A 57,671-nucleotide genomic window follows, 5' to 3' on the forward strand; every position below is an offset into this window, starting at 1 on the left:
TCACCATCCTCAGCGCCATGCTTCGAAACAATCAACCTTGGAACCAAGCCACAACTTAAAACACAGTTGCTCATCCGGCCGCTTCGCGGCCACCTTCCCCCACAGGGGGAGAAGGTAAGGCGGTCCTACACGTCAGCCTTGAACGTCTGCTTCTGCTGGCCAAGGCCCTCGATGCCGAGCTCGACAACATCGCCGGCCTTCAGGAACACCGGCGGCTTCATGCCCAGCCCGACGCCGGGCGGTGTGCCGGTCGAGATGATGTCGCCGGGATGCAGCGACATGAACTGGCTGAGGTAGGAAACAAGGTATGCCACGCCATAGACCATGGTCTTGGTCGAGCCGTTCTGCATCGTCTTGCCGTTGACGGTCAGCCACATTTTGATGTTCTGCGGGTCGGCGACCTCGTCCTTGGTCACCAGCCAGGGGCCGATCGGGCCGAAGGTGTCGCAGGACTTGCCCTTGGTCCACTGGCCCTGCCGCTCGGCCTGGAAGGCGCGTTCGGAGACATCGTGGGCGACGCAATAGCCGGCGACATAGTCGAGCGCGTCGGCTTCGCTGACGTATTTGGCGGTCTTGCCGATGACCACGGCCAGTTCGACTTCCCAGTCGGTCTTTACCGAGCCGCGCGGGATCAGCACGTCGTCGTCCGGCCCGACGATGGCCGAGCTTGCCTTCATGAAGATGATTGGCTCCGGCGGCACGGTGGCGCCGGTCTCGGCGGCGTGGTCGGAATAGTTGAGGCCGATGCAGATGAACTTGCCGGTGCCAGCAACGCAGGCGCCGATGCGGGGCTTGCCGGAAACCGCTGGCAGCGACTTGGGATCGAGCTTGGCCAGCGTCGCCAGCGATGCCGGATCGAGTGCCTTGCCGCCGATGTCGGCGACATGGCCGGTGAGATCACGGATCGTTCCATCCGCATCGAGCAGGCCGGGGCGTTCGCTCCCTGCCTCGCCATAGCGCAGCAGCTTCATGGTAGGTCTCCTCAGTCGGTTTGGTTCAGATCGACCAGCCGCCGTCGATATTATAGGCCTGTCCGGACGTATAGGTGGCGCCGGCCAGATAGACGGCGAGATCGGCGATTTCCTCCGGCGTGCCGAGCCGGCCCATCGGCTGGCGGGCGATGAAGGCGGCGCGGGCTGCTTCGTAGTCGCCCTGCGCATGCATACGGTCCTGCAGCGACGGGCTCTCGACCGTGCCGGGGCAAATGGCATTGCAGCGAATGCCCTTGGCGACATAGTCGGCGGCGACTGCCTTGGTCAGGCCGATGACCGCGGCCTTGGTGACGCCATAGGCGAAGCGGTTCGGCACGCCCTTACCGGCGCCGGCAACCGACGACATGTTGATGATCGATCCGTCGCCGCGCTCCAGCATGCCGGGCAGCACCGCTTTGATGGTGCGTATCATGGCGCGGACGTTGAGGTTGAAGGCGAAATCGAGATCGGCGTCCTTCATCTCGAGGATCGAGCCGGAATGGACGAAGCCGGCACAATTGAACAGCACGTCGACCTTGCCGATCTCGGCGAAGGCGGCGTTGACGGCATCGTCGTTGAGCACATCGAGCTTGCGGGTCTTGATGTCGGAGGTCTTGGCGAGCTCTGCCAGCAGCGCCTCGTTGATGTCGGTGGCGTAGACGACGGCACCCGCCTTGGCGAAGGCCAGCGCGCTCGCCTTGCCGATGCCTTGCGCCGCCGCCGTGACGACAACGACCTTGCCTGCCAGATCCGCCATGCTCTTCTCCTCGTCCGCTTGGGATCGTCCGGGTCTACCGGTGGTCGGCCACGGCGTCATGGGCCAGTCGGACGCCATCATGCGGCCTGCGCGCCTGTCAGCCCACAGATAAAGATGTTTTTTCTCGTTAAAGAACATGCATCCGGGCGTCAAGTCCGAACACGATCACCATAGCGGCAGCGGCGTCGAAACTGCCCAAAGCACACGACGCGCTTTGGTTCCCTGTCTTCATCCATGTCGTGTCCCAAAACCTGCTGACGCTTTTTGGGCGACATGCATCAGTCGCCGTAAAGCACCCAGACGTTCTTGACCTCCACGGCGCGGCGCAGGAAGGCATCGCCGGCCGCCTCGTCGGCCGTCCAGTCGAGGCCGCGGCCATTGCCGCTCCAGACGCGCTTGAGGTTGCCGATCGACTCGGCCTCCGCGTTGGCGCAGGTGTCGGCATCGGCAAACACCCAGAGCCCGTCGACATCGTCATGCTTGGCCAGCACAGCGGCAAGTTCGGCCGTGCGGCCGGTGACGATGTTGATGGCGCCGGCTGGAACGTCGGAATATTCGATGACCTGATAGAGGTCGGTGGCGAGCAATGGGTACCGCTCGGACGGCACCGCGACCACGGTGTTGCCCATGGCGAGCGCCGGTGCGACGAGCGAGATCAGGCCAAGCAGCGGTGACGCGTCGGGGGCGACGATGCCGACGACGCCGACCGGTTCGTGCAGCGCCAGTGTCACGGCACGTGCCGGCGGCTGGTGAACGCGGCCCTCGAACTTGTCGGCAAGGCCTGCATAGAGGAACAGCCGTTCGATCGACTGGTCGACCTCGTCGCGCGCTGCCTTGGGCGTAGCGCCGGTCAACTCGGTGAGGCGGGCGGCAAACTCGCCAGCCCGGCCGGAAAGATTTTCGGCCAGATAGTAAAGCACCTGCGAGCGGTTGTACGCCGTCGCCTCCGGCCAGGCTTTGCAGGCCCGGGCGGCCGAAACGGCATCGCGGATATCTTTCCGGCTGCCGAGACCGACCTCGCCGGCGAGCTTGCCCTTGGCGGTGGCGACAGCCAGCGAATAGTTGCCGTCCGGCCGCACCTGCTTGCCGCCGATGAACAGCTTTGCCGTGCGGTCGATCGTATCGCCGTCGGATTGCTCGGCAGGTTGCGCAGAGACTGCCGCCGGCTTGATCACCGGACCAAGCGGCAATTTGGCTGCCAGGTATTCGAACATGCCTTCGCGCCCGCCCTCGCGGCCGAAACCGCTCTCGCGGTAGCCGCCAAAGCCGCAGGCGGCGTCGAACATGTTGGTGCCGTTGACCCAGACGACGCCGGCTTTCAACTGCGGCGCGACATGCAAGGCGAGGTTGTCGTTCTCGCTCCACACCGAGGCGGCCAACCCATAGCGCGTGTTGTTGGCAAGCTCTATCGCTTCCTCCGTGTTGCGGAAGGTCATCGTCGCCAGCACCGGTCCGAACACTTCCTCTTGCGCCAGGATATTAGCCGGCGAAACACCAGTGGCGAGCGTCGGCAGATGGTAATAGCCGGAGGCAGGCAGTGCTGCGTCCGGCTGCCAGCACACGGCGCCCTGTTTGGCGCCTTCGGCAACCAGACCCTTGACGCGGTCGAGCTGTGTCAAGTCGACCAGCGGGCCGATATCGGTGTTCTTGTCGAGCGGGCTGCCGACGCGCAGCCGGCTCATGCGTGTCTTGACCTTGGCTATCAAGGCATCGGCAATGCCTTCCTGCACCAGCAGCCGGGAACCGGCGCAGCAGACCTGGCCCTGGTTGAACCAGATGCCATCGACCAGCCCTTCGACGGCGCTGTCGAGATCGGCATCCTCGAAGACGATGAAGGCCGACTTGCCGCCGAGTTCCAGCGACAGTTTCTTCCCTGACCCCGCCGTGGCTTTCCGGATGATCTTGCCGACTTCCGACGAACCAGTGAAGGCGATCTTCTGGATGCCGGGATGGTTGACGATGGCCGCACCTGCCTCCGGGCCACCCTGGACGATGTTGACGACGCCTTTCGGCACACCAGCACGTTCGCAGATCTCGGCGAACAGGATGGCGGTCAGAGGCGTGAATTCGGCCGGTTTCAGAACCACGGTGCAGCCGGCGGCGAGCGCCGGCGCGATCTTCCAGGCCAGCATCAGCAGCGGAAAATTCCACGGGATGATCTGGCCGACGACGCCGACACTCTTGTGGCCGGGGAAATCCCTGTCCAGGGCCTGCGCCCAGCCGGCATGGTGGATGAAATGGCGGATGGCCAGCGGCACGTCGATATCGCGGCTTTCGCGGATCGGCTTGCCGTTGTCGATCGATTCCAGCACCGCGAACAGGCGCTGGTGGCGCTGCATGGCGCGGCCGATGGCATAGAGCACTTTCGCCCTGATATAGCCTGAAGACGCCGACCATTTCGGCAGCGCCTTGGCCGCGGCCGAAACCGCCGCGTCGATATCGGCGGCATTGGCGTCCGACACTTTGGCCAGCAGCTTGCCGGAGGAGGGCTCGCTGGTCTCGAAGGTCTTGCCGCCGGAAGCGGCCTTCCAGTCGCCGCCGATGAACAGCGCCTTGCCGAAGTCGCGCGCCGCAAGCCAGGCGTCGGCCTCGTTGCGGGCTTCCGGCGCTGGGCCGTACTCCATGGCGTGATAGCGGTCGAGAATATTCATGGGGTTCCTCCTTCACCTCTCCTCGTGGGGAGGGTCGATCGGCTAGGCTGATCGCGGTGGGGCGCTCAAGCCATCGCGTGGCGATGATTGGCCGAATAGTGCCCGGTCAGATGGTGTTCGAGTTGGCGCTCGATGTCGGTCAAAAGGCTCGAGGCGCCGAAGCGGAACAGCTCGGGCTCCAGCCATGGCCGGCCGAGTTCTTCCTTCATCAGCACCAGCCAGTCGAGCGAGGCTTTTGCCGTGGAGATGCCGCCGGCCGGCTTGAAGCCGATGAGATACCCGGTCTCCTCGAAATAGGCGCGGATGGCGCGCACCATGGCGAGGCCGACCGGCAGCGTTGCGTTGACGCTTTCCTTGCCGGTCGAGGTCTTGATGAAGTCGGCGCCGGCCATCATCGCCACCATCGAGGCCAGCATGACGTTGCGCAGCGTGGCGAGGTCGCCGGTACCGAGGATGACCTTCAGATGCGCATCCCCACAGGCGGCGCGCATCGAGACGATCTCGTTGTAGAGCTCCCGCCACTTGGCGCCGAACACCAACCCGCGTGGAATGACAACGTCGATCTCGTCGGCGCCGTCCTTCACCGAGGCCTCGATTTCCTGCAGGCGGGTGGAAAGTGGGGCAAGGCCGTGCGGGAAGGCGGTGGAAACGGCGGCGACGCGAATGCCGGTGCCGCGCACGGCATCGACCGCGGTCGCGACGAAGGGATGGTAGACGCAAACGGCGGCCGGGCGAATGACCTCGCCCGCAATACCGAGACCCTCGACGATATCGCGGCGGAACGGATTGATCGCCTTGGCGCACAGCCGGCGCACGCGCTCTTCGGTGTCGTTGGAATTCAGCGTCGTCAGGTCCATGCAGGCGACGGCGCGCAGCAGCCAGGCCGCCTGATTGTCGGCCTTGATAGAGCGCCGCTTGGTCAGGCTCGCGACGCGGCGTTCGAGCGCCGAGCGGTTGACGCTGCGCACCGACTCCATGAAGCCGAGGTCGAGCTTCATGCCGGGGTTGCGCGCGATGCGATGGTCCAGCGGAACGGGGGTATTGGCGGCGGCGCGCGCCGGCAGTGGCGTCACCTTCGACGCGCCGGCACCAAGCTCGGCTTCGCGGATTGTGCTGCTCATCTCCTGCCCTTTCATTCAGCGACTTGCGCCGAAGATAGCCCGTGAATTGACGCTTCACGAGTCCCTTAATGCATGCCGCCCAAAAGTGCGCAGCGGTTTTGGGACAACGGCATGCATCGACAAAAAACAAAAAGCGCGTCGCGTAAGGCGACGCGCTTTTGCGCTCATAGCTTAAAAAGGCCGCGAAAGCAGCTAGTTTTTTGACCGAAAGGTCAAAACTTGATTTCTGAGTGTGTTGGTCGGCTCAGCCGACGAATGCGCGTTCGACGACAAAACTCGCCGGATGATGCAGCGAGCCCTCCTCGAAGCCGAGGCTTTCGGCCAGCTCCTTGACGTCCTTCAGCATGTGCATCGAACCGCAGATCATGATGCGGTCGGTTTCCGGATTGAGCTTGTCGATGCCGAGATCGGCATAGAACTTGCCGGATCCGATCAGCGCGGTGACGCGGCCCATGCGCGCCGAGTCTTCGCGGGTCGTCGAATTGTAGAGGGTGACACGGCCACCGGTCAGCTCGCCGATCAGCGGATCGCTTTCGAGCCCGGCGACCAGCTCCTGGCCATAGATGAGCTCGGCAGTGTCGCGGCAGGTGTGAGTCAGGACGACCTGCTCGAACTTCTCATAGGTGTCGGGGTCGCGCAGCAGGCTGGCGAAGGGTGCGATGCCGGTGCCGGTCGAGATCATGAACAGGCGTTTTGCGGGCGTCAGCGCGTCGACGACCAGCGTGCCGGTCGACTTCTGGCGCATGATGACGGTGTCGCCGACCTGGATCTTCTGTAGTTCCGAGGTCAGCGGGCCGTCCGGCACCTTGATCGAGAAGAATTCCAGCTCGTCGTCCCAGGCGGGGCTCGCCACCGAATAGGCGCGGAACACCGGCTTCTCGGCATTGGGCAGGCCGATCATGACGAACTCGCCGGAACGGAAGCGCAGCGACTGCGGCCGGGTGATGCGGAACGAGAACAGCCGGTCCGTATAGTGCTTCACCGAGACGACGGTCTCGGCATAGACATTGGCCGGAATCGGAAACTGCAGCGGGCGGGCGCCGGCGGTATTGAATGCGGATGTGGTGTTCATCAAATCCAACCTTCTGCCCAACTGCAAACGCGGGCACCAAACCTTCACCTGCGCGCCCGAACCGTTCAGGTTCCGGCGTGCTGCCTGCACACTCCGAAGCAGTAAGCTCTTGTGTCCGGAATTTATTAGTATACAAACGATATTTGCGTCAAGATACCGCCGCGAAACACCTTTCCAAACTGTGACATATCCGTAGTCCGCGCATTTCGGGTTTCGACAATGAAAGAGAATTTTTCGGTGCAGCCGCCGGATTCCCTGGGCAGCGTCGTCGCCGGTATCGATGTCGGCGGGACCTTTACCGACCTGCTTCTGATCGACGGACGCGACGGTGGCCGGGTGCATATCGCCAAGACCCCGACCACGGTCGACAACCAGGCGTTCGGCGTCGTTTCGGCGCTCGGCGCCACCGGATTTCCGATCGATGGCATCGACCTCATCGTGCATGGCACGACCACCACCACCAATGCGGTGCTCGAACGCCGGCTGGCGAAAACCGGCATGATCACCACGCGCGGCTTTCGCGACGTGATCGAGCTTGGCCGGCGCACGCGGCCGCAGGCCTATGGCATGACCGGCAGTTTCGTGCCGATCATCCCGCGCAATCTGAGGCTCGAAGTCTCGGAGCGCGTCGAGGCGTCGGGCACGGTGCGCACGCCGCTCGATGAAGCCGAAATGCGCAACGCCGTGAGGGCGCTGATCGACGCCGGTTGCGAATCCCTCGTCATCCACTTCCTGCATTCCTACGCCAACCCGGCTCATGAGCGCCGCGCCGCCGAGATTGCCGCCGAACTCTGGCCGAACGGCTACATCACGTCGGGCCACGCGCTGCTGTCGGAAGCGCGCGAATTCGAGCGCGGCGTCACCGCTTCGGTCAACGCCTCGGTGCAGCCGATCCTCGAGCGCTATGTCGAGCGGCTGCGCAAGGAGTTGGGCTCGAAAGGCTATGCCCGCGACTTCCTGATCATGAACGGCAATGGCGGCATGATCTCGGCCCGTTTCGTCACACGTGAGTCGGCCAAGACGGTGATGTCCGGTCCGGCCTCGGGCGTCATCGCCGCCGCCTACACGGGAAAGCGCGCCGGCTACGAAAACCTCGTCACCTACGACATGGGCGGCACCTCGACCGACGTGGCGCTGATCCGCAATGCCGAGCCGGCTGTCTCGAACGAGATCGACATCGAATATGCCATGCCAATCCACGTGCCGATGGTGGCGGTGCACACGGTCGGCGCCGGCGGCGGCTCGATCGCCCGCGTCGACGCCGCCGGCCTGATCCAGATCGGTCCGGAAAGCGCCGGCGCCAATCCCGGCCCGATCTGCTACGGACGCGGCGGCCTCGAGCCGACCATCACCGACGCCAACCTGGTGCTCGGCCGGCTGGCGCCGAAAAAGCTGCTGGCGGTCGAAAACCCGGTCACCGTCGAGCGCGTCACCGGTATCTTCGAGGAGAAGATCGGCAAGGCGACCGGCCTGTCCGGCGTCGAGGCGGCGGGCGCGGTGCTGCGGCTCGGCAACATGAAGATGGCCGGCGCCATCCGCATGGTTTCGGTGTCGCGCGGCCATGATCCGCGCGATTTCGCACTGTTCGCCTTCGGCGGCGCCGGGCCGCTGCACGCAACCGCCCTGGCGCGCGAACTCGGCCTGCCCAAGGTGCTAGTGCCGGCGCGGCCAGGTATCACCAACGCGCTCGGCTGCGTCGTCGCCGATCTGCGCCACGACTTCGTCAACACCGTCAACCAGCCGGTGGCGGTGCTCGACGAGACCCAGCTTCACGCTGTATTGGAACGGCACCGAAACGAAGGCGAGGAGCTCATCGGCAAGGAAGCGGTGAAGCCCGAGACGATCCGCGTCACTCACTCCGCCGACATGCAGTTCGTCGGCCAGACCCACATCATCAACGTGCCATTGCCATCCTCCTCGGTGACCCGGCACGAGCTGCAAACACTGTTCGAAAAGGCCTATTTCGCCCGCTTCAAGGTCGAGCTGCCGGAAATCCGCGCCAACCTCGTCAACCTCAACACCTCGGTGACGGGTGTGCGGCCGGCGATCGACCTGTCGCGCTTGATCGACCCGGCTGGGCGCGGAAAAACGCTCGACGAGGCACGGCGCGAGATCCGGCCGGTCTGGTATGGCGGGCGCTGGCACGACACGCCGGTATACGCACGCGAAAAGCTGCCGCTCGACGCGGTCATCGAAGGTCCGGCGATCCTCGAACAGATGGATGCGACTACCGTGCTCGAACCCGGCGACCGCGCGCGTTCGGACGCCGACGGCAACATCATCATCGACATTGGCGAGGCCTGAGATGCCTGACATTGGTATGGCAAAGCTCGACGCCATCACCCTTTCGGTTCTCCAGGCGGCCTTGCAGCAGGTCTGCGACGAGATGGACCTGACCTTCTCCCGCGCCGCCTTCTCGCCGGTCATCGCCGAGGCCAACGACCGCTCCGACGGCATCTATTCGGCCGTCGACGGCTCGCTGATCGCGCAGGGGTCGCAGGGCCTGCCGGTGTTCGTCGGCGTCATGCAATATTCGACCAAAACGGTGATCGAGATGATCGCCGACGGCCGCTGCCTGCCGCCGGAGCCCGGCGACATCTACATCGTCAACGATCCCTATCTCGGCGGCACCCATCTGATGGATGTGCGCTTCGCCATGCCGGTCTACCGGGACGGCAAGATCTTCTGCTGGCTGTCCAACACCGGCCACTGGCCTGACATTGGCGGCTCGGTGCCGGGCGGCTTCTCGGCTTCTGCGACCGCGGTCGAACAGGAAGGCCTGCGGCTGCCACCGGTCAAGCTGTTCAAGAAGGGCGTACTCGACCCCGAAATCTACGCCATCATCTGCTCCAACATCCGCGTCGCCGACCAGCGCATCGGCGACATCCGCGCCCAGGCTGCGGCACTGCTCATCGGCCAGGATCGGCTTAACGGAATCCTCGATCGTTACGGAGACGAAACCGTTGTCGAGGCGATCGCCGAACTGCGTCGGCGGGCCGCCGAACAGATGCGTGCCAACATATCCGCCATCCCCAATGGCACCTACCATTCGAAGGCCTTTGTCGATTCCGACGGGGTGGTCAACGAGCCGCTGACCATCGCGCTGGCCGTCCAGAAACAGGGCGACACGCTGACCTTCGATTTTGCCGGCTCGTCAAAGCCCTGCGCCGGACCGATGAACAGCGTGCTGGCGACGACCTTGTCCTCGGTCTATCTCGCCATGCGCCACATTTTCCCGGATGTGCCGATTAACGCTGGCGCTTTCGAGCCGCTTGAGGTCAAGCGGCCGGAAGGCACCTTCCTCGACGCCAAATATCCGCGCCCGGTTTCAGGCTGCGCCGCCGAGGTCTCGCAGCGCATCGCCGAGGCGGTGTTCGCGGCGATGGTCCAGGCGCTGCCGGACAAGGTGACGGCGGCACCGGCCGGCTCCAGCGGCAATTTCGCGCTCGGCGGCAACGATCCGGCGCGCGGCCGCGACTACGTCATGTACCAGATCTCCGGCGGCGGCTATGGCGGCAATTCCAGCCATGACGGCCTAACCAATGGCTGCTCGACCATCGGCATCTCCAAGTCGCCGCCGGTCGAGATCATGGAGCAGGCCTTTCCGGTGCTCTACCGCCACTACGCCTTGCGTGAGGGTTCGGGCGGCGCCGGCAAGCAGCGCGGCGGCTTCGGCCTCGCCTATGAGGTCGAAATCCTGCGCGGCGATGCCCGCGCCTCCTTCGTCATGGACCATGGCCGTTTCGGCCCGCAAGGCGCGCTCGGCGGCAAGGATGGCGCGGTCAACACGGTGACTGTCTTCCGCAATGGTGAGGAGCACGTGCCGCCGCATCTGTCCAAGGAGCAGGACATCGCGCTGAAGGCTGGCGACCGCGTACGCGTCGGAACGCCGGGCGGCGGCGGCTACGGCGATCCGCTTCAGCGCGATGCCGACCTGGTGCTGCGCGATGTGGCGCTGGGATACTACACGTCAGCGCAAGCCAGTGAAAAATTCGGCGTTGTCCTGTCGGCGGGCGACTTCGCCGTCGACCGGACGGCGACGGACAGGCAGCGCGCCGGCTAACACTGCCTGCAGCGTGGATCGCCCGCCGCGCCGTGATCGCCGCAGCACATGTCGTTTCCGTCTCCGCCGGGGTCACGAAAGACCGTAGACTTCTCCAGTCAACGGAGATCCCGGACATGCGTCTTTTCGGTCGTTTCGTGCTTGCCGCCTCGGTCGCCCTGGTTCTCACCACGGGGGCTGCTTCCGCCCAGGACAAGAAACTCAGGATCGGCACCGAGGGCGCCTATCCGCCCTTCAACTACGCCAGTGCCGACGGTACGCTGGGCGGCTTCGACATCGATCTCGGCAAGGCGCTGTGTGCTGAGATGAAGGCCGAGTGCGAGTTCACCGTGCAGGACTTCGATGGCTCCATACCGGCTCTCCAGGCCGGCAAGTTCGATGCGATCATCAACATCACCATCACGCCGGAGCGGGCCGAGAAGGTCGAGTTCACCCACAAATACTACCAGACGCCGCCGGCCATCGCGGTGCCGAAGGATTCGCCCATCGCTGGCACCTCGCCCGAGGACCTGAAAGGCAAGGCGCTCGGCGTGCAGACCGCGACCATCCACCAGAAATTCGCCGAGCAGAAATACTCAGGCTCGACCGTCAAGGCCTATCCGACCGGTGATGACGCCCGCACCGACATGGCCAATGGCCGCCTCGACGCGATGATGGACGGCTCGATCATCCTGACCGAATGGCTGAAGAAACCAGACGGTGCCTGCTGCAAGCTGCTTGGCACCTTGACAGCCGATCCGGCCATTCACGGACCCGGCGTCGGCATCGCGCTGCAGAAGGGCAACAAGGAGCTGGCCGACAAGTTCAATGCCGCCATCGACGCGCTGCGCGCCAACGGAAAATACAAGGAAATCAACGACAAATATTTCTCGTTCGACGTCTACGGGAATTAATCCTGGCACCGAAGAACGTCGGCAGCGCTGTCCGGCGCTGCCGTTTTTCATGAAGAATGGAGACTTTCTTGGCTGAGCGGCGCTCCCCCTTCTACAGCAACATCGTCGGACTGGGCGCGGCCATGGGTCGGGTCGGTGGCGATTTCATCTCCGCCAAGACCTATTCCGGCATCGCCGACGAGCACCTGAACACGCGCAAGAATGTCGGCGTGCAGGATCTCAGCACCATGGGCAAGATGGACATCAAGGGGCCGGACGCCGAGGCGCTGGTCAACCATGTCATCGTCAATGACGCCGCGGCGATGAAGCCCGGCCAGGTCCGCTATTCCACGGTCTGCCGCGAGGATGGTGGCATCATGGATGATCTCACCGTGTTCCGTCTGGCGCCCGATCATTTCATGCTGGTGACCGGCTCGGTCAATCGCCTCAGGATGCTGCCGTGGCTTTTGCATCATGCGCAAGGGCGCCAAGCCTATGTCACCGACATCACCGCGGCCATCGCCTTCCCGACCATCCAGGGGCCGCGCTCGCGTGAACTGCTGAAGGCGTTGATCGCGGATGCCGATCTGGACGGGCTCAAGCGCTGGTCGTTCGCCTCAGGGCGCATTGGTGAGACGAAAGTGCTGATCTCGCGCACCGGGGTGACCGGCGAGCTCGGCTTCGAACTGTTCGTACCGGCCGATGAGGCGGCTTCGGTCTGGGATGCGCTGATGATGGCCGGCCGTGACTTTGGCCTGAAACCCTATGGCGTGTTGGCGATGTTCACGCTCGGATTGGAAAAGGCCTATCCGGCGCATGGCATCGACATGGATGAAACCCGCACGCCATTCCATGTCGGCCTCGACCGCTGGATCAAGTTCGACAAGGGCGATTTCGTCGGCCGCGGGGCGCTGCTCAAGGTCCGCGACAAGGGCCTCGACGAGCAATGGGTCGGGTTGATCCTAGACGGCGACAGGCCGGCCGCGACCGACGCCAGGGTGCTGGCCGATGGCGAGGACGCCGGCATCGTCACCTACAGCGACCACGGCTATTCCCTCGGCAAGGTGCTGGCAACCGCGCATCTGCGGTTGCCGTTCACGGCTGTCGGCACCGAACTCAGCATTGACATCGACGGCAAGCCGACCCGCGCGGTCGTGGCGCCGATACCGTTCTTCGACCCCGAGGGGGTCAGGCTGAGGGGCTAGCGCAGCTAGTTCCGGAAATCGCTTTTGGGCTTTCCTTTTGGGTTAAGGGAATGAACGGGTATTCGTTGCGGAAGGCCGACACTCATCCATCGGGTATGCCGACAGCAAGCAGGTCTCTCCGAAGGTTCTCCAGGATTTTTGGGTTACGATACGGATCGATCAAGATGGTGCTTACAGTCGCACCGGGCCTTGCCGCCAGACACTGTCTAGCTGCGTGAGCGGCGAGTTGCTCGTCACCCATTCTCAAATGACAGACCGCCAGAAACGCATAGGCCCAAAATGCATAGGAATTGAGATTCCGGTAGGAGGCTATCGCCTCAGGATACCGTCCGAGAACCAGAAGAACTTGTCCGCGTAGATCCCAGAACCAATCGTAGTTTAGGGGATCACGGGCGATACAGACGTCCAGATCGGACAAAGCTTCTTCATGCCGACCGAGATAGCTCCAGCACAAGCCCCGTATTGCTCTCGCCCGAGTTTCGTTCGGATTAAGGTTCACACCCTGCTCGAGATGCAGCAGCGCCTCCTCTAACTGTCCCATGAAGATCAGCGTGTGACCCGCCGCAATATGGCTCCATGCCTCTTTCGGCCCAAGCTTTAGAGCGCGGCGAGCATGGGCAAAAGCGATCTTGAGCGTGTTCCCGTCCCCCTCAAGCAGCCATTTGCTTGTGAGTACAGTCGCCATCATGGCATGGATGGTAGCGACATTCGGATCGAGCTCAATCGCCCTGGCGAGATAGGGCTCTGCTTCCAGAGTGGTGTCATAGCGAACCATCCGAACGCGAGCCTGAAGATACAGATCGTAGGCATCGAGCTGGGTGATCGGAAGGCGCCGTATCTTCTCCACACCCGAAGTTCGGATTGTGCCGACGACGGTGATAGCGACACTTCTGGCGATCTCCTCCTGGAGCTCAAAAATATTTGTCAGCTCCCGATCGAATCGATCGGCCCAGATTTGATTGCCGGATCTGGCCTCTATGAGTTGCGATGAGATCCTGACCCTGTCGCCGGCACGGCGAATGCTACCCCGAAGCAGGTAGTCGACGGACAACCGGTTCGCGATGGTGACGGCGTCGACAATCTTTCCCTTGAACACAAAGGAGGAATTGCGGGCTATGAGATGAAGTTCACCGAATCGCCCCAGTTCGGTGATGATGTCCTCGGTGACCCCATCGCTGAAATATTCCTGGCTGGGGTCGCTGCTCCTATTCTCGAATGCAAGAACTGCAACGACTGGCCCGCGGCTTGATGCGCCACCGGTCTGCGGTCTGGGCGTCTCGTCCATGCTCCTGCGCAATAGCCGAAGCGCGTCACCTGGCTCCAGGTTCAGCTCGCGCTTCAGCAACAGCTTGCACGCCTCATAATGCTTGATGGCGAGCGCGGCCTGACCCGAGGCGATATGCGCCCGCATCAGCGCGGCATGCGACGGCTCCCGTAGCGGATCAAGAGCGACCAGCCGTTCGCAAATTGCAACGCGCTCGATGCCGCTCTCCGATTCTGCCAGAAGCTGGAACACATCGATTGCCCGCAAGGACAGGTCGGCACGGACTTCGCGAAGCCAATCCTCTAAAGCGTTGTCAAACGTGCTCAACCCATCAAGAAAAGGGCCGGCATAGAGGGTGGCTGCCCGCCGAAGCTCGGCCGCATCACGGCTCGCGGATGCAGCGACGAATTCAGTCACATCGATGGTGAAGAATTTCGGATTGAGCGCGACGCGATCCCCGACCAGGGCCAAGGCATCCGCTCCCAACCCGGCAAAATCCTTGCGGATAGCAGCCAGGGCCTGTCGCAGACTGTCCCTTGCCTGCTCCTCACCTCGATCGCTCCATAGAAGAGCAGCCAGCTTGTGACGCGTCGCCTCCTGGTTCGGTGTTACGGCGAGAATGCCCAGAAGTGCTCTATTCTTCTTGGCGGCCACCTCCAAGGGTTTCCCCTGCGGCGACGTCAGGTGAAAACCACCCAGGAGATCGAGCCGCGCCGGGCTCATCGCGATATACTCTGAATTTCTGCTTTTCCGCGATATTCACGAGCTTTTCACAGGCATCTCACGCCCGCATTCGATGTTGCCTCTCGCAACTAACAACATCCGAGAGGAAACTCCAATGTCCATCGTCACCGAGGTTTTGGGACGTTCTGATAGGACGCCACCAGCGTCTTCACCCAGGCCTCGTTCTCATTGCCGACCTTCACCGCGATGAAGTTGCGATAGGGATTGTCGGCGATGGGCTCCTGCGCAATGCGGTTTTCCGGCGTCAGGCCGCTTTTCAGCGCCCAATCGGTGTTGACGACGGCGGCGTCGAGATCCTCGACCGAGCGGCCGACGATGCCGGCGTCGAGCTCCTTGATCACCACCTTCATGGCGTTCTCGGCGATGTCGGCGGTGGTGGCTAGAATGCCGGTGCCGTCCTTTAGCTTGATCACGCCCTCGTTCTGCAGCACGCGCAGCGCCCGGCCTTCGTTGGACGGATCGTTCGGCACGCCGATGACCGCGCCTTCGGGCAGGTCGGCGACTTTGGTGTACTTCTTCGAGTAGAGACCGATCGGCCAGACGCCGGTATAGCCGACGCGGACGATATGGTAGCCCTGTGTCTTGATCTGGTTGTCGAGATAGGGCTGGTGCTGGAAGGCGTTGGCGTCGATCTCGCCGCGCTCGAGCGCTTCGTTGGGCTGGGTGTAGTCGTTGAACACCACCGTCTCGATCGCGAGGCCCTTTTCGGCCGCCTGCGCGACAACGACGCGCCAGACATCCTCATCCTCACCGCTGATGATGCCGACCTTGATCGCCTTCTTGTCCTCGGCGAACGACGCATGAGGCGCCATCAGGCTGCCGATGGCGACAGCCCATGCGAACAGCAGAGCAAGGCCACTGCGCCGGTTGAGGGCTGACCAAAGGGAAGATGGCAAAGTGTTTTTGAAGTCGGTCATGATTGATCTCTGCGGTTGTGAAGTCATGGCAGCCGGGCGGATTGCCGAGCCTTGGTCACATCATCAGAAATTCTATCGATTTTATCACAGAACGCGTTTCGCCGTTCTCGTCAAAGCCGGGAATATTCTCTCAAAAATTTCAGGAGAGTGAGCACAAGACGCCGCTTGACCGACCAGCGGACTGCAGTCGATCCGACGGGAGCCAGGTTCCAAGACAACCCGGCGCTGCTGTTGGTCTCAGAGAGCGATCCAGGCGGTCTTCAGATCAAGATATTTGTCCAGTGCGTGCAGCGACTTGTCGCGGCCGAAGCCGGACTGCTTGACGCCGCCGAGCGGCACGGTGATGTCGGCGCCGCCATAGGTGTTGACGTGGACGACGCCGGCATTGATGGCGCGCACCATGCGATGCGCGGTGGAAAGGTTGGCTGTCCACACCGCCGACGCCAGCCCATAGACGGTCGAGTTGGCCAGGCGCACAGCCTCCTCCTCGGTCTCGAAGCGCATGACGCCGAGCACCGGACCGAACACCTCCTCGCGGGCAAGCTGCATGTCCTGCGTCACGTTTTCGAAGATCGTCGGCGCCATGTAGCTGCCGCCGGTCTCGGCAAGTATCCGTTCGCCGCCGATGATCAGCCGGGCGCCTTCGGCCGCCGCCCGGTCGACAAAACCGAGATCCTTGGCCAGCTGTTCGGAGCTCGACACCGCGCCGACGTCGCTTGAGAGATCGAGCGGATCGCCGACCTTCAGCCGCGTGGTCGCCGAGAGCAGCTCGTCCATGAAACGGTCATAGACGGATGCCTGGACGAGCAGGCGCGAGCCGGCGACACAGACCTGGCCGGAATTGCGGAAGATGCCATTAGCCGAGACGACCGCCGCCTGCTTCAGGTCCGGGGCGTCGGCAAAGACGATGTTGGGCGACTTGCCGCCGAGTTCGAGGAAGACCCGCTTCAAATTGGAACGCGCGGAATATTCGAGCAGCCGCCGGCCGACAGGCCCCGACCCAGTGAAGGCGATGGCGTCGACATCCATATGCAGGCCGAGCGCTTCACCGGTGACCGCGCCGCGCCCGGTGACGACGTTAAGCACACCGGCGGGAAGTCCGGCCTCGATTGCCAATTCGGCCAGCCGCAGCAGCGTCAGCGAAGCGATCTCCGGCGGCTTGACCACCACGCAATTGCCAGCGGCGAGCGCCGGCGCGATCTTCCAGGCGCCGATCATCAGCGGAAAGTTCCACGGCACGATGACGCCGACGACGCCGAGCGGCTCCTTGTGGATCAGCCCGAGCACGTTCTTGGCCGTCGGCGCGATCTCGCCATAGATCTTGTCGATCGCCTCGGCATAGTAACGGATGGTGCCTGCCGCCGAGAGCGGTTCGGCCTTGTAGGCCATGCCGATTTCGGTGCCGTTGTCGCGTACGCCGAGCACAGCCAGTTCGTCGGCATGCTTTTCGACCAGCTCGGCGAGTCTTGTCAGCACCTTCTTGCGGAAGGCGGGTGCCGAGCGCGACCACGAACCTTTCTCGAAGGCCTTGCGCGCCGACTTGACGGCACGGTCGATGTCGGCGGCATTGCCGTCGGCTATGCTGGCGAAGGGACGGCCGTCGATCGGCGACGTCACCGGCAGGCTCGCGCCGCTCATGCCATCGATCTGTGCGCCATCGATGAACAGGCGCCGCGCCCCGATCTCCGTCTTGCGCAGCGCGTCGATGGCATCCTGGCTGATCATTGTGTTCTCACTTCTGAAGTTGGCAGTACGAGGGGCGGCTTGGCGCGCCGCCCCTTGCTTCCCTCGATCCTGCGCCCCGCTCAATCCTTCAAAGGCTGGCCGAGATTTTCGAAGGCGGCCGGATCGCGGCTCTTCAGCGCGCTTGCCAGCAGTAAGCCGACAATTGCGGCAATCAGCACCAATCCCGGCAGGAACACGCCAAGGAAGCCGCCGGCGCCTGACAGGCTGCCGAAATTGATGACGATCAGGTAGATGATGACGACGAAGGCGATGAAGGTCAGCCCGGGTAGGATGGTGGTCTTCAGCGCATTCTCCCGGGCGGCCGGATTGGCGCGGAAGAACATCACCACGGCGAGCGACGCCACCGCCATCATGACGATGACGCCGAGCGTTGCGACATTGGTCAGCCACGAAAACAGCGCCAGCACCGGATCGAGGCCGAGCACGGCGAACAGCCCGACGACGATTGCCGCCAGCACGCTCTGGATGACCGACGCGACATGCGGACTCTGGTGCACCGAATGCGTCACGCCGATCGTCTGCGGCAGAAGCTTTTCGCGGCCAGAGACGTAGATGTAGCGGGCAACCGCATTGTGGAACGCCAGCACGCCGGCAAACAGACTCGACACGAACAAGATGCTCATCGCATGCGACAGCATCGTTCCGGCGTAGCGGTCGGACAGGCCGAACAGGAAGGTCGTCGGGTCCTGCAGCCCCTGCAGTGCCGGGAGCAGCTTGTCGACACCGGCGCCGACCGCCATCAGCCATGCCGTGACCATGTAGAAGACACCGATCAGCAGCACGGAGAAATAGGTGGCGCGCGGAACCGTCACTTCGGGGTCGCGGGCCTCCTCGGCATAGATGGTCGTCGCCTCGAAACCGATGAAGGCGGCAAAGCAGAACAGGATGGCGATGGCCGGGGAACCTGATGTGATCTGGCTCCAGCTGAACGGTGCCGCCGACAGCCCGCTATCGCCACCGGTCCTGAGGATGGCGATGTCGAGGACAAGCACCACCAGATATTCGCACAGCACCAGCACCGTCAGGATCTTGGCCGACAGGTCGACCTGCCGGTAGCCGAGCACCGCGACCAGCGCGATGGCGATGAAGCTCCACACCCACCAAGGCAGGTTGATGCCCCAGCCGGCAAACAATCCGGCTGTCGCGGCGCCGAGCAGGCCCATGACGCCGATCTGCATGGCATTGTAGGACAGGATGGCGATCAGCGCCGTGGCGCCGCCGGCCAGGCCGCCGAGCCCGCGTGCCGCATAGGCGTAGAAGGCGCCGGCATTGCCGACGTGACGCGACATCGTCACATAGCCGACTGCAAACAACAGCAGCAGGATGGTGACGATGAGATAGGTGCCGGCAAAGCCGGCGCCGTTGCCCATCAGCATGCCGAGTGGCGTGCCGCCTGCCACTGCCGTAAGAGGCGCCGCCGCCGAGATCACCATGAAAGTGATGGCGCCGACGCCAAGACTGTTCTTGCGCAGCCTGTTGGCCGGCGCCTGCTCCGAAACTGCTGACATTGGTCCCTCCTGTTTACCGGCCGATCGGCCTGTCCCATGCGCTCTGGATATCGGTTCATTATGTGAACCCTTATTTTGAATATAGACTTGCAAACAAACCCGATGCCTGTCAAGTTAATTCACACGTTAAATGATTGTCTCGGGTCGTGAGGCAAAGCTGGGAGGTAGGAGTTGGGTACGGTCGGCAAGGCGATTTCACTTCTGGAGCTGTTCACCGTCGACGAGCCCGAGCTCGGACTGTCCGACCTGGCGCGCCGGTCGGGCTTCGACAAGGCGACGACGCGGCGGCTGTTGATGGCGTTGATCGGCCATGGCTTCGTCGAGCAGGATGCTGCCAACAGGCACTATCGCCTCGGCGCTGGCCTGTCGCGGCTGGCGCGCATTCGCGAGGCGCGCTTTCCCTTCCTGCAGACGGCGGTTCCCCTGGTGCGGGACCTCGCGGCCTCGACGGCCGAGACCGTGCACCTGTCGGAATTCGGCGTCGATGCGCTGGTCACCGTCCATGTCGAACATCCGGCCTGGGCAAACCGGGTCAATGTCGATATCGGCCAGCTTCTGCCCCTGCATTCGACCGCGTCGGGCATCGCCTATCTGGCCTTCGCCCGCGACGAGACCGTCAAGGCATGCCTGACGGGTTCGCTCGATGCCTTCACAGCGCATACGCTGATCGAGCCGGCCGCCATTTCCACATCGATCGGCGAGACGCGCGATCGCGGCTATTCGATCTGCGACCAGGGTTTCGAGGAAGGCGTGATCAGCGTCGCGGCGGCAATCCGCGCGGCGGACGGCTTTGCGCTTGGCACCATCGCGGTGGCCGCCCCGAAGGCCAGGACGACGCCGGCGGCGATCGCAGAACGGGGACTTGCGGTGATGGCCGCGGCACGGGAGATTTCGATGCGCCTCAATGGCGAAAACCTGCAAACGCTGAGGAGGCAGGCGTGATGTCCGCGGAGACGGCAACAGTGCCCCGAATCCTGGTTATCGGCACCGGTGACACCAAGGCCGACGAGCTGCGCTTCATGAGACAGTGCATCGAGGCATCGGGTGGCCGCGCCGTGATGATGGATGTCAGCGTGCTGGGCGACCCGCCCTACAGCCCGGATCACGACAAGCATGCCGTTGCGCGCGCCGTGGATGTGACGATCGCCGAGATCGTTTCGAGCGGTGACGAGAACACCGCCATGACGCTGATGGCCGGCGGCGCCGTGCAATTGGCGCGCAAGCTTTATCAAAGCGACGAAATCGATGGCTTCATCGCCATCGGCGGCTCGATGGGAACCGACCTTGCGCTCGACGTGGCGCTTTGCCTGCCGCTCGGCGTGCCGAAATTCGTCGTCTCGACCATCGCCTATTCGCACCTCATCCCGCCCGAACGCGTCGCGCCCGACCTGATGATGATCCTCTGGGCGGGTGGGCTTTATGGCCTCAACAGCATCTGCAAGGCGGTTCTCTCGCAGGCCTGCGGTGCCGTTGTCGGCGCGGCCAAGATCATACTGGCGTCGCGCGCCACGGCTCCCGCCACCGGTCCGACCATCGGCATGACCTCGCTCGGCAGCAGCTGCCTGCGCTACATGAAGACGCTGAAGCCTGCGCTGGAGCAGCGTGGCTATGATGTAGCCGTATTCCACACCACCGGAATGGGCGGCCGTGCCTTCGAATCGATTGCCGGGCAAGGCCATTTCTGCGCGGTGTTCGACTTCAGCCTGCAGGAAATCACCAACCATCTCGCCGGCTCCGTCGTCAGTTCCGGCATCGACCGGCTGGAGAACGCCGGCGCCCGCGGCATTCCGCAGATCGCGGCGCCCGGAGCCGTCGACATGGTCGACCTGCCGACCTGGCAGGAATTGCCGGCTAAGTTTGCGCGACGCCCGTTCCACGCGCACAACAGGCTGATCGGCTCCGTCACCGTCGACGCCGACGATCGCCGCCAGGTCGCCAGAACCATCGCGGCCAAGCTCGGCGCCGCGAAAGGGCGCTCCGCCTTCATTCTGCCTTCGGGCGGCATTCAGGAATGGGACATGCAGGGCGAGCCGCTTTACGAGCCGGAGGCTCTCGCCGCCTTTGTCGACGAAATGCGCAAGGCCATTCCGGCGCAAGTCGAGTTCCACGAGATCGACGCCCATATCAACAGCGACGACTTCGTCGGCAAGGCACTCGAGATTTTCGACCGCTGGGTCGAGGAGGGTATTGTTCCGCGTGGCATACCAGTCAAGGGAGTGGCCGCGTGAGTGCTCTGCGGGCTCAGGCGCTGGTCCTTGATTTCGGCGGCGTCGTCACCCGGACGCTGTTCGAGACGCATGCCTTGACCGAGCAGGCGCTCGGCCTCATCGAGGGAACGCTACAATGGCGCGGGCCGTTCGACCCGGATAGCGATCCGCTCTGGCGCTCGATGCAGGCCGCCGAGATCAGCGAGCGCGACTACTGGCGTATGCGCACCCGCGAAGTCGGCCTTCTCGTCGGTGAGGATTGGCAAGCGATGGAAACCTTCGTCCAGCGTGCGCGTGGCGCCGAGCCGGGAAAAGTGGTCCGGCCCGAGGCCGACAGCGCCATCCGCGCCGTCCATGCGGCCGGCTTTCGGCTGGCGATCCTGTCCAACGAGCTCGACCTGTTCTACGGCGCCGACTTCCGCCGACGGCTGCCGTTGCTCGGCCTGTTCGACATCATAGTCGACGCCACCTATACCGGCATCCTCAAGCCCGACCCCCGCGCCTTTGCCTTCGTCACCGAGGCGCTCGGCCTGCCTGCCGAGTCTTGCGTCTTCGTCGACGACCAGCAGCGTAATGTCGATGGCGGTCGCGCTGCCGGCATGCGCACCGTTCATTTCGACGTTGGGCGGCCAGCACTTTCCTATGCCGAGGCCCTCGGCCATTTTGACCTCGTCCCAGCTGCTTAGACCATTGCGGAGCCTTGCCATGCGCGACATCAATTTCCTCACCGAGACAAACGCCAAGCCGATCTGGCACCCGATGGCGCATCCGGCCGAGATGCGGGCCAATCCGCCGAAGATCATCATGAAGGGCGAGGGCGTCACTGTCACCGATATCGATGGCAGAAGAGTGCTCGATGCGGTTGGCGGTCTGTGGAACGTCAATCTCGGCTACAGCTGCGACCCGATCAAAAAGGCAATCGGCGACCAGCTCGGTGCGCTGCCTTACTATTCCGGCTTCCGCGGCACCTCGACCGGACCGTCGATTGAGCTCGCCTACGAGCTCGGCGAATGGTTCGAGCCCGAGGGCATGGTGCGGACCTTCTTCACCTCGGGCGGCTCGGATTCGGTCGAAACCGCGCTGCGGCTGGCCCGGCAATTTTGGAAGATCCGCGGACAGGGTGATCGAACAAAGTTCCTCGCCCTGAAGAAGGGCTACCACGGCACCCATTTCGGCGGCGCCTCGGTCAATGGCAATGCCAATTTCCGCCGCAACTACGAGCCGCTGCTGCCGGGCGTCTTCCACATCCCGGCGCCATGGACCTTCCGCAACCCGTTCGACGAGACCGACCCGGCGCGGCTGGCGAAACTATGCGCCAAGGCGCTGGAGGACGAGATCGCCTTCCAGGGCGGTGACACCATCGCCGCCTTCATCATGGAGCCGGTTCTCGGCGCCGGCGGCGTCATTGTCCCGCATGAGAGCTTCATGCCGCTGGTGCGCGAGATCTGCGACCGCCACGAGATCCTTTTGATCGCCGACGAAGTGGTCACGGGCTTCGGGCGCTCGGGCGCATGGTCGGGCTCCAGGTTGTCGGGCGTAAAGCCGGATTTCATGACCATCGCCAAGGCGATCACCTCCGGCTATTTCCCGCTTGGCGCCACCCTGATCGGCGCAAAGGTTGCAGACGTCTTTGAAGCCGACAAGACCAGCTTCGGCTCGATCGGCCACGGCTATACCTATTCCGGCCATCCGGTCGGCTGCGCGGCGGGGCTGGCGGCGCTTGCGGAAACCAAACGCCTCCGCCTGGACGAGAACGCGGCGGCGCGGGGTAGCGAACTCGCCGCAGTGCTGGAAGGGCTGAAGGCCAGGCACGCCATCGTCGGAGATGTCAGGTACAAGGGCCTGATGGCGGCACTCGAACTGGTCTCGGATCGCACCAGCAAGAAGCCGACCGACAAGAAGACCATGGCCGTGGTTTCGGAGGGGGCCTACGAAGCCGGCGTCATGTTGCGCGTTTCGGGCAACAGTATCATCCTGTCGCCGCCGCTGATCATCAGCGCCGCCGACGTTGTGAAGATCGGCGAAGCACTGGACGCAGGCCTGTCGAAGGTCTGACGCTGCTACAACGGAGTTTTCTGTACGCAAATGGCTTATTCGCTGGAAAAACTGGGGCAGTACAATGAGGGTGCGGAGGCGCTGGTTAGCCGGCGTTCCCGTTTGCTCGGCGCGAAATCGCAATTGTTCTATGACGAGCCCGTGCATCTGGTGCGCGGCGAAGGCGTCTGGCTCTATGACGCCGACGGCCGCAAATATCTCGATGCCTACAACAATGTCGCCCATGTCGGCCATTGCCATCCGCATGTGGTCGAGGCCCTGTGCCGGCAGGCAAGCCTGCTCAACACCCACACGCGCTATCTGCACACCGCCATCCTCGACTATGTCGAGCGGCTGACCGCGACTTTCGATGCCAGCCTGTCCACCGCCATCCTGACCTGCACCGGCAGCGAGGCCAACGACATCGCGCTGCGCATGGCGCAGGCCACCACCGGCCGCATGGGCATCATCGCCACCGACGCTACCTATCACGGCAACACGGCAGCGGTTTCGCAGCTCAGCACGCGCATGCCGCCGGTAGGCGGCCGCGCCCGCCACGTCAGGCTGGTGCCGGCTCCCGACAGCTATCGCCATCCGGATGCGATGGCCGACGGCAAGGCTTTTGACGACGCGGTGCGCGAAGCCATCGCCTCGCTGGAACAGGAAGGTATCAGCCTGTCCGGCATCATCCTGTGTCCGCTGCTCGCCAATGAAGGCTTTCCGGTGCTGCCGTCCGGGTTCTTCGATGACGCGCTGCGTGCGGTGCGTGAAGCCGGCGGCCTGGTCATCGCCGACGAGGTGCAGCCCGGCTTTGGCCGCACCGGCAGCCATTTCTGGGGCCATCAGCGCGCCGGCTTCGTTCCCGACATCGTCACCATGGGCAAGCCGATGGGCAACGGCCACCCGGTCGCCGCCGTGGTCACCACCAGGTTGATCCTGGCGACCTTCCGCGACGCTTTCCGCTACTTCAACACCTTTGGCGGCAACCCGGTTTCCTCTGTGGTGGCGAATGCCGTTCTCGATGTTCTGGAGCAGGAAGATCTCGTCGCCAACGCACGCGATGTCGGCGCCTATGCGCAGGGCCTGCTGCGCCCGCTGGCCGAACGCCACGAATGCATCGGCGAGATCAGGGGCGCCGGACTGTTTTTCGGCGCCGAGCTGGTTCACGACCGCAAGACGCGCGAGCCGGCATCAGACATTGCCGAGCAAGTCGCCAACCGGATGCGCCATCGCGGTGTGCTGATGGGCAAGACCGGCATCCACGGCAATGTGCTGAAGATCCGCCCGCCGATGCCGTTTTCCCGCGACGATGCCGCCTTCCTGATCGGCACGCTCGACGAGGTGCTTGATGAAGTCGGCGGAGTGCCGGCGTGAACGCTGTTTCCGTGCCGTCGGAACCGGAAGATGCCGCCACCGTCACCGAACTGGCGCGGCGCGCGCTCCAGCATTGGGGCATCCGCGTCGGTGAGCCCGAGCTGGTGAAATTCCGCGAGAACGCGGTGTTTCGGGTCCGCTTGCCCGATGGCCAGCCGGCAGCCATGCGCGTTCACCGGCTTGGCTATCATTCAGACGCCGCGCTGCGCTCGGAACTGCAATGGATGTCCTTCCTGCAGTCGGCCGGCGTCGCCACGCCGTCTCCGGTCGCGGCGCTGAGCGGCGACCTGTTCGTGCCGGTCGACACCGGCACATCGGCGCCGCCTCGCCAGGTCGATTGTCTCAGCTGGCTGGAAGGCCGCGCCGTCGGGGCGCGAGGCGTGCCGCTGGATTACACGCCCGAGCAGGCAAGGCAGGTCTTCACGGCGATCGGGCGAACCATCGCCCATATGCACAATGTCACGGCCGCCTGGACGCCGCCCCCCGGCTTTACCCGCCATGCCTGGGATTTCGACGGCTTCTTCGGCGCGACGCCGACATGGGGTCGCTTCGAGACCTCGCCCTTCCTCGACGGTCTTCGCCGCGAGCTGGTTTTCCAGGCGCGGGACAAGGCCGCGAAGGCACTGTCGGAGCATGAACGCAGCGCCCGCAATTTCGGCATCATCCATGCCGATCTGGTGCGCGAAAACGTGCTCGTCCATCAGGGCGCGATCCGCATCATCGACTTCGACGATTGCGGCTATGGCTGGCACATGTACGATCTTGCCGTTGCCCTCTACCAGAACCGCGAGGAGGCGATCCATCCGCTGATCGAGGCCGCCCTGCTCGACGGTTATCGGCAGTTGCGAGGACTGACGGCGCAGGACATCGCCGCACTGCCGCTGTTTTCAGCGTTGCGCGCCTTCGCCTTCCTCGGCTGGGTGCAGAGCCGCGTCGAGGGCGACATCACCAGGGATGTCGGCATGCGCATGTCGGCCATCGCAGCCGATGTGGTGATCGACTATCTGCAGGGTGAGTGACCGGCGCTGGCCGACCGTCAGGCGAAGTGAATGCTGACCGTGCCTGAACTGCCGAAATCGGCGACGATCGTGTCGCCGGGCCGCGCCTCGACCGGCCGCACGAAGGACCCCGAGAGAACCACCTCGCCGGCCGCGATCGACATGCCGTAACGGGCGAGCCTGTCCGCCAGCCAGGCAATGCCCATCGCCGGATGGTTGAGCACGCCGGCGCCAAGCCCGGTCTCCTCGACCTCGGCATTGCGCGAGACGATGGCGCCGATCCAGCGCATGTCGGCGACCTCGGGCCGCTGTGGCCGGCCGCCGATAACGATGCCGGCATTGGCGGCATTGTCGGAAATCGTGTCGAAGAAGGTGCGCACCTTTTTCGTCTCCGCATTGACGCGCTCGATGCGCGTGTCGAGGATTTCGAGCGCGGGCGTGATGTAGTCGGTGGCGTTGAGCACGTCGAAGAGGGTCACGCCGGGACCCTTGAGCGGCGCTTTCATGACGAAGGCGATCTCGGCCTCGACACGCGGCTGGATGAAGCGGCCGGCCGGAACCGTCGCGCCGTCGTTGAAGAACATGTCGTCGAAGAGCACGCCCGAGTCCGGCGTGTCGATGGCCAGCGCATATTGCATCGCCTTGGAGGTCAGGCCGATCTTCCAGCCCTTCGGCTTCAACCCGGCATCGATCTTGCGCGTCACCAGCGCCGCCTGGACGCGATAGGCGTCCTCCATCGTCGCCTCGGGAAAATCGAGGCTGAGCAGCCGGATCTGGCGGCGCGACCGCTCGGCCTCGAACAGCCGGTTGGCGGCGTCTTCCACTTGCTCCGGGGTCATGTCGCTGCCTCGTCGACGACGCTGTTGCGCAACACGCCGATGCCGTCTGCCTCGACCTCGATCACATCGCCCGGATTCAGCCAGACCGGCGGGTCGAAGCGCGCGCCGGCACCGGTCGGCGTGCCGGTGACGATGATATCGCCAGGCACCAGCGTGGTGAAGGTCGAGATGTAGGCGATGATCTTGCGCAAGGAAAAGATCATGCGGCTGGTGCGGTCCTGCTGGCGCAGCTCGCCATTGACCCGGGTGGAAAGCGTAATGTCGGCGATCTGCGCCTCATCCGTGAACGGCACCAGCCAGGGACCGATCGAGCCGCTGCGGTCGAAATTCTTGCCTTGCGTGACGTTGAACTTGGCATGGCGCACCCAGTCGCGGAGGGTGCCCTCATTGCACAGCGACAGTGCAGCGATGTGGCCGAGCGCGTCGGTCTCCGTGATGCGCCGGCCGCTTTTTCCGATGACGATGACGACCTCGCCCTCATAGTCGAGCTGTGGGGATTCCGGCGGCCGCACCAGCGGCGCGCCATGGCCGACAAACGAGCGCGGGAAACGGATGAACAGCGACGGATTGGAAGGCGCCGCATGCCCGTCCTTGTACTCCTCGTTGCGGTCCGGATAGTTGACGCCGACGCAGATGATCTTTTCCGGTGACGGGATCGGGATCTCGTAGGCGATGGCGTCGAGCGGGAAATCGGCGGCGAAGGCATCGGCCTCTTCCGCCAGGCGCAGCAAGGCGCCGGCCTCGATCACTTCGCGCAGCGTCGGCCACTGGCCGTAGCGGGCCGACAGGTCGACGACGCCCTTGCCGGTGATCGCGCCATACCGTGCCTTGCCGCCGACGGTGAAGGTGGCGAGCCGCCCATATCCAGTCATCCAGGCCTCCTCGTTGGGTCTGCGTCCGTCCTCATGGCGCGATGATCGGCGAAGCCGTCAGATCCGGCTGGCGCGCCGCAACCCCGGCAAAGCTGCTACCCTCCTCGAACCAGCTTTTGGGTGCTGGCGCGCCCCACAGCGTCTGCCGTTGCGGGTCCTTGAGGTCCCATTTGATAGGCTCGAGGTCCGGGTCGACCGTCTGGTAGTCCGAACAATAGATCTCGATGCGGTGGTTGTCCGGATCTCTGATATAGAGGAAGAAGGCGTTGGAAATGCCGTGCCGTCCCGGGCCGCGTTCGATGTTCGGCAGATAGCCGGTCGTTGCCATCAGGTCGAGCAGGTCGATGATGTTGAGCGGCGTCGGCACCCAGAAGGCGACGTGGTGCAGGCGCGGCCCGATGCCGTTGGTGAAGGCGATGTCGTGGACGCCGCCCTTGCGGTGCGTCCACGCCGCCCACAGCTTTCCGCTACTGGCATCCTCGGTGTATTCGGTGACGCGGAAGCCGAGCTCGTTGTAGAAGGCGACGGACTCGTCGACATTGGGCGAGAAGCAGTTGAAGTGGTCGATGCGCAGCGGCTTGACACCGTGATAGAGCGCATATTTCTGATGGATCGGCGGCAGCCGCTCCATCTGGGCGTAGAATTCGAGCGGTATGCCGTGCGGATCGCGGGTGCGGAAGGTGCGCGACTGGTAGGGCCGCTCGACCCATTCCACCGGCAGGCCCTTGCTCTTGAAGAAATGCTCGGCCTTGTCGAGGTCCTCGTCTGAGAACATTTTGAAGCCGAGGTCGCGGGCCTCGGCGGTGCCGGCCTTCTTCAGCACGATGCAATGGTGCCCACGCTCCTCCAATGCCCTGAGATAGATGGTATCGGCGGTCTCGTCGGTGACCTGCAGGCCGAGTGTGTCGACATAGAAGGCGCGGGACCTGGCGAGGTCGGTGACGGCCAGTTCGACATGGCTGAGGCGCACGATGTTGAATTCAGGGTAACGATTGGGCTTGGGCAAGGGCATTTGATTTCCTCTGATCAGCCGCCGAGTTTCTGGATCGCGTGTGCCGTCGTGGCGAAGGCTATGTTCTTCGTCTCCATGTAGAAGTCGAAGGAATGGTCGCCACCGTCGCGGCCGATGCCGGAATTCTTGACACCGCCGAACGGGGTCGGCAAATGCCGCACATTCTCGGAATTGACCCAGATCATGCCGGCTTCCAGCGCGTCGGTGAAGCGGAACGCGCGGGTGACGTCCGATGTCCAGAGATAGCCGGTCAGGCCGTATTGCGTGTCGTTGGCGAGCGCCAGCGCTTCCGCCTCGCCCTTGAAGGAAATAGCGGTCAGCACCGGCCCGAAGATCTCTTCCTGGGCAATGCGCATCCTGTTGGTGGCGCCGGTGAACAATGTCGGGCTGACATAGCAGCCGCCACCCGGGCCGGCGAACTTGCCACCGCCGGCGGCGACCACCGCGCCTTCCGATTTGCCGACCTCGATGTAGGAAAGCACCTTTTCCTCATGCACCGGATGGATCAGCGGACCGACCACCGTTGCGGGATCCAAGGGATGGCCGATCTTGATGCGCTTGGCTTTCTCCGCCACCAGATCGGTGAATTCGTCGTAGACCGAGGCCTCGACCAGCAGCCGCGACGAGGAGGTGCAGCGTTCACCGTTCAGCGAATAGATCATGAAGACAGCGGCGTCGGCGGCGCGCTCCAGGTCGGCGTCGGCGAAGACGATCACCGGATTCTTGCCGCCAAGCTCGAAATGGACGCGCTTCAGCGTGTCGGCGCCTTGGCGCATGATCATCGAGCCGGTGCGGCTCTCGCCAACGAAGCCGATCGCCTTGATGTCGGGATGCTCGGTCAGCGCCTTGCCGGCGTGCTCGCCGAGGCCGTTGACTAGGTTCCACACACCTTTCGGCAGGCCAGCCTCTTCGGCGATCTCGACCAGCAGGCGGGCGGTCAGCGGCGAAAATTCAGCCGGCTTATGAACCACGGTGCAGCCGGCGGCCAGTGCCGGCGCGATCTTCCAGGTCGACAGCATGAACGGCGTGTTCCACGGCGTGATTATGCCGACCGGGCCGATCGGCACCCGTGTGGTCAGGTTGACCTGGCCTGTGGTCCGCAGCGTCTCGCCGTCGCGCGCTTCGGGCGCACGGTCGGCGAAGAAGCGGAAATTCTCGGCGCCCCGCAACGCCGCCTTGGCCATGAACTTCAGCGCCTGGCCGGTGTCCATGCATTCGACGAAGGCGATCTCCTCGGCGCGTGCTTCGATCGCGTCGGCTATTTTGTGCAGCAGCTTCTTGCGCGCTTCGCCGGGCATCGCGGCCCAGGCGGGAAACGCCGCCTTCGCCGCCTTGGCGGCGCGGTCGATGTCGACGGCACCGCCGCGCGCGACTTTGGCCAGCGGCTTGAGGTCGACCGGTGACAGCGTTTCGAACGTCGTGCCGTCGAGCGCCGGCGCCGCTTCGCCGCCGATCTGGTTCAGCACGCCGTCGCGCTTGAAACGGGCCAGATAGGCCTCGGCCTTCTTCAGATTGCCTTGCAGGTCGGACATCTCAGCTTCCGTCACTTGCCGCGCAGTCGCGGGTGGATTGCGTTCTTCTTCCAGCTCAGCACCGGGTCGATTTCCCGGATCTCGAGCGACAGGGCGAAATGCGGTGTCTCGAACAGCGTGGCGAGGTGCTCGCTCACCGCCGCGAAGACGGCTTCGCCGGTCCGCTTCTTCTCCTCTGCGCTGCGCCCGCTTCCAATGCGAAACGACATGTCGAGGAAGGCGTTTTCCGGCAGCCTGTCGGCCACCGCATAGGCTTCGGCGCGAAAAGCCCTCACCCGCACGGCGCCGGTTTCGAACAGCCCGGTATCCAGCACGGCGCGCAACACCAGTGCGCACAACGCGCCCATATCGACCTTGGCATCGAGATTGGCCGAATACTCGATGGAGAAGTGCGGCATCGCGTTTCGCTCCCCAATCACTTGCCTTGTTGTAGTTAACACGTTAATTACATGAGACGCCCATGAAGTCAAGTCTTGCATCGAGCTTGGCGCAACGATACGGGTTTGGCTGGAACGGGCTTTCGGTGGGCGGATTCGGCTGAGGGAAGGCCTGTTTTCGATCGCAAGCCAGCGTGGGAGGCTCTTTTTCTTGCTGCCTGAAAACACCCGTCGTTCCCTGCCAATGGCGCTCCTGCACGCCCGCGAAGTGGTGATGGCGCGGTTTCGTCCGATGCTCGCGGCCCACGATGTGACCGAACAGCAATGGCGCGTGCTGCGCGTGCTGAGCGAAGCCGGCCCGGTCGAGGCGACCGAGCTTGCCGATCGCGCATCGGTGTTGCCGCCCAGCCTGACGCGCATCATCAAGGCGCTCGAGGGGCGCAAGTTCATCACCCGCAACAAGGCCGAAGGCGACGGCCGCCGCGTCGTGCTGACAATCGCCCCGGCTGGTTCCGCCCTGATCGATGCCCTCTCGCCCGAGCGTCGAGTCATCTATGACGACATCGAACGGCGATACGGCCACGACAGGCTGGAACAGCTGCTCGATCTCCTGGAAAGCCTGATCGACGGCGAAAGCTGACTGTTCCGCCCGGGCGGTTTCGCCTGGCTCACCCGCCAAAACTCCCCAGCCGTGTCGGCTGCGTATAATTGCGGTCGACATAGAGCAGGGCCGAGACGCCGCTGCCGTGCCTGACATCGATGACCCGGCCGATCATGACATTGTGCGTGCCGACGATATGCACATCCTCGATCTCGCAGTCGAAGTTGACGATCGCATCCGACAACGCCGGCGTGCCGGAGGCCAGCGTCTGCCAGCGCGCAGCCGAATAGCGGGCTTCCATGTCCCTGGTCGCGCCGGCGAACTTTCCCGCCAGATGCATGTGGTCATGGGTCAGCACGTTGACGCAGAAGCGCCGGTTGGCCAGGAACATGGCGGCCTGCGTCGAGCGGCCGTTCATGCAGACGAGCAGCGTCGGCGGCTCGTCGGAGACGCTGCACATGGCGGTGGCGGTAAAACCGCCGCGGCCCGCCGGCCCGTCGGTGGTGACGATGTTGACCGGCGCGCAGACCCTCGCCATGGCGTCGCGGAAATCGGTTTTCGAAATCTGCGTGGCCATCTGGTTTCACTCAGCCGACGAAGCAAGTGGATTGAACCAGGTATTTCCCGTCCAGCCATTCTCGTCATAGTCGGCCATGCAGGTGTCGACCAGTTCTTCCATCACCTTCAGCCGCCCGCCGCGTTCGGCGCCCTTCAGCACCTGCAGCCGCACCTCTTCCGGCGCCCCGGCATAGTTGAGCTCGTAGAGCGCGTGGCGGCCGCCGAACTCGGTGCCGGTCGCGTCCCACAACAGCTTCATGATCTTGATGCGCTCGATGTGACCCATGTCGTTGGAGCCGCGCACATATTGCGCGAGATATTTGTCGATCTCGGGATTGTTGAAGTCACGCACCGACGACGGCAGGTAGATCAGCCCAGAGGCGATCACCCGGCGCACGGTGTCGATGACGCGCGGATAGGCTTCCGACATGAAGGTCCGGTAGGCAAGGGCCGCTTCCAGATTAGGCAGCACCGCGCCGTTCGCCCAGGGGATCGGGTTGTAGGCCATGGCATTGGAAAAGCTCCAGAACATGTGCCTGAGCGCGATGACCTCGCCAAGCGCTGCCTGGTTGCCGCGGAAGGCGTCGCCGCCGGTGGCCCTGAGCGCCTTGGCCAGCAGGCCGGCGAGGAAGTCGAGCTTGACGGCGAAGCGCGTGCAGCCTTGGAAACAATAGCCGTGCATGAAGCCGGACGCCGGGTGGAAGGACAGGATTTTCTGCGCATCGCGCAGCACCAGCACGTCTTCCCAGGGGATGAAGACGTTATCGAGCACCAGGATCGCGTCGTTCTCGTCGAAGCGTGACGACAGCGGATAGTCGAAGGGCGCTGCCACGGTATTGGCCGTCTGCTCGTAGGAGACGCGGCAGAACATCTTTATCCCCGGCGCATTCATCGGCACGATGAACATCACCGACAGCGAAGGGTCCTCGGTGACCGTCGCCGAGCCCTGCGCCAGGAAATTGTAGTGGGTCAGCGCCGAGGACGTCGCCACCACCTTGGCGCCGGACACGGTGATGCCGGCGTCGGTTTCCCCGGTGATGTGGACGAAGACGTCCTTCACCTGTTCGGCGGGCTTGTGGCGGTCGATCGGCGGATTGACGATGGCGTGGTTCATGAACAGCGCCGCTTCCTGGGCTCTGCTGTGCCAGGACAGCGCGTTGTCCTTGAACGGCCCATACCAGTCGGCATTGGCGCCAAGCGTGTTCATCAGCGCCGCCTTGTAGTCGGGCGTGCGCCCCATCCAGCCATAGGACATACGTGACCACTGGGCGATCGCAGCCTGCTGGGCGACGAGCTCGGCGGAGGATTTGGCGACGCGGAAATATTTGTGGGTGTAGCCGCCCGAACCGGTGTCGGTCGGCGAGGTCAGCGCGTCGCGCTGCTTGGCGTCATGCAGTGCGTCGTAGAGGCGCGCCAGCGACCGCGCCGAATTGCGCATCGCCGGATGCGTGGTGACGTCGGCGATGCGCTCGCCGTTGATATAGACCTCGCGGCCGTCGCGCAGGCTCTCCAGATACTCGGCCCCGGTGAACGGACGCCCCTTGTCGGCACGGAAGTCTTCTGACCGCATGATGTTTCCTCCTTTTGGACTTTCGCATCTGGATTCTTGTCGGCGCCGACCCCCACCCCTAACCCCTCCCCACAAGGGGAGGGGAACGCTGCCGCACGCCATTCGCTCGCTTTAGACATCGAAACCGTCCCCGATTTGCCGCAATCGGCGCCAGCCAAGTCCCCCTCCCCCTTGTGGGGAGGGGTTAGGGGTGGGGGTCCTCTTCACGAAAAAACCATATACGATAGCCCTCCTCTGATGGTGACACCCTAGCGTCTCGCGCTCGCATCGGTTATGGACGGAACGGCAAAACCGATTGGACTTTTTCCGGCGCCATGGGCCAGAACTCCATCCCCGACTTCTTCGTCTATGGCGAGCCGGTGCGGCCGCTCGATGTCGGTTTCCTGCATGTCGAGACGGTGCTTGCCCGCGGCAACATCCATCTCGGCGAGGTTGCCGCGCACAAGCATCCGCAGATGGGCCAGATCACCTTCTGGACCGGTGGCTCGGGCACCTACCGGATAGAAGACCGGTCCTGGGACTTTTCGGCGCCCGCCGTCAGCTTCGTGCCAAGCAATGTCGTGCATGGCTTCTCGATCGGCCCCGGCACCGACGCCATCGTCGTCTCGGTGGCCGATGATGCGCTTGCCGCCATTGCCGGCCAGAGCTTGCTGCCGCTGGACAGGCCGGTGTTTGCCGACGGCCTGCCGCGCCACGCCGCTTGGAAAAGGCTGGCGGCGGTGCTGGAGATGATCGCCGCCGAATACGCCGAGGCGCAAGCCGGCAACGACAAGGTGCTGCCGGCGCTGATCGCCGTCGCGCTCTCCCACATCGCGCGCCTCGGTCCCGAGGTGACGGGCTCCACGGTCTCTTCTGAGGCTTCGCTGGCACGAGGCCTGCGTCGGCTCGTCGATGTGCATTTCCGCGACAACTGGCCGGTCGACCGCTATGTCGAGGCGCTGGCCACGACGCCGCATCTGCTCGACAAGGCCGCCCGTGCGGTGCTGGGCACCGGCGTCAAACGGGTGGTCAGCGAGCGGCGGCTGCTGGAGGCCAGGCGGCTGCTGCTGTTCACCGTGCGCACGGTCGAGGACATCGCCTACGAGATCGGCTTCGACGACCCGGCCTATTTCTCGAGGGTCTTTCGCGAACGGGTCGGCCAGGCGCCCGCCGCTTGGCGCCGGAAGCAGCTGGAGGGGCATTGATCCCGCGCGGACGCTCGTGGGCGGTTCGTATGGGATGCGGACCTTGCGGCCCGCATCCGGTTTCCGACTAGCGCCCCTGCTGTAGGCGCGCTTCCCGTTTCTTGCGCCAAGGCGCATTGGCTTCCCAATCGCCGGCCATGATGCAGCCATAGGGCATGACCTCGTCGACGATCTCAGCCAGACCGAAATGCTCGATCTGGCGGCGCATCGACGCGGCGTTCTTGTAGGCACTTGGCAGCTCCGAAATATCCGTCACGCCGGAGAAGAAGCGGGCATCGATGCCCTTCGTCTCTTCAGTGAAGATATCGGCGTCGCTGCGCCCGGCCTGCATGCGCCGGTGCTGGGTGCGCGAAAAATTGCGCCCGGCGCCATGCGGCGAGAAGCCAAGTCCGTGCGCCGCGTTCTTGCCGCGCACAATCAGCACCGGTTCCGCCATGTTGAGCGGGATCAGCGTCAGATCGGTCGCATCATCGGCCCAGTCGTCGAAGGCCGGCGTGGCCCCTTTGCCGTGGTAGAACAGCCCGTCCGAACGGCGGAAGACGAAGTTGTGCTCGTTCCAGAACCGGTCCGACACCTTCGCCGACAGACGCTCGGCTGCCAGATCGTGGATGAGCATGTGGTTGCCCTTGGTCCATTCGCGGATCGTCTGCAGGGCGCCCCAATACTCGTCGCCTTCCTTGGTGTCGGCCGGAATCCAGGCATTCTGCGGCAAGGTTTCCGGAGACAGGATCTTGCGAACACCCTCGGCGATCTTCATCCCCTTGCTGTACAACCGCGTGCCCGGGGAGCGCGAGCCGTGATGGGTGACCAGCGCCGTCTCCCCGCTCGACTTCAGCGTGCCGACATAGGCAAAATGGTTGCCGTCACCCTGCGTGCCGAAATGCTCGATCGCAGCACTCGTGAGGTCGCGCAGCAAGGGGTTGGCCTCGAAGCGCTCGAAGACCTCCTTGGCCGGCCGGATCTGCTGGCCGCGCGGACGTCCGCCCGGCCCGAAATGGGTGACCGCGTGGACGGCATCGAGGAGTGCTGCAGGCGCCACGCCAGGAAACACCGAGATCGCCATCGAGCAGCAGATATCGGCCGAATGCATGCCGGGGTGGATGCCTTCCGAAACAGCGACGCCGCCAACCGGAATGGTGCCCGACGGACCAGTCGGGCAGGCATCCGGCATGATGGCGCCCGCACGAATGACCGGCGTGCGCATCAACTCGACCATGCTGCGTGTCACCGCTTCGACGTTGGCAGCCTCATCAGGCGTTTCCGCCTCGATGTTCAAATGCAGCGGCATGGAGGCGACAGCATGCAGCGGCAGTGCCGGCGGCGGCGCGAAAGCACGCGCGGCCTCCAGCGCATCTGCTTGTGATCCGCCGCCCTCCAGTACCGCGTTGGCGGCGACGAGCGCCTTGCCGAACCATTTGCCTTGCGGCATTCCGGCGTCGATCAAATCCTGTCCACTCAAAATCTCGGTCATGTCTTTCACTTTCGGTACATCTGCTGCACTGCGCATTGCGGACGGACGACGAGGGAGTACGAGACATTTTTCCGCCACTTCGCAAGTTGCGAAGGAGGGACACGAACCCTCACGCCTTTCGGCACCCGCAAAAGCGGGCTGCGTCTACCTGTAGTCTCGCAGGCATTCGTCCTTTTCATTCGGTCTGGCGACAAGGATCGGCAGGACAATGACTGAGCTACTTTCCGTCCCAAAGGGATGGAAGGGATGGCTTGAACATCCGACCTTCCGCCGCTTTCGCCGCGGACGCTCTATCCCTGTAGTCCTGCCTGCATTCGCCATTCATTTTCCTTCTCCGGGCGGCGACGAGTCGATGCGAGAAACCAACCGATCAACTGATCGGCGGGCGGAATCGAACCGCCAGACACCAATGTATTCCCGCAGGCATTCGCCCTGTTCAATCGGCTGGCGACAAGGATCGGCAGGACGGTGACTGCGCCACCCCGCTCCGTAGAGCGAGAGAGTGATTTGAACACCCGACCTCCCGCCTTTGGCGGGCGCGCTACCTGTAGTCCTGCCAGCATTCGCCATTTATTCCGTTGGCTGCGGCGACAAAAATATGATGAAACACCGGGAGTCCCGCTCGTGCCAGAGAGCGCCTGCGAGGTGAGGAGTCGAACCTCACGGAGCATCCCGTTCCTTGGTGCTGTAGTTCCATCCGGCATTCGCCGCGCTGTTTCTTGCGAGGGGTGACGACAAGTCTGTTGTGAAACTGCCTTTCTGCTCTGCCGACTGAGCTACGGAGCCGATTGGCAGCTCCGGCGGGAATCGAACCCGCGACCGAAAGTTAGGATGTAGTTCCACAGGCATTCGTCACGCTCTCAATTTCTCTTCTCCTTTTCCAACTACGACCGAAGCCGCGCAAAAAGTCGTCGGGCATGACGACAAGGTTTGACGAAACGTCCCGCTCTATCCGCTGAGCTACGGGTCCATAGTGGCGGACCCGACGGGATTCGAACCCGCGACCTGGAGGTGAACAGCCTGTAGTTCCATCGGCATTCGTCATGCTGAATTCATACCGGTGGTCCCGGCGGGCGCGCCGCCGGGACCATTGTCTAGAGTTCGACCGCCTCGATCGTGCGCACCCAATGGTCCGGGTCGCCGCCCGAGGACAGCATCGTCCCGATCACGTCGAAGACGCGGTCGGAGAAACCGCCGACATTCAGGATGTCGGCCTGCGGCTTGGCCAGCGTCGTCGTGTACGGCTGGATGTCGATGCAGACCAGCTTGGCTGCCGGGTTCAACCCCTTCAGCTTGCGCCATTCCTGCATCGTCACCGTGCCCTGATGCGCATGCGCCGAGGCATCCACCCATGTCTGGTTGTCCGACACGAACACCACCAGGTCGACTTTCGCCTTTTCCCGCACCAGCCGTGCCAGCGGAGCCGAACAATTGGTCCCGCCACCACCGATGGCGGCAAGCTTCGCGGCGTTGGTCATCACCGTGTCACGAGCGTTGAGGCTGATATCAACCACATCGTTCTCGAACGGCAGGACCCGGGCCGTTGGGTTGCGGCGCAGCATCGCGGCGGCCACCAGGGCAGCCACGTCGATGCAGCGCACGGCCGACGTCGCGCCCTTGCGATACCCGGTCGCTGGCGAGCCCATGGAGCCCGAAACGTCCGGGCACACGACCACGTTGCCGTTGATCACGGGAACGTTGCCGAGCGCGATTTCCATCGCGTCCTGCAGTGCGTCCCTGACCACGCCGGGCACGTTCGCATCGGTCATGGTGAACGCCACCATGAGCTGATACGGGAACACCCGGGCGCGCCGGATTTCCTCCGGATCACGCAGCCGCGTCGCCAGCCTTTCCGCGAACCCGTCCACTTCGAACACGCCGTTGCGGGCGAAAGTGTTCAGGTTCTGCCGCAGCATCTGCCATCCAGCCGTCTCCGCGATCTGCACCCAATGCGCTGATGTAAGCGGTATCGAGGTCAGCATCTGGAACGGCACTTCGGGCACAGGCAGCGACGGATCGCGTTTGAACGCCTCGAACGCCTTCACCACGTCCGGCAAGGCCGCGGATTCATGCGGCTTGCCGATCAGGTAGCCATAAAGCGCCTCACGCGACGCCGATTTCGGCTTCGGGTGAACGATCTTGATGACATCGGCCAGCGACGGATCGTTGCCGACCGCGGCCCGCATGATCTCGAAGTCGGCGGCCTGCTCGAGCCACGCCTGGACAAGGCGTTTCGGCCGCGTGCCGAGCGACTTACGCCCGGTGGCGCCGGAACGCATTACCTGCACGAAAGTGCGCAGCATCTTGCCGTTCCTGACGGTGCGCCCGAACGCACGGTTGAACTCGTCACCTTGCATGCAGGAGAGAACGGCCAGCAGGAACGCCGGCATATCCTTCATGTAGCCCTCGAAGGCGTGGACGGCGGTGCGCGCCAGGAATCCCGGCTCGACCTGCCAAGCGAGCTTCAGCACCTCGTCCAGCTGCTCACGCGGTTCGGCATAGAAGGTCGCGTTGAACGTTCCCGTCGCCGCCAGCTGCGCCAGAGACTGGTGGGGCGACAGGCGGTAAGCCTGGGCGCCCTCATGGTTCTTGGTGTCAGCCGACGGGAGCAGCTTTCCTGCAATCGTCGCAAACACGGATTTGTTCGCCATTGTTCTCATCCTTCATTTCACACCAGCATCGTTACAAACGGCGTGCCAGTTCGAAGCACGAGCGGGTCCCGGTTCGCTTAATTTGCGATAACCAATTGATTTTATTAGAAAAGAAAAATCAAACGCAAAACTCCTTGGCTCTGGCGCCGTTCAGGCATGTGTCTGTATAGTGATCTAAAAATCTCAACACTTATAGCATAGGATAAAATGAAAAGACGCGTTGCGATTGGCATTCTCGGAACGACGCTCGATGCCGGCCGGACCGATGACCGCTGGAGAAAATGGCGGCCGACGGTGGCGCTGTGCCAGCAACCGGGGTTGTTCATCGATCGTCTGGAACTCATTCACGGGACTCAGTCGCGGCAGCTCGCCACGCAGGTTATCGCCGACATTGAGCAGGTCTCGCCCGCCACCGAGGTGCGGCCTCATCTCATCAGCATGCGGGATCCCTGGGATTTCAGCGAGGTCTATACCGGTCTGCGTGATTTCGCCCGCGGCTATGCGTTCGATCCTGAGAAAGAGGACTACCTCGTCAACATCACTACCGGCACCCATGTCGCGCAGATATGCTGGTTCCTGCTTACCGAGGCGCACTTTATCCCGGCGCGGCTGCTGCAGCTTTCGCCACGCAAGCAGGGGCGCGACGAGGATGTCTCCGGCAGCCATTCGATCATCGATCTCGACCTGTCCCGCTACGATGCGATCGCCACGCGCTTTACGGCCGAACACGACGAGGCGACGTCGTTCCTGAAATCGGGCATCGCCACCCGCAATCCGGCTTTCAACCAGATGATCGACCAGATCGAGAAGGTGACGATCCGCTCGCGCGCGCCGGTGTTGTTGACCGGCCCGACGGGGGCAGGCAAGTCACAGCTGGCTCGGCGCATCTACGAACTCAAGAAGGCGCAGCGGCAGGTCTCCGGGGCCTTCATCGAGGTCAATTGCGCGACGCTCCGCGGCGATCAGGCGATGTCGACGCTGTTCGGCCACGTCAAGGGTGCCTTCACCGGTGCCCAAAACGAGCGTGCCGGATTGATGAAGTCGGCTAACAAGGGCGTGCTTTTCCTCGACGAGATCGGCGAGCTCGGCCTTGACGAGCAAGCCATGTGCCTGCGCGCCATCGAGGAAAAGCGCTTCCTACCGGTCGGCGCCGACCAGGACGTGATGTCGGATTTCCAGCTTCTCGCCGGCACCAACCGCGATCTTTCGATCGGTGTGAAGGAGGGCAAGTTCCGCGAGGATCTGTTTGCGCGGCTGAACCTGTGGACGTTCCAGCTTCCGGCGCTGCGTGACCGTAAGGAAGACATCGAGCCGAACCTCGAATTCGAGCTGCGTCGCTTCAGTGAGCGCGAGGGCCAGAACGCCACCTTCAACAAGGAGGCGCGCGAGCTCTATCTCAGATTCGCCATCGCGCCGGAGGCGGTGTGGCGGGCGAATTTCCGCGATCTCTCGGCATCCGTCACCCGCATGGCGACGCTGGCCCCGCTTGGCCGCATCGATGAAGAGACCGTGCGCGACGAGGTCGATCGCCTGACCGTCCTGTGGCGTGCTGGTGATGCAGGCAATCGTGAAGCCATTCTGGAGGAGGTTCTCGGCAAGGACCGTCAAAGCCAGATCGACATGTTCGACCGGGCGCAGCTGGCCACGGTGCTGGAGGTTTGCCGCGACAGCAATTCGATCAGTGCGGCCGGGCGGAAACTGTTTGCCGTCTCGCGGCTGCAAAAGACCAGCGGCAACGATGCCGACCGGCTGCGCAAATATCTCAGGCGCTTCGACCTCAGCTTCGAGGACATCGCTCGGAAATGATCGATATCATGCACGCCCTTCCGCACGCCCAATAGTCCCGGTCGCCCTTCGGTTACGCCGGTGCGTCAGTCCGGTAGACCGGCCTTGCGGAAGCCATCGACGAAATGCTCAAGCGTCGCTGCATCGCGGAAGGGCTCCGTCGTGGCCCAATGGCGGGTGGTGAAATGCGGGTTGCCGACGAGGAACAGTTCGACCTCCGCGCGCGCTTCGTCGAGCCGGCCCAGTTGCGCAAGGCTTGCCGCCAGGAAACGGCGTGAGCTTGTCCGATAGGTCTCGTCCCGGCGCAATGTCTCGACAGCGGCTTCGTAATCGCGGGCCGCATATTGCGCCGCGCCGAGGGTCAGATAGTACCAGCTTGACGGAAACGGGTTCAGGCGAAACGCCTTGCGAATATGCTCAAGGGCCTCCTCGACCCGCCCGGCCAGCGCCGCGATGTCGGACAAAGCCGCCCACGCGTCGGCCTCGTTCGGGTCGAGCTCGAACGCCTTGGCAAACTCGGCATCCGCATCCGCGAAGCTGCGCTCATAGGCAAGCAGGTAAGCCAGGACCCAGCGGCAGCCGGCATCGTTGGGATCGATCGCCACGGCCTTGCGCGCCAGTTCCAGGGCAACGCTGCGGGAAGACTCACTTGGTCCGCCGGAATGCACCGATCCCATCCAATGGTTCATGGCAAGCCAGCGATAGGCCTCGGCATATTCGGGATCGAGCGCCACCGCGCGCGTCAGCATCAGATGCGCTTCCTGCGCCATCTGCGGCGAATCATCCATCAGCTTGCGCGCCCGCACGCAGAGATCGTAGGCCTCCATATTTCTCGGCCGGTTGCGCGGCGGCGGTGCGCGCAGCCGGCCGAGCAGCGCCTCCACGATCTTGGCCGTAACCTCGTCCTGGACGGCGAAGATATCTTCCAGGCCGCGATCGAAGCGTTCCGCCCAGAGATGATCGCCATTCACGGCGTCGACCAGCTGCGCGTTGATGCGCACACGCCCCGCGGCGCGTCGTGCGCTGCCCTCCAGCAGATAGTGCACGCCAAGATCGCCAGCGATCTCACGCACGTCCATAGCCTTTCCCTTGTAGGCAAAGACCGAGTTGCGGGCGATGACGAACAGGCCGGATATCCTCGACAGGTCGGTGATCAGGTCTTCCGTCAACCCATCCGCGAAGGAGTCCTGCTCGGGATCGTTGCTGACATTGACGAAGGGCAGCACGGCTATCGATGGTTTGCCGGGTAGCGGCAAAGGTTTTCGCTTCGCGTCACCAAGTTGTTGGATGGCCCCCGTGAAGCGGTAGCCGACGCGTGGAACGGTGACGATCCATTCGCCGCCATCCCCAACCGGGCCAAGCAGCTTGCGCAGCTGCGCGATCTGAACGGTAAGGTTGCCTTCCTCGACCGCAGTGCCCGGCCATGCGGCGTCCATCAATTCGGCTTTGCTCAGTATGTCGCCGGGCCGTCCGACGAGCGCCGCGAGCAACTTGAGCCCGCGGTAGCCGACGGCAACGGGCACATCGTTCCGAAGCAGCGTTCCCGCACCGGTATCAAGCACGAACGGACCAAAGGCGAAGCGTGATCCCTGCATAGGGCGCATCTATAGAGCAATTTCAGGAACAGTGTGAAACGGTTTTCCCGGGAAGAGCGCGTAGCGCTTTTCCTCAGGGAATTGCGTCAAAACAAAGAGTTAGGGCAGGTTGCCGGTTCCGCGAACCGGTGACCGGCTCTACCCATTTGGAACTTTTGAGAACTATTTGGGAAGGCTTAATTACGGCGCTGTCCGTAACCTGCAGAATTCGTCCTCTTTCAGGTCGAGGGCCTCCGGACCCTCAAACCATATGGAGGTTGTCATGACCAACATTCTTGAATTTGCCCCGCACAAGACAGCGCGGTCGGGAACGCCCGTGGCGCCGATGGCGCGTCGGCATCTGACGACCCTGCAGAGCATTATTGCGAGCTGGCACGATCGGACCTGGCGCGAGCGGATCCGCTTTCGCTGGGAGCTTGCGCAAATGGCGAGGGACAATCCCTATCTGATCGACGATATCGGTCTGACGGACCGGCAGGTCGAGGCAGAGCTCGCCAAGCCGTTCTGGAAACGATAGCGCGAAGACTGCAAGGGCACCGGATCGCGGCCATGCCATTCGTCATGCTGGCGGCATTGGCTGGGCTGGCCAGCAGTTGTCGGGCGGCGCGGCATGGTCGGCGAACTTTGTGTTCGGTTTCTGAAGCCGGCAGCGACTGATTGGCCGGCAGCGAAGGACTGATAGCAATCGATCCGGGGGCTCAGGAATAGCAGCCGCGCTCGATGGCCAGCCGCCGCACCAGCGCCAGCACGGCTTCGATGGTGGGCGTAGGCTTGTCCGTTAGCCGGCCAAGTTCCTGCACCGCCGTCACCAGCGCGTCGATCTCCATCGGCCGGCCGCGTTCCAGGTCCTGCAGCATCGAGGTCTTGTGCTCACCGACATCGCCAGCGCCCTTGATGCGCCGGTCGACCGCTATGGGAAAGCGCACGCCGAGACATTCGCCGATCGCCTGCGCCTCCAGCATCATGGTGCGGGCAAGCGTTCGGGTCGCCTCGTCGGCAACGATCGCCGCCAGCGTGCTGCCGGTCAGCGCCGAGATCGGGTTGAAGGAGAGATTGCCCCACAGCTTGACCCAGATTTCGCCGCGGATGTCGTCGCGCACCGGCACCTGCAGCCCGGCCTTGACCATTTCCTCGGCCAGCCGCGTGACCCGTTCGCTGCGCTCGCCGGAGGGTTCGCCAAGCGAGAAGCGTTTGCCCTCGACATGGCGGATCAGGCCGGGCGCGTCGACCTCGACGGCGGGATAGACGACCGAGCCGATGACGCGCCGCGGCCCGATCCGCTCCCAGATATTGCCGCCGGGGTCCACCGCGTTCAACCGCGTGCCTTCCAGCGGCCCGCCGACGTCATGGAAATACCACCACGGCACGCCGTTCTGCATCGTGACGACGGCGGTGTCCGGCCCGAGCAGCGGCGCGATCTGGTCGAGCGCAGGGGTTAGGGAATGGGCCTTCAGCGCCAGCACCACATAATCCTGGGCGCCAAGCTCCTCGGCTTTCGCGGCGGCCCGCACGGAAGCCACTGATTCCTGGCCGTCCTCGATCAAGCGCAACCCATTTGCCTTGATCGCATCGAGATGCGCGCCGCGCGCGACGATCGAAAGCTCGGTCCGGCCGGCCATGGCGAGCTTGGCGGCGAGATAGCCACCGATCGCGCCGGCGCCGAAGATGGTGATCTTCATCGTCAAAGTCCGAGTTTGGCGGCAAGCCCGATCCGTTGCAGCTTGCCGGTGGCGCCCTTGGGAATCTCGTCCAGGATCAGGATCTTGCGCGGCACCTTGAACTCGGCGAGCCGCGTCGCCGCATAGCCGCGGATATCGCTCTCGTTGGCGGCCATGCCTTCGCGCAGCACCACCGCCGCCGCCACCTCCTCGCCGAGCTTGTCATGCGGCATGGCGAAGGTGACGACCTGCGCCACCGCCGGATGGTCCATCAGCACGTCATCGACCTCGAGCGGCGAGATCTTCTCGCCGCCGCGGTTGATGATCTCCTTCAGCCGGCCGGTGACGCGCAGGTACAAGTCCTCGTCGAGCACGCCCTGGTCGCCGGTGTGGAACCAGCCATGCGCGAACGCCGTGGCGTTGGCGTCCGGGTTCTTCTCGTAGCCTGCCGTGACATTGGGTCCGCGAATGACGATCTCGCCGGTTTCGCCGGCTTTGAGCAGCCGCCCGTCAGGCGCCATCACCGCCACCTCCGGTCCAGCGGAGGCGCCGACGCTGCCTGGCTTGCGGAGGCCAGGCGGCAGCCGGTTCGATGCCATCTGGTGCGCCGCCTCGGTCATCCCGTAGGATTCGATCACCGGGCAGCCGAAGGTCGCCTCCAGTTCGGCCATCACTTGCGCCGGCAGCGACGCCGAGGACGAGCGGATGAAGCGCAGATGCGCCGCCGCCAGCGCCTCGGCATTGCGTGCCGCCCGCGGCAGGATCGCCTGGTGCATGGTCGGCACCGCCGTGTACCAGCTCGGCCGCGCATCGCTCAGCCACTGGAAGAAGCGCAGCGCGTTGAAGCCCGGCGTGCAGTAGATGCTGCCACCGGCAGCCAGAGAGGAGAGCACCGCCGCGATCAGGCCGTGAATGTGGAACAGCGGCATGATGTTAAGACAGCGGTCATTGGCCGTCAGGCCGAGCGTGGCGCCGATATGGGCGGCCGAGGCCGCGATGTTGGCATGGCTGAGCGGCACCAGCTTGGGTCGCGACGTGGTGCCCGAAGTGTGCAGCAAAAGCGCGATGTCGCCATCCTGCATCATCTCAGGCGCGGCTTGCGGCCCGATCGCAGGGCCCTCGATGGTAAAGCTTCCGGCCGGCGCGTCAGGCAAGGCGATAAGCCGAAGCACGCCGATGCCGAGCCGTTCGGCCACCGTCACCGCCGGTCCAGTCTCGTCCTGCGCAACGAGGATCGCCTTGGCGCCAATGTCGGTCAGGTAGAAATCGAGCTCGTCCGCCCGGTAGGCCGGATTGAGCGGCGCCGTGGAGGCGGCTGCCGCCACCGCGACAAAGGCTGTGGCCATCTCCGGCCCGTTCGGCAGCACGATGGCCACCCTGTCGCCGCGGCCGATACCGCGCGCATGCAGCGCGGCTGCCGTGGCGGCGATCAATCCGCGCAGTCCGCCATGCGTCAGCGTGGTTCTTTCGGGCGCCGAAATCGCCGACGCATCATCGGCGCCGGCAACGAGACGACCGGAAAGCTCTTTGGGATTTGCAATATTGGTCATGATCACCGACTGGATTTCGAACGACTACTGGCGGGAGCTCCGCTGACGGGCTTGCCTCGATATGGATACGTCATTGGACAACGGATCGCTTCAGTAGCCAAGCGCCAAACCATCCTTGCGCGGATCGGAGGCGCCGGTCAGCGTTCCCTTCTCCCAGTCGATCAGCACCACTTGCCCGCCGCCCAGCGGGTGATGTGGCTCGGCCACGCGATGGCCGCGCCGGCGCAGGCCCTCGATTGCTTCGGCGGGCACGTTGCGTTCGGCCTCCACGGTATCATCATTGTAGAATACCCGAGGCGCATCCAGCGCTTGCTGCGGGTCCATGCCGAAATCGAGCATGTTGGTCAGCAGATGGACATGTCCGAACGGCTGGTAGCCGCCGCCCATGACGCCGAACGACATCACCACGCGGCCATTCCTGGTTGCCATGCCGGGCATGATCGTGTGCATCGGCCGCTTGCCGGGCGCGATGGCGTTCGGGTGTGCCGGGTCGAGCCGGAAGCTCGATCCGCGGTTCTGCAGCACGACACCGGTCTTCGGCCCGACGACGCCGCTGCCGAACGAATAATAGGTCGAGTTGATGAAGGAGACCGCATTGCGGTCGCGGTCGACGATGGAGATGTAAACCGTGTCGCTGCCTGGCAGGTCCAGGCGCGGCAGATGCGTCATGGCACGCTCGCGGTCGATCTCGGCACGCAGCCGGTCGGCATACGCGCTGGACAGGAGTTGTGCCACCGGCACCGGGACATGATCCTGGTCGCCGATGAAGCGGTCGCGGTCGCGATAGGCCAGCCGTCCCGCCTCGATCTCCAGATGCAGGCGCTCGGCGCCATTGGGGTCGAGCCCGCCGAGCTTGAAACCCGACAGTACATTCAACATCAAAAGCGCCGTCAGCCCCTGATTGTTCGGCGGCATCTGGTGGATGTCGTGGCCGCCATAGGCGGTGCTGACCGGCGCCACGTAGTCGCCCCTGGTTGCGGCGAAATCCTCATGCGAATGAAGCCCGCCCAATTCATTGAGCCGGCGCACGATATCGTCGGCAACAGCGCCTTCGTAGAATCCGGCGCGGCCGTGTTTGGCGATTACCCGCAAGGTGGCCGCGAGTTCCGGTTGCCGGTGGACATCGCCGGCCTTCGGCGCCTTGCCGTCCGGCAGGAAGATGCGCGTGGCATGTTCATCGGCTGACAGATCGGTCTCTGGTTCGGCCCAGTCGAAGGCGACGCGGTCATGCACGACATAGCCATTCTCGGCATAGTGGATGGCCGGCGCCAGCGCCTCGGCAAGGCCCTTGCGGCCATGGTCCTCCAGCAGGCGGCTCCAGGCGTCGACGGCGCCCGGCACGGTGACTGCGTGCGGGCCCTGTTTCGGAAGCTCGCTATAGCCCTTCTCCAGATACCAGTCGACGGTCGCCTTGGTCGGGGCGCGGCCGGAGCCGTTGAAGGCCAGAACATTGCCCTGTCCGGCCGGGCAGTAAAGGACAAAACAATCGCCGCCGATGCCTGTCGACTGCGGTTCGACCACCGCCTGCACGGCGGCGGCGCAGACGGCGGCATCCATGGCGTTGCCGCCGGAGCGCAGCATGTCGATGGCGGCAAGGGTCGAAAGCGGATGCGACGTCGCGGCAACCGCTTCCGTGGCACGAACCGGCGAGCGGCCGGGAAACTGGAAATCACGCATTCTGTCTGGATATCCCCTGGTCACTTGAAATCCCGATTGCTCACTTGAAATCAATGCCTGCGCCCGAATATCTGCGCAACCGACAACAGGACGACCGACAGCACGATCAGGCAGGTCGAGATGGCGGCGATCGTCGGGTCGATCTGGTCGCGCAGCGCGTTGAACATGCGGCGCGTCAACGTCGTCGTCTCGCCGCCCGATATGAACAGCGAAACCACCACTTCGTCGAAGGAGGTGATGAAGGCGAACAGCGCGCCCGAGACGATCGAGAAGCGGATCTGCGGCATGGTCACCTGCCAGAACGCGGCGACGCGTCCGGCACCCAGGCTGCGCGCCACCCGCTCCTGGTTCATGTCATAGGAGCGCAAGCCCGACAGCACCGTCAGCACCACCAGCGGCAAGGCTTGCACGGTGTGCGCGATGACCAGGCCGGTCAGCGTGTTGTTGAGCCCGATCCGCGCATAGAGGAAGAAAGTGCCGATGCCGATCAGGATCACCGGAACAATCAGCGACGCCGTCAGTAGCGCGTTGATGGTGCCGTTGAAGCGCAACGTGCCCCGGTTGATCGCATAGGCGGCGGCGGTGCCGAGCGGCGTCGCCACCAATGTCGTCATGATCGCCACCTTGACCGAGACGATCGTCGCGTCGCGCCACTCCAGCGACTGGAAATAGGTCTGGTACCAGCGCAGCGACCATTGCTGTGGCGGGAATTGCAGCAGCGTCGAATCCGAAAACGACATGATGACGATGATGATCGACGGCGCGATCAGGAACAACAGCACGAGGCCGCCGAGGGCGTAGAGCCACAGGCGTTGCCGGTGCGAGATCGGCAGGCCGATATCCTCGCTCATCGCGAACTCCATACGCCAGTGGCGCGCGCGCCGAGCAGCCATTGGAACAGCCCAAGAAGCGCCAGCGTGACCACCAGCAGCACCACGCCGAGGGCCGCTCCGGCTCCCCAGTTCGAGTAGAGGCTGGTGGTCTGTTCCATGCGCATCGCCCACATGATCACCTTGCCGCCGCCCATCAGCGCCGGGGTGACGAAGAACCCCAGGCACAGCACGAAGACGATGACCACGCCCGACGCAAGACCGGGCAGCGACAGCGGAAAGAAGATCTGCCGGAAGGTCGCGACCGGACCGGCGCCAAGGTTCATCCCGGCGCGCAGGCAGTCGCCGTCGATGGTCTTCATCGAGGCGTAGAGCGGCAGCACCAGGAACGGCAGCAAGATGTGCGTCATGCCGATGACGACGCCCGACAGATTGTTGGCGAGCGACAGCGGCTGGCTGATGACGCCGAGGTCGATCAGCCAGCTGTTGATCAGGCCCTTGCGCTGCAGGATCACCAGCCAGGCATAGGTGCGCACCAGGACCGAGGTCCAGAACGGCAGGATGACGAAGATCAGGCAGATCGAGGCTGCCCGGCGCGGCAGTTGCGACAGCATGTAGGCCAGCGGATAGCCGAGCAGGACGCAGGCGCCGGTGACGATGAAGGCGACCTTGAAGGTGGTGACGAAGGTCTTGATGTAGGAGGCCTGCTCGAAGAAGCGCGCATAATTGGCGACGCTGAGGACGCCGGCCTCGTCGAAGAGCGACAGCCAGAACAGCCAGCCGATCGGCACGACGATGATGGCAAAGACCAGGAACAGGCTTGGCGACAGCAGCGCCAGCAGCCGCAGCGACTCGCGCCGGGCGTCGGCGCGCAACGACTGCGCGTTCAGATCGCCGGCAGATGCGTGCAAGGCGGATTGCGCGCTCATCAGTCTGATGCCACCAGGATCGTGTCCTGCGCGTCGAGGCCGAGGTTGATCGGCTGGCCGGGAGCCGGCATTCTGGCCAGCACGTCGCTGCGGCAATAGTCGCGCAGCGTCAGCTGGCGACCGTCGCGCAGCGCCGCGTAGCAGACGAAGCTGTCTCCCTGGTAGATGATGTCACCGACCGTCGCATTGATCACATTGACGCCGCTTTGCGGCTCGGCATTTGCCAGCAGCCGCAACTTTTCCGGCCGCACCACCATCAGGTGTTGGCCCGATGCCGGCGCCGGCGCCGCGGTATGGATTCTCCTGTCCTCGTACCAGACCGAACCATTGCGGCATTCGACGGGTATGAAGTTCGATTCGCCGATGAAGCCGGCTACAAACCGCGTCTGCGGCGTGGCGTAGAGGGTTTCCGGTCTGTCGAGCTGTTCGATGCGCCCGCCATTCATCACCGCGATGCGGTCCGACATGGTGATGGCTTCGCGCTGGTCATGCGTGACATAGACGGTGGTCATGCCAAGCCGGCGATGCAGGCTGCGCAGCTCGATCTGCATATGTTCGCGCAGGCCCTTGTCGAGCGCCGATAAGGGTTCGTCCATCAGCACGATGCGCGGCTCGAAGACGATGGCGCGCGCCAGCGCCACGCGCTGGCGTTGGCCGCCGGAGAGCTGGTTGACCCGGCGCTCGCCGAGGCCCTGCAGCTTGACCAGATCCAGCGCCTTCTCGACGCGCTCGGCCGTCTCGGTGCTGGCGACGCCGCGTTGCTTCAGCGGAAAGGCGATGTTGTGGAAGACGTTCATATGCGGAAACAGCGCGTAGTTCTGGAACACCATGCCGATGTTGCGCCTGTGCGGCGGCGTGGTGATGATCTCGTCGTCGCCGACCTTGATGCTGCCGGCATTGGCGCGCACAAAGCCGGCCAGGATCATCAGCAGCGTCGTCTTGCCGGATCCGGAAGGCCCCAGCAGCGTCAGGAACTCGCCGGCTTCGACATCGAGGTTGAGGTCGCGCAGCACCGCTACGCTGCCAAATCGTTTCTCGATCCGGCGCATGCTGATCGGCAGCGCGGATGGCGCAATGGACAAGATCATCGTCTCCTGAACTGAGGCGGCAGAGGCAGGGCGAGCGGTTGCGCCGCCCTGCCGTGGTTTGGGTTCTGGCCAGCGCCTATTGCTGGACCAGATTGTTGAACTTTTCCGTCGCCTCGACCAGAGTGTCGCGCCAGAATTCGGCGTCCTGCAGCACCTGCTTCTTGACGTTTTCTGGCGCCGAATTGATGTCCTTGGTCCTCTCCTGCGGGATCTTGCCGGTCTCGAAGGCCTTTTCGTTCACCGGCCCGTTGTCGACATAGAGCGGCAGATTGGCCTGCAATTGCGGGCTGACGAACATCGCCAGCGCCTTCATGGCGGCTTCCTTGTTCTTGGCGCCCTTCGGGATGACCATGCAGTCGGCGGTCAGAACACCCTGGTCGAACGAGAAGCTGACCGGCGCGCCTTCCTTCTTCAAGGTGCCGGCGCGGCCGTTCCAGATGCTCGCCATGTCGACTTCGCCGTCCTTGACCAACTGCATGGCCTGGGCACCGGAGGTCCACCAGGCATCGACATGACCACGGATCTTGTCGACGGATTTCAGCGCGCCGTCGATATCGACCGGATAGACCTTGTCGATCGGAATGCCCTCGGCCAGTGCCGCCACGCTCAGAGTCTCCGTCGCCTGGCTGCCACTCAGCGCGCGCCGTCCCGGAAATTTCTCGACATTCCAGAAATCGGCCCAGGTCTTCGGGCCCTTGTCGCCGAAGACATCGGTCCGGTAGATGAGCACGACCGAGGTGTAGGAAATGCCGACCCAGTCGTCATGGACCAGCTTCGGGTTGATGCCGCTCTTGTCGATGATGCCGTAGTCGAGTTTTTCGAACAGGCCTTCCTTCGAGCCGCGTGCGCATTCGTCGGCGCCAAGCTCGGTGATGTCCCATTTGACGGCATTGCCGGTCACCTGCAGCCGCACGTCGTCGAGGCCGTTGGTGGTGTCTTCCTTGATGGTGATGCCGAGCGCATCGGCGGTCGGCTTGAAGAACGCCTTGGTCTGCGCCTCCTGGTAGGTGCCGCCCCATGAGGCTACGGTGATGGTATCGCCCGCCACGGCGGGGGCTGCGAGCGACGCCATGAGGGCGGCAACCGCGACAACGCTAACATTTCTGGTCATGTTCATTTTCGGCTCTCCAACCGGTGTTCCCATTGTTTTTGATTTCGCATGCTATCTTGTATACAATTTTGAGTGTAGCCTAGCGATCGGTGATGTCAACACCGTCCGGCGCGATCGAATTCAGGCGTGTCGAGCAGGGCAAAGATGGAAAGAGACGGCCTCGCTGGGGCGTGGCAAATTACGCCTACTGCGACTACAGCTGTGCGTGTCCCGGCTGAAAGACCGGAGAACTGGGGACGAAACCTTGGCCAAGGAAACCAAAAATACGCTGCGCGACTCGGTCTATTCCTCGCTCAAGGCGATGATCGTGACCGGCCAGATTCCACCGGGCTCGCGCGTCACCGAAAGCGACATCGCCGCAAAGCTGAATGTCAGCCGCACGCCGGTGCGCGAGGCCTTCAACCGCCTCGAGCGCGATGGCCTGGTCACCGGCAGGCCGCGCCAGGGCTATGTCGTCACCGAGTTCGACATCAGCATGTTCCGCGAGGCCTTCGAGATCCGCGAACTGCTCGACGGCCATGCGACAGAGTTGGCCGCGGCCGTGGCGACGGAGCAGGACAAGGCGCGGCTGCGCGCCATTCTGACTGAGTGCGAGCGGCTGGCCGCCATACCGGATCGCACCACCAGGGAGAAATTCCAGGAGCTCGAGGCCGGCATCGACCTGCATCGCGTCATTGCGCAGATCAGCGGCAATGTCATGCTGCACGGCATGCTGTGCGGCATCCTAGACAAGTGCCAGCACTATGTCTGGACGGAGCTCTTGTGGCTGGACGAATGGAAGATCGCCCGCGACGAGCATGCCGAAATCGTCGACGCGATCTGCGCCGGCGATGCCAGCCGGGCCGGCACGCTGGCGCGCGCCCATGTGCGGGGATCCCGCGACAACGTGCTGCGCCTGCTGCAGGCCAAATCGGACTACCAGAGTTTCCTGGCCAAGGCGTCTTGAACACGCCGGCTAACGGGATGAAGCGCCTGGCGGGCCTTCATTGGCACGCCCGAAGAAGTTCGAACGCTTTAGCTAGGGGCCGGCGCCTATCATGGCCTGAGTTCTATGCGCTGCGGCCGAACCTGAGGCCGGCCAACGACAACGGGCGGAGGGGTACAGCCGGCGACGCCGGCTGCATTCGGCCGCTGGAATGCCATGACAGCCAGTCGCGTCCTGGTTTTCCAAATAGGCACGAGATGCCAGTGGCTCCTACTTAGCGACGAATATGGATCCGGCTGGCGTCCCCGCCGATCGAAGTGGACCGCTAGGCCTTCGTTGACTGCTGCCAATACAGCGCACCGCTCAAGCTGATCGTCCGACAGCTCGCAATCAGGGACTTTATCTCGCACTGACTGAACTGCCGAAAAGGTCGAGATGATGCGTCCGGGAGCAGAGGAGTCGATATATCCGGCGATAGCGTCAGTGACGTCATCGGGAACAAGAAAGTTGAATTGGCGCGACGTGGTGGAAGCTACGATCCGATTAAGCATTTCGCCTGCTGAAAGCCCCAACGGATACTATCCGCCGCGGATGGTATATCAGCAAGGACTAATGGGCATCGATCGGGTGTTATGCACCGAATTCTAATTGAACCTGTCGAAAGGACACGCTGCCTCGTTCCGGCGAAGCGCCTTTGAGCCTTCAGCCCTTGCGTTCCTGCAGGCTGTTGCCGCCGTCGACCACCAACACGGCACCGTTGACATAGCTGGCGCCTTCCGATGCCAGGAACACCACCGCTGCGGCCACCTCATCCGGCCGGCCGGCCCGCGCCGGCGGCGCATACAGGGCCGCCATCCGCTCCATCTCGCTCGACGAACCCGTTTCGATCCACCCGGGAGCCACGGCGTTGGCGGTGATGCCGCTTTTCGCCACTTCGAGCGCCAGCGTGCGGGTCAGGCCGACCATTCCGGCCTTGGCGGCGGAATAAGCGGCGGTGCCTTCGAAGGACACCAGCGGCCCGGTGACCGACGCCACATTGACGATGCGCCCATAGCCCGCTTCGACCATTGCCGGCAGGAACGCCCGGGTGACCAGAAACGCTGTCTTCAGGCTGACATCGATCCCTTGGTCCCAGTCGGCCTCGGTCATCGAGAGGAACGCCTTGTCGACCGATGGCGATGCCAGCGAGCCCATGCCGGCATTGTTGACCAGGATATCGATGGTGCCGGCGCTTGCCCGCAGCCGCTCGACATCGGCGGCGACAGTGAGGTCGGCGACCGCGGCGGAGGCATCGATACCCACGGCACGAAGCTCGGCGGCGCGATCGAGCACACGCGCGCTGGCGCCGGTGAGGACGACGGCATGGCCGGCACGGCCGAGTTGCCGGGCAATGGCAAAGCCGATGCCGTCGGCCGCACCAGCCCCGGTGATCAACGCACGCTTGATGCTGGCAGAGGACATGGTCAGGCTCCGACGGTCACAATCAACGCACCATAGTCGATGAATGGATTTGGCGCGCCGGATCAGATGAAATTGGTACTGCTGTGTTATTTAGCGCCTGTCAGTTCTAATAGGCTCGGCCACTGCACAGAATGTTGGTGCACCAGTCGCCCGCCGCTGCGCGAACGGCAGATTCGAACCGGAGGCTCAAATGTCAGTTGTCGAGGAAGAAGCTTCGCCCGCGGTCCCCTCACATCCTGAGGAAATCAAATCGGTTTTCGACCTGCGCTTGGGCAAGCATGTTACTTTGCAAGGCAGTGCCAGGATAACGCCGGCAGGCGTGATCAGCGCCGGCATCGCGGTCGCCGTGATGACGCTTGCGATGGGTTATCTTGCCTCGTCGACCAGGCGTCGCAGGCAATAGGCGAGAGCCATCTGACGCTCCGGCCGAAAGGAAATTGGGCGCCGCTATGTCATTGCTGCGCCTGTTGGTTTCTGAGATCACCGCTCGGAGTGTTAGGTCCGCTTGGCGCGCCATGAGCCGACACTTGGCACCGAGGTGACGAACATCTCAATGGGGGTCGGAAGCGACTGTCAGCTTTCAGGCTGGGCAGAACAGCGACCCCTTGCGTCCAGCATAGTGCGGACCGCTTTGCGCCGATTCTGTTGAAAGAGTCCGACGCACCGCAAAGTCGGCGCCGCGGGGCGGGCCTCTCGTCAGGGCGCAGCATTGGGTGTACCATTTTGGCCCTGTTGCGTCCGGGGCCGGATGATGATCGTCCCTCCATTGAACCGGAAACTGCTGGCGATCCTGGCAGCGGACATGGTCGGCTATTCAAAGGCGATCGAGATCGACGAAGCTGGCACCATCGGACGCCTGAGGGCTATCCGGGCCGATGTGACCGATAAGGCGATCGCTCTGCACCAGGGTCGAATTGTCAAGCTGTTAGGAGATGGCGCACTTGTCGTCTTCGACAGCGTGGTCGATGCGGTGATCTGCGCAGCCGAAATTCAGAAAGCTGTGGCCGTTCGCAATGGTGGATTGCCGGAGCATGAGCGGATTGTGTTCCGCATCGGGATAAATCTTGGCGATGTGGCACTGGTGGATGGCGATGTGTATGGCGACGGCGTCAATATCGCCGCTCGCATAGAGCAGCTTGCCGAGCCGGGCGGAGTAATGGTGTCAGGTACGGCCTACGACCATTTGCAGGGCAAGCTTGATTGGCCACTCGATTTCGTTGGCGAGCAGCATGTCAAGAACATCAACCGCCCCGTGCGGATGTACCGGGTGAGGCTCGATGGCAAGCGGGTGCGTTGGACCTTACGCAAGGCGATGCCGCGCTGGACCAGGACGGCTGCGGCGGCCGTCGTGGTGCTGGCTCTGGCGGGTGGAGGGACCTGGTGGTTCTTTCAGCCCGCGCCACTGGGGGCCAAGCCGTCGGTCGCCGTGCTGCCCTTCAATAATTATGGCGACGACGAGGTCACCGGTCGTTTGGCCGATGGATTGACTGAGGATATCATCACCGACCTCGCGCGGTTCCCCGAACTTGAGGTCGTGGCCCGGAATTCGACGGAAGTTTACAAAGGCAAGCCGGTGGATGCTCGCCAGGTCGCAAGTGCGCTCCATGTCGGCTTCGTGCTGGAAGGCTCTATCCAGCGGCAAAATGGGCGGGTGCGGGTCACCGCGCAGTTGATCGATGCACAAACCGGCAACCATCTTTGGTCGGATCGTTGGGACCGGCCCGCTGAGGATGTGTTCGCCGTCCAGACCGAGATTGCAGAGCAAGTCACCAACCGTCTCGGCAACGGCGTGGGGCTGATTCAGGGAGCGGGGCGGGCTGCAGCGAAGCGTAAACGGCCGGACAACTTGACTGTCTATGATTACTATCTGCTCGGAACCGAAAGGATTGAAAAGATTACCGTAGCGGATGAGGAGGAGGCTATCAGGCTGCTCAACCTCGCTGTCGCGCTGGACCCCGGGTTCGCCCGCGCCTGGGTGGAACTTTATCATGCTCATAACATATTGGCTGGCTTCGGTATCAATCCCGAGAGCGAGATCAAGGCGGCTGCCGATGTAGCCGAACGCGCGGTGCGGCTCGATCCGAGCGACGCCGAGGCGCACGCCGTTTTTGGCATGAGCCTCAAAGAAAAGGGCGACAACGCCCGCGCCAAGGTCGAGCTGGACACGGCCCTCCGCCTCGCTCCGGGTTCGGCCGAAATCCTGACATTCTATTCCGGCTATGCGGCAGGCTTCGACGAACCCGAACGCGGCGCTCAGTTGGTCGACCAAGTTATAAGGCTCGACCCGAATTACCCGATGTGGGCAACTAGTTTCTACTCCACGGCCTATTTTATGGCTGGCCGCTATGAGGACGCCGTGAAGATGCTGGAGCGCAAGACGCCTGATAACTACGGCAAAGGGGATTGGGTGGTGCGTAGCAGCTCCCTCGCGGCACTGGGTCGAACCGATGAGGCGAATGCTTCGGTCAGGGAAACCCTCAAACGGTATCCGGACCTGACCGTCGAGGGCCTGGTCAATGAATTCAGCTCGGGCAAGAGGGAACGCGGTCGTTTCATCGAGACAATGCCGCTCGCCGGCTTCCCGCTTTGCGCCAAGCCCGAGGCGCTGGCAAAGCTCGCCAAACCTGGGCGACTGTCGGAATGCGACACCGGGGAGGCGCAGCCTCTCAGGCAGCCATAGAACAGCTCGGCTTGAGCGCTGACCGCCCGGTGAAATGAGCATCCCTACAGTGAAAGCCGGCTCGGCAAGTGAAGTCTGGCCAGTGGCGGCTATTCCTGCCCCAGTTGCCCGCTCCAGAACGGTCACTCGTCGAGCCAGTATTGGCGGAGACAGCCGAACTGGCGCGAGGCGACAGATTGGCGCTTGGCGACAAATGCCAGTGCGAAGAGACTCCGGGGCGAGCGGTTCGCTTTCACACCAGGCAGGATCGTGTAACCCTGATCGACCAGTTGCAATTTCAGCTCGCTGAGATGCCGTTTGAAGCCGTTCTCGATTTGGCTCCGAGGGTAGCGCCATCCGTTCCTGCACGCTCGGATCAGAATGTCGGAATACAATTCGGCACTAACGGCTCTCACAGCATCTTCGGAAATCAGCTTGCCGCCAGATTGCGTGCCTTCGGACAAGCACGGTCCAACCGACAGAGGCAGCACCAGCATTGCGGCAAAGATAGATGACTTTGTCATGGACACCTCCTGCTTCCTGAATGGATCGGGATCCTGCGACCCGACCAAACCCCGTCGACAGGAAAGCCTAGAATTGCTGGCGGTCGGATGGCATCGTGCAAATGCAGTGTTTTCGAGATCGCATCTGTAGTATTTTGCCGTGCCGGGTCGGCCACAACTCGTAGCGGATCGGAGACTTGAAGCGATGCTTCGTGCCGTGAGCAATCCTCTGACCAGTCTGTCGGACCGGGAGCGGGTGGTCGCTGCAAAATTCGCCGAGGGGATGACCTACCGTGAAATCGGCGAGACGCTCTTCATAGCGCCGACTACCGTTCGGACCCATCTGTCGGCCATATACCGGAAACTCGATATTCGCAGCAAAGTTGCGCTTGCAACCTTGCTTGCCGACCAACGCGAGCAAGACACGGGCCAGGCATCATTCGGTGGCCTTTCGGTAGAGGCCTCTGGGCCAACAGTCGTTGCGGTTCTCCCTTTCGACAATCTGAGCGCGGACGAGCGATGGAACCGCTTGGCCGACGGCTTGTCGGCGGACATCATGGTCGACCTCGCTCGCTACCCTGACCTTGCGGTCATCGCCCGCCAGACCATGCTCTCGTACAAGGGACGGCGCGATGACGTGCTATCCATCGGGCGGGAACTGAATGCGGATTATCTACTTGAGGGGACCTTGCAGGCGGCAGCGCAGCAGCTGCGGATCTGCGTCCAACTCGTCGACGCGCGCACTGGAGTCGATTTGTGGACGGCCCGCTATGATCGATCAGCGGAAGACCTGTTTGCGATGCAGGACATGGTCACCGAAAACGTCGTCAACGTCCTTGCTAGCTGTTGCGGCAAGCTCGCCAAACTTCGACGCGATGTTGTCCGCCGAAAACACCCCGCCAGCCTACGTGCCTATGACTACTATCTGCTCGGCGTCGAGCAGCACAATTTGTACACGCACGCTTCGAATGCGGAAGCGGTGCGGCTTCTGACGCGTGCCATCGAGCTCGACCCTGGACTTGCCAGAGCCTGGACAGTACTGGGGCTGGCGCATGCCGTCGCCGCCATCAATGCGTTTACCAACGACCCTTCCGCCGCAAAGGAGCAATGGAAACTGTGCCTCGAACGAGCTTTGGCGCTCGACGCGGGTGATACCCATGCACGCATATGTCTAGCCGAGCTTCGAGCCTTGCAGGGCGATCTCGATGCCACAGCAAGAGAGCATGATCTTGCCTTGGCGGCCGCCCCGCACGATGCCGATACCCTCGCCTTGCTTGCCGGAGGAAAGGCGTTCGTGACAGGCGACCCGCGGGAAGGATATGAACTGGCGAAGCGTGCGATCCGTCTCAATCCGTACGTTTCCTGGTACTATAGCATGCTTGGCCGATCGAGCTTCGTTGTAGGTCTCCACAGGGAGTGCCTGACCGCGTTCAGCCAAGCACCGCCGGACTCGCCTGCAACGCTGCTGTTCCAGGCCATGGCGCACGCCATGCTCGGTGAAACACCTCAGGCAATAAAGATTGCCAACCGGTTGGCGAGAGAATTTCCAAACACTTCGGCCGAAGGGTTTATCGGCTCCTATCCAGTCACCAATCCTCCCGCTATTGCCGCGATCCGGGAGGGTGCCCGCCGCGCGGGGCTGGCAAGCTTCAATTGAGATACCATTGCGGAGACCTCGGCGAGACCAGGCGAATCCTAGCCACAATGTTGATTGCCTATGGTGCCGTAG

At 63.5% G+C, this 57,671-nt stretch carries 48 protein-coding genes (1 of these 48 running past the window's edge); 20 read left to right on the forward strand and 28 right to left on the reverse strand.

Translation table 11 applies throughout. From position 1 onward, the window contains the following. Nucleotides 1-125: 125 nt before the first annotated feature. The 5 genes from AC07FD_RS29555 to AC07FD_RS29575 all read right to left on the reverse strand — a co-directional run bounded on the left by AC07FD_RS29555 (nt 126) and on the right by AC07FD_RS29575 (nt 6,572). Nucleotides 126-971: a fumarylacetoacetate hydrolase family protein gene (locus AC07FD_RS29555; protein ID WP_478352715.1), complete on the reverse strand. Its 846-nt coding sequence runs from the start codon at nt 969-971 to the stop codon at nt 126-128. 25 nt (nt 972-996) lie between these two features. Further along, entirely contained in the window at nt 997-1,728 is a 732-nt protein-coding gene (locus AC07FD_RS29560) for an SDR family oxidoreductase (RefSeq protein WP_095084351.1), read from the reverse strand. A gap of 278 nt (nt 1,729-2,006) precedes the next feature. Further along, nucleotides 2,007-4,379 (reverse strand): aldehyde dehydrogenase family protein, encoded by a 2,373-nt coding sequence (locus AC07FD_RS29565; protein WP_478352716.1) that lies wholly within the window; start codon nt 4,377-4,379, stop codon nt 2,007-2,009. A 65-nt stretch (nt 4,380-4,444) separates the two neighbouring features. Further along, nucleotides 4,445-5,500 (reverse strand): deoxyribose-phosphate aldolase, encoded by a 1,056-nt coding sequence (gene deoC / locus AC07FD_RS29570; RefSeq protein WP_478352717.1) that lies wholly within the window; start codon nt 5,498-5,500, stop codon nt 4,445-4,447. Nucleotides 5,501-5,744: 244 nt separating this feature from the next. After that, nucleotides 5,745-6,572 carry a ferredoxin--NADP reductase gene (locus tag AC07FD_RS29575; RefSeq protein WP_478352718.1) on the reverse strand — a complete coding sequence of 276 codons (828 nt, stop codon included), beginning with the start codon at nt 6,570-6,572 and terminating at the stop codon, nt 5,745-5,747. A 219-nt stretch (nt 6,573-6,791) separates the two neighbouring features. Here AC07FD_RS29575 and AC07FD_RS29580 point away from each other — a divergent pair, with 219 nt between their 5' ends. The 4 genes from AC07FD_RS29580 (at nt 6,792) to AC07FD_RS29595 (ending at nt 12,712) form a co-directional block, all read left to right on the forward strand. Next, complete coding sequence (locus tag AC07FD_RS29580; RefSeq protein WP_478352719.1) at nt 6,792-8,876, forward strand: hydantoinase/oxoprolinase family protein; 2,085 nt, start codon at nt 6,792-6,794, stop codon at nt 8,874-8,876. Between the two features lie 16 nt (nt 8,877-8,892). Continuing rightward, entirely contained in the window at nt 8,893-10,635 is a 1,743-nt protein-coding gene (locus AC07FD_RS29585) for a hydantoinase B/oxoprolinase family protein (RefSeq protein ID WP_478352850.1), read from the forward strand. A 116-nt stretch (nt 10,636-10,751) separates the two neighbouring features. After that, complete coding sequence (locus AC07FD_RS29590; protein WP_478352720.1) at nt 10,752-11,528, forward strand: ABC transporter substrate-binding protein; 777 nt, start codon at nt 10,752-10,754, stop codon at nt 11,526-11,528. Between the two features lie 68 nt (nt 11,529-11,596). Continuing rightward, nucleotides 11,597-12,712: an aminomethyl transferase family protein gene (locus AC07FD_RS29595; RefSeq protein ID WP_478352721.1), complete on the forward strand. Its 1,116-nt coding sequence runs from the start codon at nt 11,597-11,599 to the stop codon at nt 12,710-12,712. Between the two features lie 82 nt (nt 12,713-12,794). Here the strand turns inward: AC07FD_RS29595 and AC07FD_RS29600 are convergent, their stop codons facing one another. Together AC07FD_RS29600 and AC07FD_RS29605 are read right to left on the reverse strand one after the other, a co-directional pair. Then, the gene (locus AC07FD_RS29600) at nt 12,795-14,699 is read right to left on the reverse strand and encodes a BTAD domain-containing putative transcriptional regulator (RefSeq protein ID WP_478352722.1); all 1,905 of its coding nucleotides are present in this window, start codon (nt 14,697-14,699) and stop codon (nt 12,795-12,797) included. A 125-nt stretch (nt 14,700-14,824) separates the two neighbouring features. Next, entirely contained in the window at nt 14,825-15,637 is an 813-nt protein-coding gene (locus AC07FD_RS29605) for a MetQ/NlpA family lipoprotein (protein ID WP_478352723.1), read from the reverse strand. Between AC07FD_RS29605 and AC07FD_RS29610 the strand changes: the two genes are divergently transcribed. Next, nucleotides 15,636-15,788 (forward strand): hypothetical protein, encoded by a 153-nt coding sequence (locus tag AC07FD_RS29610; RefSeq protein WP_478352724.1) that lies wholly within the window; start codon nt 15,636-15,638, stop codon nt 15,786-15,788. The two genes, AC07FD_RS29605 and AC07FD_RS29610, sit on opposite strands and share 2 nt — an antisense overlap. Nucleotides 15,789-15,874: 86 nt before the next feature. On the opposite strand, the gene AC07FD_RS29615 is transcribed toward AC07FD_RS29610, so the two are convergent. Continuing rightward, on the reverse strand, nt 15,875-17,362 hold the full coding sequence (locus AC07FD_RS29615; protein ID WP_478352725.1) for an aldehyde dehydrogenase: 1,488 nt from the start codon (nt 17,360-17,362) through the stop codon (nt 15,875-15,877). 80 nt (nt 17,363-17,442) lie between these two features. Beyond that, nucleotides 17,443-18,891, reverse strand: coding sequence for an APC family permease (locus tag AC07FD_RS29620; protein ID WP_478352726.1), 1,449 nt, complete (start codon nt 18,889-18,891; stop codon nt 17,443-17,445). A 171-nt stretch (nt 18,892-19,062) separates the two neighbouring features. Here AC07FD_RS29620 and AC07FD_RS29625 point away from each other — a divergent pair, with 171 nt between their 5' ends. From AC07FD_RS29625 to AC07FD_RS29650, 6 genes are read left to right on the forward strand one after another with little or no spacing between them, the layout of a single operon-like run. Continuing rightward, nucleotides 19,063-19,833: an IclR family transcriptional regulator gene (locus AC07FD_RS29625; protein ID WP_478352727.1), complete on the forward strand. Its 771-nt coding sequence runs from the start codon at nt 19,063-19,065 to the stop codon at nt 19,831-19,833. Beyond that, the gene (locus tag AC07FD_RS29630; RefSeq protein ID WP_478352728.1) at nt 19,833-21,119 is read left to right on the forward strand and encodes a Tm-1-like ATP-binding domain-containing protein; all 1,287 of its coding nucleotides are present in this window, start codon (nt 19,833-19,835) and stop codon (nt 21,117-21,119) included. Before AC07FD_RS29625 ends, AC07FD_RS29630 begins: the two co-directional genes overlap by 1 nt. Further along, nucleotides 21,116-21,784, forward strand: a complete 669-nt coding sequence (locus AC07FD_RS29635) for an HAD family hydrolase (protein WP_478352729.1) — start codon at nt 21,116-21,118, stop codon at nt 21,782-21,784. The genes AC07FD_RS29630 and AC07FD_RS29635 overlap by 4 nt, the downstream gene beginning before the upstream one ends. A 19-nt stretch (nt 21,785-21,803) precedes the next feature. Beyond that, nucleotides 21,804-23,153 carry an aminotransferase class III-fold pyridoxal phosphate-dependent enzyme gene (locus AC07FD_RS29640; RefSeq protein ID WP_478352730.1) on the forward strand — a complete coding sequence of 450 codons (1,350 nt, stop codon included), beginning with the start codon at nt 21,804-21,806 and terminating at the stop codon, nt 23,151-23,153. Between the two features lie 30 nt (nt 23,154-23,183). Further along, nucleotides 23,184-24,506 carry an aminotransferase class III-fold pyridoxal phosphate-dependent enzyme gene (locus tag AC07FD_RS29645; RefSeq protein ID WP_478352731.1) on the forward strand — a complete coding sequence of 441 codons (1,323 nt, stop codon included), beginning with the start codon at nt 23,184-23,186 and terminating at the stop codon, nt 24,504-24,506. Further along, nucleotides 24,503-25,525, forward strand: coding sequence for a phosphotransferase enzyme family protein (locus AC07FD_RS29650; protein ID WP_478352732.1), 1,023 nt, complete (start codon nt 24,503-24,505; stop codon nt 25,523-25,525). The genes AC07FD_RS29645 and AC07FD_RS29650 overlap by 4 nt, the downstream gene beginning before the upstream one ends. A gap of 17 nt (nt 25,526-25,542) precedes the next feature. Here the strand turns inward: AC07FD_RS29650 and hpaH are convergent, their stop codons facing one another. Genes hpaH through AC07FD_RS29675 form a run of 5 tightly spaced genes read right to left on the reverse strand, consistent with a single transcriptional unit; the run spans nt 25,543 to nt 30,157 of the window. Further along, nucleotides 25,543-26,343, reverse strand: a complete 801-nt coding sequence (hpaH, locus tag AC07FD_RS29655; RefSeq protein ID WP_478352733.1) for a 2-oxo-hept-4-ene-1,7-dioate hydratase — start codon at nt 26,341-26,343, stop codon at nt 25,543-25,545. Further along, a complete protein-coding gene (locus tag AC07FD_RS29660) occupies nt 26,340-27,215 on the reverse strand; it encodes a fumarylacetoacetate hydrolase family protein (protein ID WP_478352734.1) in 876 nt (291 codons plus the stop codon). Before AC07FD_RS29660 ends, hpaH begins: the two co-directional genes overlap by 4 nt. A 31-nt stretch (nt 27,216-27,246) precedes the next feature. After that, nucleotides 27,247-28,227, reverse strand: coding sequence for a 3,4-dihydroxyphenylacetate 2,3-dioxygenase (gene hpaD, locus AC07FD_RS29665; RefSeq protein WP_478352735.1), 981 nt, complete (start codon nt 28,225-28,227; stop codon nt 27,247-27,249). A 14-nt stretch (nt 28,228-28,241) separates the two neighbouring features. Continuing rightward, nucleotides 28,242-29,759 (reverse strand): 5-carboxymethyl-2-hydroxymuconate semialdehyde dehydrogenase, encoded by a 1,518-nt coding sequence (gene hpaE, locus AC07FD_RS29670; RefSeq protein WP_478352736.1) that lies wholly within the window; start codon nt 29,757-29,759, stop codon nt 28,242-28,244. A gap of 11 nt (nt 29,760-29,770) precedes the next feature. Further along, the gene (locus AC07FD_RS29675) at nt 29,771-30,157 is read right to left on the reverse strand and encodes a 5-carboxymethyl-2-hydroxymuconate isomerase (protein ID WP_478352737.1); all 387 of its coding nucleotides are present in this window, start codon (nt 30,155-30,157) and stop codon (nt 29,771-29,773) included. A 223-nt stretch (nt 30,158-30,380) separates the two neighbouring features. Here AC07FD_RS29675 and hpaR point away from each other — a divergent pair, with 223 nt between their 5' ends. Next, complete coding sequence (gene hpaR, locus AC07FD_RS29680) at nt 30,381-30,776, forward strand: homoprotocatechuate degradation operon regulator HpaR (RefSeq protein ID WP_478352851.1); 396 nt, start codon at nt 30,381-30,383, stop codon at nt 30,774-30,776. 28 nt (nt 30,777-30,804) lie between these two features. On the opposite strand, the gene AC07FD_RS29685 is transcribed toward hpaR, so the two are convergent. Together AC07FD_RS29685 and AC07FD_RS29690 are read right to left on the reverse strand one after the other, a co-directional pair. Continuing rightward, complete coding sequence (locus AC07FD_RS29685; protein WP_478352738.1) at nt 30,805-31,314, reverse strand: flavin reductase; 510 nt, start codon at nt 31,312-31,314, stop codon at nt 30,805-30,807. A 6-nt stretch (nt 31,315-31,320) separates the two neighbouring features. Beyond that, nucleotides 31,321-32,865, reverse strand: coding sequence for a 4-hydroxyphenylacetate 3-hydroxylase N-terminal domain-containing protein (locus tag AC07FD_RS29690; RefSeq protein WP_478352739.1), 1,545 nt, complete (start codon nt 32,863-32,865; stop codon nt 31,321-31,323). Between the two features lie 314 nt (nt 32,866-33,179). Between AC07FD_RS29690 and AC07FD_RS29695 the strand changes: the two genes are divergently transcribed. Next, nucleotides 33,180-34,049 (forward strand): helix-turn-helix domain-containing protein, encoded by an 870-nt coding sequence (locus AC07FD_RS29695; RefSeq protein ID WP_478352740.1) that lies wholly within the window; start codon nt 33,180-33,182, stop codon nt 34,047-34,049. Between the two features lie 67 nt (nt 34,050-34,116). Here AC07FD_RS29695 and AC07FD_RS29700 read toward each other — a convergent pair whose 3' ends face one another. Together AC07FD_RS29700 and AC07FD_RS29705 are read right to left on the reverse strand one after the other, a co-directional pair. Next, nucleotides 34,117-35,520 carry an RtcB family protein gene (locus tag AC07FD_RS29700; RefSeq protein ID WP_478352741.1) on the reverse strand — a complete coding sequence of 468 codons (1,404 nt, stop codon included), beginning with the start codon at nt 35,518-35,520 and terminating at the stop codon, nt 34,117-34,119. A gap of 1,094 nt (nt 35,521-36,614) precedes the next feature. Further along, a complete protein-coding gene (locus AC07FD_RS29705) occupies nt 36,615-38,171 on the reverse strand; it encodes a vWA domain-containing protein (RefSeq protein ID WP_478352742.1) in 1,557 nt (518 codons plus the stop codon). 207 nt (nt 38,172-38,378) lie between these two features. Here AC07FD_RS29705 and rtcR point away from each other — a divergent pair, with 207 nt between their 5' ends. Then, entirely contained in the window at nt 38,379-39,977 is a 1,599-nt protein-coding gene (gene rtcR / locus AC07FD_RS29710; protein ID WP_478352743.1) for an RNA repair transcriptional activator RtcR, read from the forward strand. A 65-nt stretch (nt 39,978-40,042) separates the two neighbouring features. Here rtcR and AC07FD_RS29715 read toward each other — a convergent pair whose 3' ends face one another. After that, nucleotides 40,043-41,560 (reverse strand): winged helix-turn-helix domain-containing tetratricopeptide repeat protein, encoded by a 1,518-nt coding sequence (locus AC07FD_RS29715; RefSeq protein ID WP_478352744.1) that lies wholly within the window; start codon nt 41,558-41,560, stop codon nt 40,043-40,045. Between the two features lie 253 nt (nt 41,561-41,813). On the opposite strand from AC07FD_RS29715, the gene AC07FD_RS29720 reads away from it, so the two are divergent. Then, complete coding sequence (locus tag AC07FD_RS29720) at nt 41,814-42,068, forward strand: DUF1127 domain-containing protein (protein ID WP_478352745.1); 255 nt, start codon at nt 41,814-41,816, stop codon at nt 42,066-42,068. A gap of 181 nt (nt 42,069-42,249) precedes the next feature. On the opposite strand, the gene AC07FD_RS29725 is transcribed toward AC07FD_RS29720, so the two are convergent. From AC07FD_RS29725 to AC07FD_RS29755, 7 genes are all read right to left on the reverse strand, one after another. Further along, nucleotides 42,250-43,230, reverse strand: a complete 981-nt coding sequence (locus AC07FD_RS29725) for a 2-dehydropantoate 2-reductase (protein WP_478352746.1) — start codon at nt 43,228-43,230, stop codon at nt 42,250-42,252. A 2-nt stretch (nt 43,231-43,232) separates the two neighbouring features. Beyond that, a complete protein-coding gene (locus AC07FD_RS29730; RefSeq protein ID WP_478352747.1) occupies nt 43,233-44,759 on the reverse strand; it encodes an acyl--CoA ligase in 1,527 nt (508 codons plus the stop codon). Between the two features lie 90 nt (nt 44,760-44,849). Beyond that, nucleotides 44,850-46,436 (reverse strand): gamma-glutamyltransferase, encoded by a 1,587-nt coding sequence (ggt, locus tag AC07FD_RS29735; protein WP_478352748.1) that lies wholly within the window; start codon nt 46,434-46,436, stop codon nt 44,850-44,852. Nucleotides 46,437-46,486: 50 nt separating this feature from the next. After that, nucleotides 46,487-47,287, reverse strand: a complete 801-nt coding sequence (locus tag AC07FD_RS29740) for an ABC transporter permease (protein WP_478352749.1) — start codon at nt 47,285-47,287, stop codon at nt 46,487-46,489. Further along, nucleotides 47,284-48,195, reverse strand: coding sequence for an ABC transporter permease (locus AC07FD_RS29745; protein WP_478352750.1), 912 nt, complete (start codon nt 48,193-48,195; stop codon nt 47,284-47,286). The genes AC07FD_RS29740 and AC07FD_RS29745 overlap by 4 nt, the downstream gene beginning before the upstream one ends. Further along, nucleotides 48,195-49,277 (reverse strand): ABC transporter ATP-binding protein, encoded by a 1,083-nt coding sequence (locus tag AC07FD_RS29750; protein WP_478352852.1) that lies wholly within the window; start codon nt 49,275-49,277, stop codon nt 48,195-48,197. Before AC07FD_RS29750 ends, AC07FD_RS29745 begins: the two co-directional genes overlap by 1 nt. Before the next feature lie 82 nt (nt 49,278-49,359). Beyond that, nucleotides 49,360-50,400, reverse strand: coding sequence for an ABC transporter substrate-binding protein (locus AC07FD_RS29755; RefSeq protein WP_478352751.1), 1,041 nt, complete (start codon nt 50,398-50,400; stop codon nt 49,360-49,362). Between the two features lie 238 nt (nt 50,401-50,638). Here AC07FD_RS29755 and AC07FD_RS29760 point away from each other — a divergent pair, with 238 nt between their 5' ends. After that, nucleotides 50,639-51,340, forward strand: coding sequence for a GntR family transcriptional regulator (locus AC07FD_RS29760; RefSeq protein WP_095083584.1), 702 nt, complete (start codon nt 50,639-50,641; stop codon nt 51,338-51,340). Nucleotides 51,341-52,021: 681 nt separating this feature from the next. Here AC07FD_RS29760 and AC07FD_RS29765 read toward each other — a convergent pair. Next, entirely contained in the window at nt 52,022-52,780 is a 759-nt protein-coding gene (locus tag AC07FD_RS29765) for an SDR family NAD(P)-dependent oxidoreductase (protein ID WP_478352752.1), read from the reverse strand. Nucleotides 52,781-52,970: 190 nt separating this feature from the next. On the opposite strand from AC07FD_RS29765, the gene AC07FD_RS29770 reads away from it, so the two are divergent. Together AC07FD_RS29770 and AC07FD_RS29775 are read left to right on the forward strand one after the other, a co-directional pair. Next, complete coding sequence (locus AC07FD_RS29770) at nt 52,971-53,183, forward strand: hypothetical protein (RefSeq protein ID WP_095084346.1); 213 nt, start codon at nt 52,971-52,973, stop codon at nt 53,181-53,183. A 348-nt stretch (nt 53,184-53,531) separates the two neighbouring features. Further along, nucleotides 53,532-55,460, forward strand: coding sequence for an adenylate/guanylate cyclase domain-containing protein (locus tag AC07FD_RS29775; RefSeq protein ID WP_478352853.1), 1,929 nt, complete (start codon nt 53,532-53,534; stop codon nt 55,458-55,460). Between the two features lie 122 nt (nt 55,461-55,582). Here the strand turns inward: AC07FD_RS29775 and AC07FD_RS29780 are convergent, their stop codons facing one another. Further along, nucleotides 55,583-55,969, reverse strand: coding sequence for a hypothetical protein (locus tag AC07FD_RS29780; protein ID WP_478352753.1), 387 nt, complete (start codon nt 55,967-55,969; stop codon nt 55,583-55,585). Nucleotides 55,970-56,147: 178 nt separating this feature from the next. On the opposite strand from AC07FD_RS29780, the gene AC07FD_RS29785 reads away from it, so the two are divergent. Next, nucleotides 56,148-57,599, forward strand: coding sequence for a LuxR C-terminal-related transcriptional regulator (locus tag AC07FD_RS29785; RefSeq protein WP_478352754.1), 1,452 nt, complete (start codon nt 56,148-56,150; stop codon nt 57,597-57,599). A gap of 47 nt (nt 57,600-57,646) precedes the next feature. Continuing rightward, on the forward strand, nt 57,647-57,671 hold the beginning of the coding sequence (locus AC07FD_RS29790; RefSeq protein ID WP_478352755.1) for a hypothetical protein. It continues 332 nt past the right edge of the window; the window shows 25 of its 357 coding nt (coding positions 1-25); it begins with the start codon at nt 57,647-57,649; the stop codon falls past the right edge of the window.

This window comes from Mesorhizobium waitakense (assembly GCF_056431085.1).

What these genes read in the sequence shown, in the direction of transcription:
- AC07FD_RS29740 (WP_478352749.1), bottom strand. Translation starts at nt 47,287, where the DNA reads ATGAGCGAGGATATCGGCCTGCCGATCTCGCACCGGCAACGCCTGTGG.
- AC07FD_RS29685 (WP_478352738.1), bottom strand. Translation starts at nt 31,314, where the DNA reads ATGGCCACGCAGATTTCGAAAACCGATTTCCGCGACGCCATGGCGAGG.
- deoC (WP_478352717.1), bottom strand. Translation starts at nt 5,500, where the DNA reads ATGAGCAGCACAATCCGCGAAGCCGAGCTTGGTGCCGGCGCGTCGAAG.
- AC07FD_RS29605 (WP_478352723.1), bottom strand. Translation starts at nt 15,637, where the DNA reads ATGACCGACTTCAAAAACACTTTGCCATCTTCCCTTTGGTCAGCCCTC.
- AC07FD_RS29580 (WP_478352719.1), top strand. Translation starts at nt 6,792, where the DNA reads ATGAAAGAGAATTTTTCGGTGCAGCCGCCGGATTCCCTGGGCAGCGTC.
- AC07FD_RS29745 (WP_478352750.1), bottom strand. Translation starts at nt 48,195, where the DNA reads ATGAGCGCGCAATCCGCCTTGCACGCATCTGCCGGCGATCTGAACGCG.
- AC07FD_RS29785 (WP_478352754.1), top strand. Translation starts at nt 56,148, where the DNA reads ATGCTTCGTGCCGTGAGCAATCCTCTGACCAGTCTGTCGGACCGGGAG.
- AC07FD_RS29770 (WP_095084346.1), top strand. Translation starts at nt 52,971, where the DNA reads ATGTCAGTTGTCGAGGAAGAAGCTTCGCCCGCGGTCCCCTCACATCCT.
- AC07FD_RS29755 (WP_478352751.1), bottom strand. Translation starts at nt 50,400, where the DNA reads ATGAACATGACCAGAAATGTTAGCGTTGTCGCGGTTGCCGCCCTCATG.
- AC07FD_RS29775 (WP_478352853.1), top strand. Translation starts at nt 53,532, where the DNA reads ATGATCGTCCCTCCATTGAACCGGAAACTGCTGGCGATCCTGGCAGCG.
- hpaE (WP_478352736.1), bottom strand. Translation starts at nt 29,759, where the DNA reads ATGTCCGACCTGCAAGGCAATCTGAAGAAGGCCGAGGCCTATCTGGCC.
- AC07FD_RS29590 (WP_478352720.1), top strand. Translation starts at nt 10,752, where the DNA reads ATGCGTCTTTTCGGTCGTTTCGTGCTTGCCGCCTCGGTCGCCCTGGTT.
- AC07FD_RS29640 (WP_478352730.1), top strand. Translation starts at nt 21,804, where the DNA reads ATGCGCGACATCAATTTCCTCACCGAGACAAACGCCAAGCCGATCTGG.
- AC07FD_RS29615 (WP_478352725.1), bottom strand. Translation starts at nt 17,362, where the DNA reads ATGATCAGCCAGGATGCCATCGACGCGCTGCGCAAGACGGAGATCGGG.
- AC07FD_RS29575 (WP_478352718.1), bottom strand. Translation starts at nt 6,572, where the DNA reads ATGAACACCACATCCGCATTCAATACCGCCGGCGCCCGCCCGCTGCAG.
- AC07FD_RS29645 (WP_478352731.1), top strand. Translation starts at nt 23,184, where the DNA reads ATGGCTTATTCGCTGGAAAAACTGGGGCAGTACAATGAGGGTGCGGAG.
- AC07FD_RS29765 (WP_478352752.1), bottom strand. Translation starts at nt 52,780, where the DNA reads ATGTCCTCTGCCAGCATCAAGCGTGCGTTGATCACCGGGGCTGGTGCG.
- AC07FD_RS29725 (WP_478352746.1), bottom strand. Translation starts at nt 43,230, where the DNA reads ATGAAGATCACCATCTTCGGCGCCGGCGCGATCGGTGGCTATCTCGCC.
- AC07FD_RS29560 (WP_095084351.1), bottom strand. Translation starts at nt 1,728, where the DNA reads ATGGCGGATCTGGCAGGCAAGGTCGTTGTCGTCACGGCGGCGGCGCAA.
- hpaR (WP_478352851.1), top strand. Translation starts at nt 30,381, where the DNA reads ATGGCGCTCCTGCACGCCCGCGAAGTGGTGATGGCGCGGTTTCGTCCG.
- AC07FD_RS29705 (WP_478352742.1), bottom strand. Translation starts at nt 38,171, where the DNA reads ATGGCGAACAAATCCGTGTTTGCGACGATTGCAGGAAAGCTGCTCCCG.
- rtcR (WP_478352743.1), top strand. Translation starts at nt 38,379, where the DNA reads ATGAAAAGACGCGTTGCGATTGGCATTCTCGGAACGACGCTCGATGCC.
- AC07FD_RS29630 (WP_478352728.1), top strand. Translation starts at nt 19,833, where the DNA reads ATGTCCGCGGAGACGGCAACAGTGCCCCGAATCCTGGTTATCGGCACC.
- AC07FD_RS29585 (WP_478352850.1), top strand. Translation starts at nt 8,893, where the DNA reads ATGGCAAAGCTCGACGCCATCACCCTTTCGGTTCTCCAGGCGGCCTTG.
- AC07FD_RS29700 (WP_478352741.1), bottom strand. Translation starts at nt 35,520, where the DNA reads ATGACCGAGATTTTGAGTGGACAGGATTTGATCGACGCCGGAATGCCG.
- AC07FD_RS29620 (WP_478352726.1), bottom strand. Translation starts at nt 18,891, where the DNA reads ATGTCAGCAGTTTCGGAGCAGGCGCCGGCCAACAGGCTGCGCAAGAAC.
- AC07FD_RS29555 (WP_478352715.1), bottom strand. Translation starts at nt 971, where the DNA reads ATGAAGCTGCTGCGCTATGGCGAGGCAGGGAGCGAACGCCCCGGCCTG.
- AC07FD_RS29600 (WP_478352722.1), bottom strand. Translation starts at nt 14,699, where the DNA reads ATGAGCCCGGCGCGGCTCGATCTCCTGGGTGGTTTTCACCTGACGTCG.
- AC07FD_RS29695 (WP_478352740.1), top strand. Translation starts at nt 33,180, where the DNA reads ATGGGCCAGAACTCCATCCCCGACTTCTTCGTCTATGGCGAGCCGGTG.
- AC07FD_RS29690 (WP_478352739.1), bottom strand. Translation starts at nt 32,865, where the DNA reads ATGCGGTCAGAAGACTTCCGTGCCGACAAGGGGCGTCCGTTCACCGGG.
- AC07FD_RS29660 (WP_478352734.1), bottom strand. Translation starts at nt 27,215, where the DNA reads ATGACTGGATATGGGCGGCTCGCCACCTTCACCGTCGGCGGCAAGGCA.
- AC07FD_RS29565 (WP_478352716.1), bottom strand. Translation starts at nt 4,379, where the DNA reads ATGAATATTCTCGACCGCTATCACGCCATGGAGTACGGCCCAGCGCCG.
- hpaD (WP_478352735.1), bottom strand. Translation starts at nt 28,227, where the DNA reads ATGCCCTTGCCCAAGCCCAATCGTTACCCTGAATTCAACATCGTGCGC.
- AC07FD_RS29730 (WP_478352747.1), bottom strand. Translation starts at nt 44,759, where the DNA reads ATGACCAATATTGCAAATCCCAAAGAGCTTTCCGGTCGTCTCGTTGCC.
- AC07FD_RS29610 (WP_478352724.1), top strand. Translation starts at nt 15,636, where the DNA reads ATGATTGATCTCTGCGGTTGTGAAGTCATGGCAGCCGGGCGGATTGCC.
- AC07FD_RS29720 (WP_478352745.1), top strand. Translation starts at nt 41,814, where the DNA reads ATGACCAACATTCTTGAATTTGCCCCGCACAAGACAGCGCGGTCGGGA.
- hpaH (WP_478352733.1), bottom strand. Translation starts at nt 26,343, where the DNA reads ATGACCCCGGAGCAAGTGGAAGACGCCGCCAACCGGCTGTTCGAGGCC.
- AC07FD_RS29675 (WP_478352737.1), bottom strand. Translation starts at nt 30,157, where the DNA reads ATGCCGCACTTCTCCATCGAGTATTCGGCCAATCTCGATGCCAAGGTC.
- AC07FD_RS29715 (WP_478352744.1), bottom strand. Translation starts at nt 41,560, where the DNA reads ATGCGCCCTATGCAGGGATCACGCTTCGCCTTTGGTCCGTTCGTGCTT.
- ggt (WP_478352748.1), bottom strand. Translation starts at nt 46,436, where the DNA reads ATGCGTGATTTCCAGTTTCCCGGCCGCTCGCCGGTTCGTGCCACGGAA.